Source organism: Vibrio sp. Vb1980 (genome assembly GCF_033338615.1).
In the GTDB taxonomy this organism is placed as follows: Bacteria; Pseudomonadota; Gammaproteobacteria; order Enterobacterales; family Vibrionaceae; genus Vibrio; species Vibrio alginolyticus.
In genome coordinates this window covers 1-48,910 of record NZ_JAWOSZ010000024.1, presented here as the reverse complement: position 1 = coordinate 48,910, position 48,910 = coordinate 1, and the positions used below count along the sequence as shown (strand labels likewise).

Here is a 48,910-nt window from a genome sequence, read left to right as displayed (position 1 = left end):
GCGGGGTGGAGCAGCTTGGTAGCTCGTCGGGCTCATAACCCGAAGGTCGTCGGTTCAAATCCGGCCCCCGCAACCAAATACAAGACGATAGATTGAGTACTTATTTAGTATACAATTGTTAAGTCGTCTACGGATGCGCCGCTTGATTCAACGCCTGCTTCTCGCAACCAATCACATCGCTCTTTTCATAATGCTGCGAAGCATGAATCCCCAAAAGCTAAACTTTTATCCGCATCATATGATGTCGGAAGATTTCGTTTGTGTTTAAAACACGATATGAATCGGCTGACGTACAAGTATGATGAGGCTTCGCGTGTTTTATCTACTTTAATTAACAGAGTTATCCACATACGTCGTTCTGTGGATAAGTTGGTTGATAAAGTGTTTTTAGCTTGACTTTTTATGATGGGGAAGAAAGATCTTTTCTCTAAAGTGAAGTGGAAACAACAAAGAAATATCAATTAACTCTTTGTTATGTAAGGAAAAAATAAGTTTTTTGTCGGATCGAGTACGTTAAAATACGATCATTAACTGGTATTTTTTTGATCCTAGTCATTTCTCCGAGCTGTGTTTAACTTTTTTCTGCTAGCTTGTTTTTCTTGAATCTCAAATTTTTTTCCACATTACAAAATTGAGAACAAGGTCATGAATTGAACATGCAAAAGTACTTTCAATCTCTTGCATATAGACTACGCTCTATGCGTCTCTCGGCAGTCCCTTCTCGACTATCCTTATTAAGCGTTGCTTTTTCGTCTCTATAGATGAATTACTCTCAATGGGGAGTTGATTCAGTTGCTCTGTCAAAGCCCATTTAATGTGCTCATCAAGTAATTTATTTTCACCTTGCCGACTTTCCAGCGCATCTATGATTCGCTGACTATATTCTGCATTACCAAGTGCGACAGCGATGTTACGTAGCCACTGTATATGACCAATACGACGGATAGCGGAGCCTTCCATATTTTTTAGAAAAGTCGCTTCATCCCAGTTAAACATGTCGACGAGGTCAGGGTTTTTGAAACTGTCACGACGGTGGAAATCATCTTGCTCCGTTATGTCGGCGTAGCGGTTCCATGGGCAAACCAATTGACAGTCGTCACAACCATAAATGCGGTTACCCATTGGCTTTCGAAACTCTTCAGGAATCACGCCATCGAACTCGATGGTGAGATAAGAGATACAACGCCTGGCATCGACAACTTTGTCTTCAACGATGGCTTGTGTTGGGCATGATGTAATGCATGCTTTGCATTTACCGCACTGATCAACGCTTGGCTCATCTACGGGTAGTGGTAAGTCGATAAGTAGTTCACCTAAAAAGAACCACGATCCACAGTCTTGATCTAAAATCAGGGAATGTTTCCCGGTCCAACCTAAGCCTGCTTTTTGGGCGAGAGGTCGCTCTAATATTGGTGCGGAATCAACGAAAGGTCGGTAACCATATTGACCAACCTCTTGTTCAATAAGTTTGCCGAGTTTATTTAGCTGCTTTCTGACGAGCTTGTGATAATCACGCCCTAGTGCGTAGCGGCTAATATAGGCATGACTTTTATTCGCGAGGTTTGAAGCGAATTGAGCCTCTGGTGGCAGATAGTCCATCCGGACGCTGATAACACGAACGGTTCCCGGGAGTAGCTCATGGGGTCTAGCACGCATCATACCGTGACGAGCCATCCAATCCATTGAGCCGTGATAGCCTGCATCAAGCCATTTTTGTAGTGCTGCTTCATGTTCACTCAGATCAACGTCGCAGATCCCAACTTTTTGGAAGCCGAGTTCTTTTCCCCAAACTTTGATTTGTTGTGCGAGTTGTTCGTAGTTCATGTTAACCACCGGAATAAAGGGGGGCGGATCTTAACGGATCTCTGGCTTTGGTGCTACCCAGTTAGGTACGTTTTTGATGTTGTGAATACTGCTTATTGAAGTCATTTGCATATATTCTAAATCTAGGTCGATACTAAGATGATTAAGATACCGTTTATTGGATACTTTTTTCGCACATATGACATTTGAAAGCTTGTCTCTCAAAACCAACACGGTTTACTATTCCTGTTCTTTTGATTTTTATATAGTCAACGATCATTAGTTAGAGAAGCATCAATGAGCACGAAACAATTCAATTTAAAAGATGAGCATGAAACGGTTGCACTAGGCACCGCTTTGGCTCAGCTTTGTTCCCAGCAAACCACAATTTATCTGCATGGTGATTTGGGTGCAGGTAAAACAACCTTTAGTCGTGGTTTTGTCCGTGCTCTTGGTCATCAAGGTAACGTGAAAAGTCCAACTTATACTCTAGTCGAACCGTACCAGTTGGATCAGTGGCAAGTATATCACTTCGACCTTTATCGTCTTGCGGATCCTGAAGAGCTTGAGTTTATGGGGATTCGAGACTATTTCACAGACGATGCGATTTGCTTGGTTGAATGGCCTGAAAAAGGGCATGGCTTACTGCCACAACCGGATCTTGATGTAAACATTCGCTACCAAGGTGAGCAACGTGTAGCCGAACTAACAGCTAATAATGATTATGGTGTGCAGTTACTCAGTCGATTGGAGCTATGTTGAGTTTTTCAAATTTTAGAGTGGTGGCGACGTTTGTCGCCACTTTTCTCCTTCTCATCCCCAATTTAGCATTTGCTAACGTCGTTAAGAGTTTTCGAGTTTGGCCTTCACCTGATGAAACGCGTGTTGTCATCGATTTAGGCTCGGAAGCTGACTATTCCTATTTCTCTTTATCAGGGCCGGATCGCCTTGTCGTGGATTTAAAAAGCACGACGATGCAGGCCAAACTACCTGTTACTGTTACGGATAGCCCTGTTTTAAAACTGGTACGAAAAAGCTCGCCTCCAGAGAAGGGCACTTATCGTTTGGTGTTTGAACTAAAAAAGAGCGTTCAAGCGGAGTTATTTAAATTAAGCCCAACACCAGGTGGGCAGTATGGTCACCGCTTGGTGATTGATTTACCGCACGGTAAGAAGGCATCGACCTCAAAACCGAGTAAGCCAGCGGCGGCCAGCAAAGACATGAGTTCAGTTCAACGAGCTCAAGAAGTGTTAATTGTTATCGACCCTGGTCACGGTGGGGAAGACCCTGGCTCTATTGGCCCTTCACGTCGTAAGTACGAGAAAGATGCGGTATTGAGTATCTCAAGAAAAATTGCTGCTCAGCTCGATGCGACTCCTGGTATTAAAACGCGCATGACTCGTACGGGAGATTACTTTGTAAACTTAAACCGTCGTGTCGCGATTGCTCGTGAAAATGATGCACACTTACTGATCTCCATTCACGCTGATGCGTTTACCTCACCGAAGCCTCGCGGTGGTTCGGTCTTCGTACTAAATACTCGTCGTGCAAATACCGAAATTGCTCGTTGGGTCGAGAACCATGAGAAACAGTCTGAGTTATTGGGCGGCTCGGGTAATGCGTTCTTCACGAAGACAAAAGATCGTAATGTGAACCAAACTTTGCTGGACTTGCAGTTTAGTCACTCACAAAAAGAAGGCTATAAACTGGCAACAGAAATCCTAGGTGAGATGGGACGTGTTGCGCACCTGCATAACACCAAACCGATCAACACCAGCCTTGCGGTTTTACGCTCTCCACAGATTCCGTCTGTGCTAGTGGAAACGGGCTTTATTTCTAACCCAACAGAAGAGCGTTTACTGTTTCAACGAGCGCACCAAGATAAGTTAGCTCAGGCTATCACTAAGGCGGTCGTCAAGTACTTAAAAGATAACCCACCAGAGGGTACGGTGTTCTCGCCTTCAGCGAAGCCAATGGTACATATTGTAAAGCGTGGCGAGTCATTATCGGTGATCGCGAACAAATATGGGCTTAGCTCTAAAGCGCTGATGTCGGCAAACAACTTGAAGTCGACAGGCTTGGCAATTGGTCAGAAGCTCAACATTCCTTCTGCTGGTACGATTAAAGTGCCAAGTAAACCGATTACTGTTGAGACAGAAACCATTACGCACAAGGTTAAGTCTGGTGAGTTCTTAGGTAAGATTGCGAATCACTATAAAGTGAAGGTTTCAGATATCCGCCGAGAGAATAACTTGAAGTCAGATACCTTGTGGGTAGGGCAAAAGTTGAAGATAACGGTCGCGGTAAAAGATAAACCGATTCGTAAGCACAAGGTTTCTCGGGGTGAGTTCCTTGGCAAAATAGCGTCCAAATACGGCGTTAGCGTATCGAGCATTCGTAAAGCGAATAACTTACGCTCTGATCAGCTAGCGGTTGGGCAAGTCCTGATCATTCCAAACAAGTAGGTGAGCTTCTAACTCATTATGACGATTAAAATTTTGCCAGCCAGACTTGCAAACCAAATCGCCGCAGGGGAAGTGGTCGAAAGACCTGCTTCTGTGATTAAAGAGCTGGTTGAAAATAGTCTTGATTCTGGCGCAACTCGAATCGATATCGATATCGAGAAAGGAGGCGCAAAGCTGATTCGTGTTCGTGATAACGGAAAAGGTATCGCGAAAGATGAACTCGGCTTAGCGCTCAGTCGTCATGCGACATCTAAGATACATACCTTAGATGATCTCGAAGCCATTATGAGTCTAGGTTTTCGCGGTGAAGCGTTAGCCAGTATTAGCTCAGTCTCGCGTTTGACGCTCACGTCGCGTCCTGCGGCACAAGAAGAAGCCTGGAGTGCCTACTCCGAAGGGCGTGATATGCAGGTGAAGCTTAAGCCAGCAGCTCACCCGATTGGCACTACCGTTGAGGTGTTGGACTTATTTTTTAATACTCCAGCGCGTCGCAAGTTTCTTCGTACGGAGAAAACCGAATTTGCTCATATTGATGAGTTATTGAAACGCATTGCGTTAAGCCGCTTTGATGTCACCATCAATGTGCGTCATAACGGCAAGATCATCCGTCAATATCGCGCGGCGAAAAATCAGCTTCAAACCGAAAAGCGTATTGCTGCTGTCTGCGGTAATGCGTTTGTGCGGCATATGCTCAGAATCGAGCTTGAGCATCAAGGGTTAAAGTTACATGGGTGGATTACCACACCAGAGGGAGCAAGGCAGCAAAGCGATTTACAATATTGCTATGTGAATGGCCGAATGATGCGTGACAAATTAATCAATCACGCGATTCGTCAAAGCTATGAAATGAGCTTAAAGCCAGATCAGTTTGCTGCGTATGTGCTCTTTATTGAGCTAGAGCCGCACCAAGTAGATGTGAATGTTCACCCTGCTAAGCATGAAGTGCGTTTCCACCAAGCTCGTTTGGTGCATGATTTCATCTATCAAGCTTTGACGGATGCACTTTCACAAAGCGCCGTGATTGATAAACCACAGGTGAATGAATCGGCATTTCATCGCGTGGAACCGACTGAGTCTGAAGAGATTGAGCATTCGCCAGAGCCTGAAAAAGTACAAGAGCCAGCATCTTCACCAGTACCAGAACGGGTTTATCAAGCGATAGAGAGTACACCGGCTTATCCTGGACGCAGTGATTATGAAGTGAAGCCTCGTAATAGCGGTCCTAGTGAAACCTCCGTGCGAGAGGCGCGCGTAGTGGAGTCATTCAAACGTAATGATTGGGTGGAATCCAAACCCGCACCAAAGCCAAGTCACAGTAAAGAGCGCCACGTAGAACCAGCGCCAACTAAACAAGAAGTACGCGCTTATCACGAGCTGTTGAAAACGCCAGAGTTTGAGGCTCAGGCAGTCACTCCAATAGCGCCCCAAACGATAACTTCGCACACATCAATGCCATCGATTACTGCATTAGGCAAAGCGCTGATGGTGGTCGATGAACAATTTGTTTTGATGGACAGTGACAGTGGGGCGGCGTTAGTCTCGTTACCTAGAGCAGAATTTTATCGTGTAAAAGGCCAGCTCACTCCAAGCGATGGTGCACTTAAGGCACAACCTCTGCTTGTTCCTCTATCTATTAAGTTAGAGGCCGAATTAGTGAGACTGGCCCAAGATTATCAACAAGATTTGGCATTGCTTGGTATTCAATTGAAAGCGAGAAACGAGCACGCCTTAATGGTGATGGGCGTTCCAGCTCCGCTGCGTCAACAAAACTTACAAAATTTAGTACCAGATCTGTTATCTTACGCGCAATCTTGTGTGAACGAAGGTATAGCAGCGGCTCAGATGCTGTCTGAGTTGATAGATTGGCTCGCATTACAGGTCACGACAGTGAAGAGTCACTATACTTTTTCTGAAGCCATTCAAATTATTGCGGAACTTGAACAGCTAAGACATGGTCAATTGCCATTAGAAGATACAAAATTCGTATCCGCTGTTGATTTCTCTGCCACGATAGCCAAATTAAAACCATGACAGATAAACTACCTTTGGCGCTATTTTTAATGGGGCCAACTGCATCAGGCAAAACTGAGCTGGCGATTAGTCTTCGTCAAAAATTTCCGATTGAGATCATCAGTGTTGATTCTGCTTTGATCTACAAAGGGATGGATATCGGTACGGCGAAACCGGATGAAAAAGAGTTAAGTTTGGCGCCTCATCGCTTGATAGATATTTTGGATCCAAGTGAATCTTACTCTGTCGCCGACTTTCGTCGAGATGCATTGAAAGCGATGGATGATATTGTTGCAGAAGGAAAAATTCCACTTCTTGTGGGTGGAACAATGCTGTATTACAAGGCGTTACTTGAAGGTTTATCACCACTTCCTGCTGCAAATCCTGAAATTCGTCAGCAAATTGAACAAGAGGCATTGACTAAAGGTTGGTCAGTGTTGCACGATGAACTCAAAGAGGTTGATCCTGTGTCAGCCGCGAGAATCCATCCCAATGATCCCCAACGTTTATCTCGGGCATTGGAAGTTTTTCGCATTTCAGGTAAAACTTTGACTGAATTGACTCAAACGAAAGGTGAAAGCCTACCATACCGAGTCAAGCAGTTTGCAATAGCTCCCAAGGATAGGGCAGAACTTCACCGTCGGATTGAACTCCGTTTCGAGAAGATGATGGAAGCGGGCTTTGAAGAAGAAATGAAAGCGTTACATTCGCGAAAAGATCTTCACCCCGATCTTCCTTCCATACGATGCGTCGGTTACCGACAGATGTGGGAGTATTTAGATGGGGAGTGTACACGTGACGAAGCGGTATTTCGTGGCGTATGCGCGACTCGTCAATTGGCCAAGCGTCAAATCACCTGGTTACGCAGCTGGGATGATTTAACTTGGTTGGATAGCGAGAACATTGAACAGGCATTAGAAACGATGTCGGAAGCAATAGCATCTGATTGACATAGCTGTGTATAATGTGATCGTTTTTGCGTGAACGCACTCTCAAAGGATCTGTTGTTGGCGGTTTTTATACTATGCTGCTAATTACTTAGAGTGCATTTTTGATTCGTTTAGCTCAGATGCAAAAGCCGTATCTTTTGCATTGCACCACTAGCTAAATAATTACAACTACAAATTAAATAAGGAAAATAAAAATGGCTAAGGGGCAATCTCTACAAGACCCATTTCTAAACGCGCTACGTCGTGAGCGTATCCCGGTATCTATCTACCTTGTGAATGGTATTAAACTACAAGGTCAGATCGAATCATTCGATCAATTTGTGATCCTGCTGAAGAATACTGTTAACCAAATGGTGTACAAGCACGCGATCTCAACAGTTGTGCCGGCTCGTCCAGTGAGCCATCACAGCGGTGAACGTCCACAAGGTGAGCGTCCACAAGAGAAATCAGAAGATTAATTCTTCATCGAGTATTTTTAAAATAAGGAGTTGATTGCTTGTTTGACCGTTATGAATCCGGTGAGCGAGCCGTACTTGTTCATATCAACTTCACGCAAGAAGGTGAATGGGAAGATCTGGCTGAGTTCGAAATGCTGGTTTCTTCTGCTGGGGTAGAGGCGCTACAAGTGGTAACTGGTAGTCGTCAATCCCCACACCCGAAATACTATGTCGGAGAGGGTAAGGCCCAAGAGATTGCTACAGCGGTACAATCAACGGGTGCCGAAATTGTGATTTTTAATCACGCCCTCTCTCCTGCCCAAGAACGTAACCTCGAAGCACTGTGCCAATGTCGAGTTCTCGACCGCACTGGTCTTATTCTCGATATCTTTGCTCAACGAGCTCGAACACACGAAGGTAAGCTACAGGTAGAGCTGGCTCAACTTCGTCATATCTCTACTCGTTTGATTCGTGGTTGGACGCACCTTGAAAGGCAGAAAGGTGGTATCGGTTTACGTGGCCCGGGTGAAACCCAGCTGGAAACCGACCGTCGCTTATTGCGTGACAGAATCAAAGCCATCCTGCGACGCTTAGACAAAGTAGCGAAGCAGCGTGAACAAGGGCGCCGCGCCCGAAATCGAGCTGAAATCCCAACGGTTTCACTTGTGGGTTACACCAACGCGGGTAAGTCGACACTCTTCAACCGTATTACAGAAGCTGGCGTGTACGCGGCTGATCAATTATTTGCTACTTTGGACCCGACTTTACGTAAGATAGAGTTAGCAGATGTTGGTCCTGCCATCCTGGCAGACACGGTTGGTTTTATTCGACATTTGCCACACGACTTGGTTGCGGCCTTCAAGGCAACCTTGCAGGAAACGCAAGAAGCTGACATTTTGTTACATGTTGTTGATGCCAGTGATGAGCGTTTTCGTGAGAATATTCAAGCTGTTCATGAAGTACTAGAAGAGATCGATGCGCATGAAGTGCCGACTCTGGTTGTCATGAACAAAATCGACAATCTAGATTCGCAGAAACCACGTATAGAACGAGACGAGGAAGGCGTACCTCGCGCAGTTTGGGTTTCAGCAATGGATGGGTTGGGCATTGATGTCCTGTTTGAGGCGCTGACGGAACGTCTGGCGTCACAAATGGTCGAGCATCAGTTGCGAATTCCTCCACAGTATCAAGGACGATTCCGTAGTACCTTCTTCCAAATGAAGTGTATTCAACGTGAGGAATATGACCAGGATGGTAACTTGTTGATCGATATTCGAATGCAGCAAGTAGATTGGTCTAGACTTGAAAAAAGAGAAGGGGCAGTTTTGACTGGCTTTATAGTCACTTAAAGGACTGCTACAGTATAACGTCATATCAAATGATGGAGCTTTCTAATGGCGTGGAATGAGCCTGGAAATAACAACGGCAACAATGGCCTCGATAATGACCCTTGGGGTAATAATAATCGTGGTGGCCAGCGTCCTGGTGGCCGAGATCAAGGTCCGCCAGATTTAGATGAAGTGTTCAACAAACTGAGTCAAAAGCTGGGCGGCAAGTTTGGTAAAAAAGGCGGCGGTGGTTCTCCAATCGGCGGCGGTGGTGGTAGTGCAATTGGCTTTGGCGTGATTGCTCTGATTGCTGTTGCAGTTTGGTTCTTCGCTGGTTTTTACACCATCGGTGAAGCAGAGCGTGGTGTTGTACTGCGTTTAGGTAAATACGATCGTATCGTAGACCCAGGTCTTAACTGGCGTCCTCGCTTTATTGATGAGTACGAAGCGGTAAACGTACAAGCGATTCGTTCACTACGTGCATCTGGTCTAATGCTGACTAAAGATGAAAACGTTGTAACAGTTGCGATGGATGTTCAGTACCGAGTGACTGACCCATACAAATACTTGTACCGTGTAACCAATGCAGACGACAGCTTGCGTCAAGCAACGGATTCTGCACTACGTGCAGTAATTGGTGACTCATTGATGGATAGCATTCTAACCAGTGGTCGTCAGCAAATTCGTCAAACTACGCAAGAAACACTGAACCAAATCATTGATAGCTATGATATGGGTCTGGTACTTGTTGATGTGAACTTCCAGTCTGCTCGTCCACCAGAGCAAGTGAAAGATGCGTTTGATGATGCAATCGCAGCACGTGAGGATGAAGAGCGTTTCATTCGTGAAGCTGAAGCATACAAGAACGAAATCTTGCCTAAGGCAACGGGTCGTGCGGAGCGTTTGAAGAAAGAAGCACAAGGTTACAATGAGCGTGTCACTAACGAGGCTCTTGGTCAGGTAGCACAGTTCGAAAAACTACTACCAGAATACCAAGCAGCGCCTGGTGTAACGCGTGATCGTCTGTACATTGACGCAATGGAAGAGGTGTACTCAAGCACTTCGAAAGTGTTGATTGACTCGGAATCAAGCGGCAATCTTCTTTACCTTCCAATTGATAAGTTGGCGGGACAAGAGGGCAAAGCAGATACCAAACGTAAATCGAAGTCATCTTCAACCTATGATCAAATTCAACTTGAGTCTGATCGTACACAAGAAGACACTTCGAACTCGCAGTCTCGTTCAACAGGTTCACGTCAAGGGAGATACTAAGAATGCGTAAGTTAATGATCCCTGTACTGGTAATCGCACTGGCATTAATGTTGATGTCTTTGTTTGTGATTCCTGAAGGTGAGCGCGGTATCGTGGTTCGATTTGGTCGTGTCTTGAAAGACAACAACGACATCACTCGAATTTACGAGCCTGGTCTGCATTTCAAGATGCCTTTGTTTGACCGTGTGAAACAACTTGATGCACGTATCCAAACAATGGATGGCCGTGCAGACCGTTTCGTAACGTCTGAGAAAAAAGACGTTATCATTGATACCTACGTGAAGTGGCGTATTGAAGATTTTGGTCGCTACTACCTCGCGACTGGCGGTGGTAACTCGCTAACGGCAGAGGCACTACTTGAGCGTAAAGTGACGGACGTGCTTCGTTCTGAAATCGGTGCTCGTGAAATCAAACAGATCGTATCTGGTCCACGTAACGATGATGTGCTACCAGAAGACGCAAGTGCCGATGTTGTCGCAACTGAAGCGGCTCGTGAGGCGCTTGAGATTGATGGTGAACGCGACCTAATCATGTCTGAAGTATTGAAAGACACGCGTGAAAGCGCAATGAAAGACTTAGGTGTTCGTGTCGTTGATTTCCGAATGAAGAAAATCAACCTGCCTGATGAAATCAGTGAGTCTATCTACCGTCGTATGCGTGCGGAGCGTGAGTCCGTTGCTCGTAAGCACCGTTCTCAAGGTCGTGAAAAAGCGGAAGTTATTCGTGCTCAAGCAGAACTAGAAGTAGCAACTATTCTAGCTGAAGCTGATAAAACTGCGCGTGTGACACGAGGTGAGGCGGATGCTGAAGCTGCGAAGATTTATGCTGAAGCGTACAACAAAGACCCTGAGTTCTTTAGCTTCCTACGCTCGCTACGTGCGTATGAGAAGTCCTTCAGCTCTAAGAGCGATATTCTGGTGCTTGATCCGAAGAGTGAGTTCTTCCAATACATGAACCAGTCGAAGGGCAGCATGGAGAAATAATCTCCGCTTCTCATTGAAATAAAAGGCTCCTTAGGGAGCCTTTTTTGTATCTGATGCTAAGTGCTAGCTCATCATGATGGCGATTACGGCTCCAGCAACTACTAGGCAGCCACCGATGCGTCGTAGCTGATTGTTGGGTTGTTCACTTAATTGAGCCACCATATTCCGCCAACCGTTAGGAGCAATCAGTGGCCCAATGCCTTCCACGATCAAGACGAGCCCAATCGCCAACCATATGGATTCAGACATAGCGCTTTCCAGTCGAATAGAGAAAGCTAAATACTATCAGTGATATGCTGATTTCAAAATGAACAAAGCGGCAAGATGACATTCTGGTAGCAACTCTGTGAACAAAAAATGACTGCAAGAAGCGTGATTCGGTGCTAGAATCCATTTTTAACTAGCAATCAGACTTGGAAAGATGGGAAATAACGTAGTCGTTCTAGGCACCCAATGGGGTGACGAAGGTAAAGGTAAAATCGTAGACCTTTTAACTGAAGATGCAAAATACGTGGTACGCTACCAAGGCGGTCACAACGCAGGTCACACTCTCGTAATTGACGGTGAAAAAACCGTTCTTCACTTAATTCCATCAGGTATCCTTCGCGATAACGTAAAATGTGTTATCGGTAACGGTGTTGTACTATCACCTGAAGCTCTACTTAAAGAAATGAAGCCTCTTGAAGAGCGCGGTATTCCAGTACGCGAGCGTCTTTTCATTTCTGAAGCATGTCCGCTAATTCTTCCTTACCACGTTGCAATGGACCAAGCTCGCGAAATCGCTCGCGGTAAAAAAGCTATCGGTACTACTGGTCGTGGTATCGGTCCAGCATACGAAGATAAAGTTGCTCGTCGCGGTCTACGCGTTGGCGACCTATTCGATATGGCGACTTTCGCAGAGAAGCTAAAAGAAGTCATGGAGTTCCATAACTTCCAACTAGTTAACTTCTACAAAGCGGAGCCAGTAAGCTACGAAGAAGTACTTGAGCAAGCTAAAGGCTACGCTGAACTACTAACGTCAATGGTTATCGACGTAACTGACGAACTAGACGCAGCACGTAAGCGCGGCGACAAGATCATGTTCGAAGGTGCACAAGGTACACTACTTGATATCGACCACGGTACTTACCCGTACGTAACGTCTTCTAACACGACTGCTGGTGGTGTTGCTGCAGGTTCTGGTTTTGGTCCTCGTCACATCGGTTACATCTTGGGTATCGCAAAAGCGTACTGTACTCGCGTTGGTGCTGGTCCATTCCCGACTGAACTATACGACGGTTTAGATAAGCAAGATCCAATTGGTAAGCACTTAGGTGAAGTTGGCCACGAGTTCGGTGCGACAACTGGTCGTCTACGTCGTACAGGTTGGTTCGATGCTGTTGCTATGCGTCGTGCAATCCAAATCAACTCTGTATCTGGTTTCTGTCTAACTAAACTAGACGTACTAGATGGTCTAGAAGAGCTAAAAATCTGTACTGGTTACAAGATGGAAGATGGCTCTGTGCTAGAAGTTTCTCCGATGGCTGCTGAAGCATTCGAAAAAGCAACGCCAATCTACGAAACAATGCCTGGTTGGTCTGAGAACACATTTGGTGCTAAGTCACTAGATGCTCTACCACAAGCCGCTCTTGACTACATCAAGCGTATTGAAGAGCTAACTGGCGTTCCAGTAGACATCATCTCTACAGGTCCTGACCGTAACGAAACTATCATCAAAGTTCACCCATTCGAAGCTTAATTGATAGCCGTTAAAGATTGCAAAAGCCGACCTTCTGGTCGGCTTTTTTGTATCTGAACAAAAACAGCGTGACTCTCATATGGCAAGCTTTTGCCGCTGAGCCTAAATCAGAGGCAAAAATTGTCTAAAGCTTAGCTGTTTTTTGCCGATAAGGTTATCAAGCAGAGGAGATCCTTCACCGATCTTTGGTTTCTTAGATACCTTAAGGGTACGTTTATGAAGTTACGAACAGTGGCTGCTTCACTGTTGTTGACCTTGGTTGCTACCACAGTGAAAGCCAATGTTGCTGATGTGGGGGCACCAGTTCCGATCTATACCGAAGCAGAGCTGATAAAGCTTATTGAGCAAAATAAGCACTTACAACGTGTGCGCGCTGATAACTGCCAGCTGGTGGAGGATATCGTAGCTCGTGCGACTCGAATTAACTTACCCGCTTATGAATTTCTGTACGGAGATATGTTGGCTTGGGGGGTGTGTGTCGAGCAAGATGTCGAACTGGGTCTTTACTACATCGAAAATGCAGCGCATCAGGGGTTACCAGCTGCACTAGAGCAGATTGGCCGATACTATTCGCGTGGCACTTTAGTACAGCAAGATAAAGAACGTGCAATTCCATATTTGCGAGAAGCTGCGTCAATGGGAAACCTAAACGCGCGTATTCATCTGGCCGAGTTGCTTTTACGTGATTATGGCAGTCCACTCGATTACGAAGATGCGTATCGTTGGTTATATAACTCTGTCACAGCAGATAAGCGGCAGCATAAGCGCATAACTGTATTGAGAAACGGCCTTGAACAGCGCATGCCACAAAACGTTATTGCTCGAGCTAAACGGCGAGACACCTTTTGGTAACGCTTCAATATTGCAAACAACTTCATACAACAAAGCCCACGTCACGTGGGCTTTGTTGTTTTCCCGATAGTTGGTAGCGCTTAAACCACTTTGTGTGGACCGAAGCATTCGTAATGGAATTGCTCTTCTGGTACGCCAAGTTCTAATAGCTGTTTCGCTACGTGCTGCATAAATCCTACAGGACCACAGAAGTATACCTGCACGTTATCTTGCTTTAATGCAGCTTCAATTTCATACAGATTGACAAAGCCCGTGAAGTGGAAGTCTTCGCCTAGCTTGTCTTCTGCCGTTGGTTGGTTATACCAAACGAGCGCGTTCATATTTTCTTTTTCTGCAACGAGTTGGTTTACGTGTTGCTTGAAAGCATGCTGTTGGCCATTTTCTGTTGCATGAACCCAAGTTACAGGTGCTTGATGTGCTGAGAGACTTTCTAGCATTGACAGCGTTGGAGTAAGTCCCACACCAGCAGAAATTAGAACAACGGGTGTTTGTGGTTCGGCATCCATAAAGAAATCACCGGCAGGGGCCGCAAGCTGCACTTTTTCGCCAATGTTCAGGCTATCGTGCAGGTAGTTCGACACTTTTCCGCCTTCTTCACGTTTTACTGAGATACGGTAGGTGTTCTCTTGGACCGCAGAAGACAGGCTATATTGGCGAATTTCTTGGTTTTCTAACTGGTCACTGTTGATGTAGATGCCAAGGTATTGTCCCGGTTTATACGGCGCCACTTTTTGGCCATCGGTTGGCTTGAACACAAAGCTGCAAATGTGTTCGCTCTCAATCTTTTTATCGACTAATTCAAATTCGCGTAGACCGCGCCAGCCGCCTTCCAAAGCTTCATTTTGTTGGTAAATTTGTTCTTCGCGCTGAATAAATACATTCGCAAGTACGCCGTAAGCCTCAGCCCAAGCATCCAACACTTCTTGACCTGGATTAAAAAGCTCATCGATTGTCGCAAGTAAATGCTTACCAACGATTTGGTACTGATCTTCTGTGATCAAAAAGCTCGTGTGCTTATGCGCAATTTTCTCTACTGCGCCAAGCAGAGCTGGCAAATTTTCAATATTGGCAGCATAGGCACAGATAGCGTTGAATAATGCTTCACGCTGATCGCCGTTACGCTGGTTACTCATGTTAAAAATATCTTTCAACTCAGGGTTATGAGTAAACATACGCTCGTAAAAGTGCGCGGTCAGTTTTGGTCCTGTTTCGGCGATGAGTGGTGCGGTCGCTTTGACGATCTCGATAGTTTGATTGCTGAGCATAAGGGCTTCCTACTTTAAGTTGTATTTATAATGCATGTTTAAAGTTGTATCTCAAATGTATCTTTCGATCAAGAAAAGATTTACACTTTTATCGATAGCTCAAGTTTGGGGTTTTAGCATCACCAGCGGGTTATTGAGTCGCACTTTGGGAGAGAATATGCAGTTAACTAGTTTCACTGATTATGCGTTGAGAACCTTAATTTTCTTGGCTTCGTTGCCGGAAGATGAGTTAACCAGCATTACCGAAGTGACGGATTTATTTGGTGTGTCGCGCAACCATATGGTTAAAGTTATCAATCGGTTAGGACAGTTGGGTTATGTCCATACCGTGCGCGGAAAAAACGGTGGTATCCGGCTGATGAAGCCAGCGTCTGAAATCACAGTCGGTGGTGTTGTGCGCGATTTAGAGCCGTTAGATTTAGTCAACTGTGGTGTGGATTTTTGCCATATTACCCCTGCTTGCCGCCTCAAAGATAAATTGGCGAAAGCAAAAAGTGCCTTCCTGGCGGAGTTGGATGATTGCACGATTGAATCCTTGCTCAGTGACAATTCTGAACTTTTGATCTTGCTGGCTCGTCCTTAACTCATTTGCATGCCTAGAGTCGATCTCGATCATTCTTTTTTCAAAGCAATTCTGTAGCTTATCGAGAGACTCAGATATACTAGCCATATACCTTCCTTGCTAGATAGGCGTGCCTATGTCAGACAATATTCCAAACGATCCTTTTGCAGATCGTGAATCCAAAAATTACGAAAATCCAATTCCAAGCCGAGAGTTTATCATCGAGTTTCTAGAGCAAGCGGGCGTTCCAATGAATCGTAACGACTTGTATGAGGCACTAAAGCTTGAGGGCGAAGAGCAATACGAAGGGTTGCGTCGTCGGCTACGTGCGATGGAGCGAGATGGCCAACTGGTGTTTACCCGCCGTCAGTGCTATGCATTGCCTGAAAAACTTGAAATGGTGAAAGGTTACGTGATTGGTCATCGTGATGGCCATGGTTGGGTACGTCCAGAAGGCAGCGTCGGCAAGGATGATGATATTCTGTTACCGCACCATCAGATGAAGAACATCATCCACGGTGATTTTGTCTTAGTGCAACCTACAGACAACAGCAAGCGCGGCCGCCGTGAAGGACGTTTGGTGCGTGTGCTAGAGGAGCGTAATGATCAAATCGTCGGTCGTTTCTTCCTTGAATATGGATACTCCTACGTTGTCCCAGATGACTCGCGTATCAGCCAAGATATCCTGATCCCAAATGAGCACAAAGCGGGTGCACGCATGGGTAACGTAGTCGTAATTGAAATTACTGATCGTGGCTCACGCTCACGCGGCATGATGGGTAAAGTGGTTGAAGTCCTTGGTGAAAACATGGCACCAGGTATGGAAACACAAATTGCGATTCGCACACACCAAATCCCTCACGAATGGCCAGAAGCCGTCGATAAACAAATCGAAAACTTAGGCGAAGAAGTACCAGAAGAAGCGAAAGTTGGTCGTGTGGATCTACGTGATTTGCCACTAGTGACCATTGACGGCGAAGACGCACGAGACTTTGATGATGCCGTTTACTGTGAAAAGAACAAAGAAGGTGGTTGGCGTTTATGGGTAGCGATTGCTGACGTCAGTTACTACGTTCGTCCTGACTCTGCGTTGGACAAAGAAGCGATAAATCGTGGTAACTCAGTATATTTCCCGTCGCAAGTTGTGCCGATGTTGCCAGAAGTACTATCGAACGGCCTATGTTCGCTCAACCCGCAAGTAGATCGCTTGTGTATGGTGTGCGAAATGACCATTTCCGATACAGGTAAGCTGTCTGGTTACAAGCATTACGAGGCGGTGATGAACTCGCACGCTCGTCTCACATATAGCAAAGTGAGCGCGATTCTAGAAGGGGATGAAGAACTACGTGAGCGCTACCAGCCGCTTGTTTCTCATCTAGAAGAGTTGCACAAGATGTACAAAGTGCTGAAAGAAGCACGAGATCAACGCGGTGCAATCGAATTTGAAACCGTTGAAACCAAATTTATTTTCAATGCGGAACGTAAAATCGAAAGCATTGAGCCAGTAATTCGTAATGACGCGCATAAGATCATCGAAGAATGTATGATTTTAGCCAACATTGCTTCGGCATCGCTGGTAGAAAAAGCGAAAGAGCCCGCGCTTTATCGTATCCACGAATCTCCAGGTGAATTACGCCTGCAAGGTTTCCGTGACTTCTTAAGTGAACTTGGTCTTGAGCTAAAAGGTGGTTTAGAGCCTTCACCAACGGACTATGCTGATCTCGCACGTCAAATCTCCGGGCGTCAAGATCAAGAGTTGATTCAGACCATGCTGCTACGCTCAATGAAGCAAGCGGTATACAACGCAGATAACGCGGGGCACTTTGGGTTGGCATTGAAACGCTATGCGCACTTTACGTCGCCAATTCGTCGTTACCCTGACTTGTTACTTCACCGTGCAATCAAGTATCTGATTGCTAAAGAAGAAGGTCGTAATCAAGATCGCTGGACACCAACAGGTGGCTATCATTACTCGTTTGACGACATGGATTTTTACGGCGAACAATGTTCGATGACAGAGCGCCGTGCTGATGATGCAACACGTGATGTTGCGGATTGGCTGAAGTGTGAATATATGCAAGACCACGTCGGTGACGAACTAGACGGTGTTATCGCTAATGTCACTAGCTTTGGCTTCTTTGTACGTTTAACGGATTTGCACATCGATGGTTTGGTACATATTTCTACCCTTGCGAACGACTACTATCAATTTGACCCGATTGGTCAACGACTTATTGGTGAAAGTTTCGGTAACATCTACCGCTTAGGTGATGCAGTAAAAGTAAAAGTACTGGCTGTTAACCTCGATGACAAGCAAATTGACTTTGAATTGGTCGAAACAAGTCGTAAGCTACGCGGCGAAGGTAAGACTGCGAAGAAACGCGCAGCGGAAGCAAAACGCAAAGCGAAAGATAAAAAACGCGCTGCGACTCGCTCTTCATCGAAAGAAGGTGGCGCGGCTCGTGCAATTCCTGCGATAGAGCCAACTAAACGCCCAGAAGAAACGGGCGCAACGAGTAAGCGTAATGGCCCAAAACGTGGTGACGCCGAAGGCAACGAGAAGCCTAAAGTGAAAAAAGCACGTAAAAAGAAGCCGCACAGTAAGCCGAAGAAAACCAAGCGCACTAAAAAAGAAGCGCAGTAGGTTGAAGCGCCAACTTAGTTCAAACTCGGTTGGCGCAGGCAATACGACCAGAACAACAGGTTAAACAATGAGTAACGAATTTATCTACGGCATTCACGCAGTGAAGGCGGTATTGGAGCGCGAACCAGAGCGTTTTATCGAGGCGTACGTTTTAAAAGGTCGTCAAGATGATCGCCTAATGCCAATCCTAAATGATCTTCAGGTTTGTGGTGTTTCTATTCAGCAGATGACACGTAAAACCTTGGATGACAAAGCGCGCGGTGCAAATCACCAAGGCATCATCGCTCGTGTGAAACCAGCGAAGCAGCTGAATGAGAACGATATAGATGACATCCTGGCGCAGCACGAATCACCACTGCTATTAGTGTTAGACGGAGTGACCGATCCACACAATCTTGGTGCGTGTTTACGTAACGCAGATGCGGCAGGTGCTGCGGCGATCATCGTACCGAAAGATCGTTCTGCGCCAATGAATGCGACGGTAAGTAAAGTCGCTTGTGGTGCAGCTGAAGTCGTACCATTGATCCGAGTAACGAACTTGGCTCGTACTATGCGTACATTGCAAGAGAAAGGCATCTGGTTTGTTGGTACTGCGGGTGAAGCAACGCACGACATCTACCAAGCCAAACTGACTGGACCCCTTGCTATCGTAATGGGGGCAGAAGGTGACGGTATGCGTCGTCTGACTCGTGAAACCTGCGACGATTTGATTAAGATCCCAATGGCTGGTAGCGTTTCAAGCTTGAACGTATCTGTGGCATCCGGCATCTGTTTGTTTGAGGCAGTTCGTCAGCGTATTGCTGCAAAGTAAGTGCTAAATAAGTTAATAAACAAACAGTTACTGCAAAGTTAGACATAATGATAAAAACAAAGGATGGGGTGCCATCCTTTGTCGTTTTCACCGATTTATAAATAAAAATCCTCAGGGAAGTTATGACTCAACAAGACATTAAATTCATCGCCTTCGATCTAGATGGTACTTTGCTTGATAGCGTGCCAGATCTAGCTGTCGCGGCAGACCAAGCAGTACAGGCGCTTGGCTTTCCATCGGTTTCAGAAGAACAAGTTCGTGATTACGTGGGTAACGGTGCAGACGTGCTTATTGGTCGCTCATTAAGCCAAAGCCTGACCATCAACCCGGAGCTGAGTGAAGAGCTTCGTGCTAAAGCGCGTGTATTGTTTGATGATTACTACGAGCAAAGCGGTCACAAGCTAAGTCATCTTTACCCAACGGTAAAAGAGACACTAGCAGAGCTGCACAAAGCGGGCTTTGTTATGGCGTTGGTGACCAACAAACCTTCAAAGTTTGTGCCTGACGTTTTGGAAAAGCACGACATCGCAAAATACTTCGTTGATGTCCTTGGCGGTGATGCATTCCCAGAGAAAAAACCAAACCCAGTAGCATTGAACTGGTTGATGGAAAAACACCAAACCCAACCAAGTGAAATGCTGATGGTTGGCGACTCGAAAAACGATATTCTCGCAGCAAAGAATGCAGGCTGTGCCTCATTTGGTCTGACATATGGTTACAACCACGGTGAACCTATTTCAGCATCAAATCCAGATTTCGTCGCTGACAGTTTGGCAGAATTATTGGACGTTGTAGCGGTTTCTGCATAACGGCTACAAAAGAGCTTCCAAAATACTCGTTAATGAGTACACTGAGTAAACCGTGCACCTATTACTGCACGGTTTTTTTCATTTAATTAGATTAAGAAGTCAAAGGAATCATTCTAATGAGCAAACCCATTGTATTGAGTGGTGTTCAACCTTCAGGTGAACTAAGTATCGGTAACTACTTGGGTGCTCTACGTCAATGGCAGCAGATGCAAGACGATTATGATTGCCAATATTGTGTGGTAGACCTTCACGCGATTACGGTTCGTCAGGACCCTAAAGCGCTGCATGAAGCAACTCTAGACGCACTGGCAATTTGTCTGGCAGTTGGTGTTGACCCGAAGAAGAGCACGCTATTTGTTCAGTCACATGTACCAGAGCATGCTCAATTAGGTTGGCTTCTTAACTGCTACACTCAAATGGGTGAGCTGAGCCGTATGACTCAGTTTAAAGACAAATCGGCACGTTACGCGAATGACGTAAACGTCGGTCTATTTGACTACCCGGTGTTGATGGCGGCTGACATTTTGCTTTACGGTGCACACCAAGTACCTGTAGGCAGTGACCAGAAGCAACATCTAGAATTAGCGCGCGATATCGCAACGCGTTTCAACAATATTTACTCGCCAGAGCAGCCAATCTTCCAAGTTCCAGAGCCTTACATTCCGACAGTAAATGCGCGTGTAATGAGCCTTCAAGACGCAACGAAGAAGATGTCTAAATCTGATGACAACCGTAAGAACGTTATCACGCTGCTGGAAGAGCCTAAGTCGATCCTTAAGAAGATCAACAAAGCGCAAACCGATACCGAAACGCCACCAAGTATCCGTCATGATATCGAGAACAAGGCGGGCATTGCTAACCTAATGGGTCTGTACTCCGCGGCGACAGGCATGAGCTTCGAAGAGATTGAAGCGAAGTACCAAGGCGTAGAAATGTATGGCCCATTTAAGAAAGATGTTGGTGAGGCAGTTGTAGCAATGCTTGAGCCAATTCAAGCAGAATATCACCGTATTCGCGCTGATCGTGCTTACATGGACGAGGTAATGCAGCAAGGCGCTGAGAAAGCCTCGGCACGAGCGGCTGAAACGCTTAAGAAAGCATACGAAGCAGTAGGTTTTGTAGCTCGCCCATAGTTGCTAAGAACGAATACGAAAAAGCTCCACTTTGGTGGAGCTTTTTTTATGCCTGTATTACTGAAATGGTGTGTCTTTCATACAGCGTTCCATGTCGTAATATTCAACACGTCCTCGAGCCCCTAGAAAGGCAGACTTCACAACCATGCCTCTATCAATGAAGTAACTAAGCTGTACGCATGATATATCGTAGCTGAGTTCTTTAATTCTCGCTGGAATCCAGTAGGTTCCTGGCGTTCTTAGACGCTGAGTAAAGGTAATAACACCCTCGTCACTGACTTCTAGCTCTTCAATACCATCCAGTTCATTTTTGGCTGATTCGATGATGTCTTGATTCGCCGTAGGTTGAAGTGGCTCACTGGCGGTCAACTGACACCCCGCTATCAAGCCAAGTAGGGAGATAGCTAGCACACTGCGTTGAATTTTTTTCATTTGTCGTTCCTGGGTTTACAGCTAATGAGATCTTATTGTCTCGCGCAGGTGTTATATCTTTTGTGTATGTTTTTGGCTAGTGAGTAATGAAAAGTTATTGAATAAATCATGAAAACTTTGAAGTATGAGGGGCCTGTATAAGAGAGAACGAAGCGAGTAATAGATTCTTGGGCTTGAACAGTGATACAAGTGAAAATTAAAGCATTCTAAATTAGTGACTAATTATATTTTTTATTTGTAACGGAACGGTTGGGTTAATAAGCCACTCAACAAGTGATGTATTTTCTACTCCTTAACATGAAGTGAAAAAGTAAACTGAGTAATCAATCTAAATTCTGACTTGTTTATCAATAGCGCTCTGTATTTATTACAAAAAATGTTTGAATGGGATGCTCTGGCATATTTTCTTATATTCACATGTGATTCATTTCACGGCTTTAATTACTCATTCTTATTTATTTCATAAATAAACCTGATAGTAGACGCAAATGGCAGGCTCTAACCAGAGCTAAGTTTGCATTTACATAAATATCAGGTATGACAATGGACACGTTAATCAAACCCTCAATACTCGCATTAACCATCGCCAGTGCACTTAGTGCAAACGCGAACGCAGAGATTATTATTTCCCAATACGTAGAAGGCGGCGCTTATAATAAAGCGGTAGAGATCGCTAATACGGGTGATACTGCGGTGACACTCACTGGCTACGAGTTGGCGAAATCATCAAACGGTGGTGGTACTTGGGGTAGCACATTCGACCTTAGCCAAGTGACGCTACAAGCTAACCAAGTGTATGTACTGGCGCATGGTGACGCGAGCGATACCATCAAAGCTGTCTCGGATATCACAGATAAAAGCGTTGCGAACTTTAACGGTGACGACCCGATCGCACTGCTTAAAGATGGTGAAGTGCACGACATCATCGGTGTGATGGGTGACGTAGATTTTGGTAAAGACACCACATTAGTTCGTAACAGTGATGCACTAACCCCTTCTGCTACTTATGATGCATCTCAGTGGACGGCATTTGAGAAAGACAACATTGACGGCCTTGGTGAGCTGAATGCGACTGAGCCACCAGCCCCATTCGCCTGTGAAGTAGACGGTCAGCAACCTAAATTCACTACCATTCAAGATATTCAAGGTGAAGGCGACACATCTCCATTCATTGATGGTTACCCATACATTACCGGCGAAGATCACTTCGTAACGGGTGTCGTGACTGCTGTTACTACAGGCTTAACCAAAGGTTTCTACCTACAAGCACTAGAAAGTGATAACAACGACAAGACCTCAGAAGGCTTGTTCATTCATACCGACGCGGCGGACACGGCGCTGAAAGCTGGTGATGTTGTTTGTGTGAAAGGTAAAGTTCAAGAGTATTACAGCAATACTCAGCTTGCTTCTGATGCTAACAGCTATGTGAAAACAGGCACCTCTGAAACCCCTCGAGTTACCGATCTTGTTATCAAAGAAGGTGAGACACTACGTGATGCGCTAGAGCGTCATGAAGGGATGCAAGTTGAGTTAACCTCGGCAAGTGACTTGTTTGTAACTCGCAACTTCTCTTACGACTACGATTCACGTCGTAACAATATGATGCTCTCTCATGAAGCGCCATTGTTAAAGCCGACTCAATTACACGCGGCAGAGAGCGATGCAGCCGTTGAGCTAGCAAAAGACAACGCAGCAAACCGCGTATACCTAGAATCAGATGGCAAAGCACCAAACGGCCAAATCCCATACTACCCAGATTTTGCTAAAGATGCAGACCAAGATGGCTCTTCAGAGCAGCACATTCGCCTTGGTTCTCGAGTAGAAGGTCTTCAGGGTGTCGTGGCTTACAGCTACAACGAATACCGCCTGATTGCGACCAATGAAGTCGATAACACCAACTTTGTGACTTCAGGTGAAGGCTTCGATGTGGCTCGTAAAGATGCCCCAGCGATTGCGGACTCAGATTTGCGTATTGCAAGCTTCAACGTACTGAACTACTTCAACTCCGTGGCTGACAGTGGCCATGAAAACCCAACCGGACAAAACCGTGGTGCGACTAACCTAGATGAGTTCCTGATCCAACAAGCGAAAATCGTTGCGGCGATGAACAAGATGGACGCTGACATCATTGGTTTGATGGAAGTGGAAAACAACGGCTTTGGTGATGGCAGTGCTATCCAAAACTTAGTTGATGCCCTAAATGCTGAGATTGATGACGCTGAAGATCATTACACGTATGTCGAAATCGAAGAGCAAGACAAATACCAAGACGAATACTTTGGCAGTGATGCGATCATGGTGGCGATTTTATATCGTGCTAACGCAGTAACGCCAAAAGACGCTGCAAAAGTGATCATCACGCCAGAGCAGCACATTGCAGAAAACACAATTACTCGTAAAGAGGGCACAGAAAGTAACCCTGCTTACGATAAGTACCAACGCCACAGTCTACTTCAGACCTTTACGGTGAAAGAGACGGATGAAGATTTGTCTATTGTCGTAAACCACTTTAAGTCGAAAGGCTCTGAGTGTATTGAAGAGTGGATTGCCGGTGTAGAAGATTCTGAGCCAGCGGATCTGCAAGGCAACTGTAACAACTTCCGCGTTTCTGCTGCGCACGCAGTGGGTGAAGCGTTGAAAGAGGTGAAAGGCGATGTATTGCTCATGGGCGACCTCAATGCTTATGGCATGGAAGACCCACTTCTGACACTGACTGATTACTCGAAAGAGAAATACGGCCGTGACATTTATACTGCTGCTTACACAACCATTGGTGATGGTGAACTTCAAGTAGAGAAGACCAAAATTGAAAAAGGTTACGGTCTGCACAACTTAAACACGTTGCTGCACGGCACTGATACGTTTTCTTACACCTATTCGGGCGAGCTGGGTAATTTGGACCACGCATTGGCAAGCAGTAGCCTAGCGCAAAAAGTGGTAGCAATTGAAGATTGGCACATCAACTCACTAGAGAGTAACTTGTTCGAATACAGCAGCAAGTACACAGGTGATATGCCGAAGTACAAAGATGCGTTCTCTGCCTCTGACCACGATCCAGTGATCATCGCGATTGATTTACCAGATGATGACATCGATTTACCGAAAGCAGGTGACAACTTAGCCGTCGATGTCCGTTTACCACCAACGGCGGTTGTGGGCGATATTGTTACGGTGAACTTAACGCCATCCACACAAGCGGCTGCGGCAAGCAGCGATACGAAAGCTTACTCGGCTAGCCAAACTTTAGTTCAAGCTGATATTGATGCGCGTAGCGTGAATATTGAGTTTGAACAAACGCCAGAGCAAGGTAATTATCAGTTAGAAGAGAAAGTGACTGACTCGACAGGTAATATCGTGAAGTTTAGCTCTGTTCGTGATGTTTCAATGACGCAAACTGAAGCTGGAACAGAAGGGTCGAAGGATTCAGATGGTGGTTCGTTTGGTTTTGGTGCTCTATTTGCGCTGCTAGGTCTTGGCTTATTCCGTCGTCGCCGCTAAGCGAATTTACTTCCTGACAAACAGTTCCTAAATAGCTGTAAAGACCAAAGGCCAGCCTATGCTGGCCTTTTTATTCAGCAAAAACTTGCCTTTCTTGCTTGGTATAGCAAAATACCGCCCTTGATTGTCACGAACGTGGCGATTCACTACGTAAGCATTGCCAAAACGGATTGGAGCAACCGACCCTTTATGTTGTTGATCATCGATAACTACGACTCTTTTACCTACAACCTTTACCAATACTTCTGCGAGCTTGGTGCAGACGTAAAGGTGGTGCGTAACGATGAAATCGATATCCAAGGCATTGAGGCGCTCAACCCAACTCATTTGGTGATCTCGCCAGGGCCATGTACGCCGAACGAAGCAGGTATTTCACTGAAAGCGATAGAACACTTCGCTGGTAAGCTTCCAATATTGGGTGTTTGCCTTGGCCATCAAGCGATAGCGCAAGTGTTTGGGGGCGAAGTGGTACGTGCACGACAAGTGATGCACGGTAAGACCTCGCCGATTCATCACAACGGTCGTAGTGTGTTTAAAAATCTGAATAACCCACTCACGGTAACCCGTTATCACTCTCTTGTGGTGAAAAACGGTACTTTACCCGACGTGTTTGAACTGACTGCATGGACAGAACTGCCTGACGGAAGCATGGATGAAATAATGGGTTACCAACATAAAACCTTGCCAATTGATGCGGTGCAGTTCCACCCAGAATCAATCAAAACTGAGCAAGGTCACGAGTTGCTTGCGAACTTTTTAGCACGCAAAGCGATCTGATCGCGATCACTTTTCTTAACAAATCATTCATCTTTTTGCTGAGGTGAGCGGATTGCAAAACTATGCGATTCTCTCGAGTCTCTTTGTCTATTCATGTCTTTTTAAACCTTCTATCCCCTGTATTACATAACATTTATAAAAAATCACTTCTCTATTTTACTTTCTTGATGCATAAATAGTCATAAGCAGTGATTAATGGAAGTTACTTTCGAGAACGAAAAGAATAAATCACTATTGAAATGGTTAATTAAATGTAAATACAATGCCGCAATAGCTTAAATGCAAAACATTATTTGCTGGCAAAGAGAGCCGGTTAAATTCGCTTATCTGCTACGCATGCGGTATCAAGAAGGAATGTGCAATGACAACGGAAATTAAAGTAGAGCGCGGTTTATTCGATGAGGTAATGGTACCTTGCTATAACCCGATGGAAATGATCCCTGTTAAAGGTGAAGGTTCACGTGTTTGGGATCAGGAAGGTAATGAATACATCGACTTTGCTGGTGGTATTGCAGTGAGCTGTCTTGGCCATTGTCATCCAGTAATGGTAAACGCACTAACAGAGCAAGCTAACAAGCTTTGGCACTTAAGTAACGTTATGACGAACGAACCAGCCCTTCGTCTGGCGAAAAAGCTAACAGAAGTGAGTTTTGCTGAGCGAGTGTTCTTTGCTAACTCTGGCGCAGAAGCAAACGAAGCCGCTTTGAAGCTGGCACGTCGTTATGCAGCAGACGTTCATGGCACTGAGAAATCTGAAATCATTGCATTCAAACAAGGTTTCCACGGTCGTACATTCTTTACCGTAACGGTTGGTGGCCAAGCGGCATACTCTGACGGTTTCGGTCCTAAGCCAGGCGACGTGACACACCTTCCTTACAACGATATCGAAGCTTTACAAGCGCACATGTCTGATCGTACTTGTGCGGTCATGATGGAGCCACTACAAGGTGAAGGCGGCATCGTGCCACCAACGCCTGAGTTCGCTCAAGCGGTTCGCGAGCTGTGTGACAAACACAACGCCTTACTGATCTTCGATGAAGTGCAAACTGGTAATGGCCGTACAGGTAACTTCTACGCTTACCAAGGTTTAGGTATCACGCCAGATATTCTAAGTACTGCGAAATCACTTGGTGGCGGTTTCCCAATCGGTGCAATGCTAACGACAGCAAAATTGGCAGAGCACATGAAAGTGGGCACTCACGGTTCTACATATGGCGGTAACCCACTAGCGTGTGCGGTTGCAGAAGCGGTTGTAAATGAAGTTACTAAGCCAGAGGTGTTGGCTGGTGTGCTAGAACGCGAAGCAATGTTCCGTGAAGGCCTAGAGAAGATCAACGCGAAGTACAACATCTTCTCAGAAGTGCGCGGTCAAGGCCTATTACTTGGCGCTGCACTAAATGAAGAATGGCAAGGCCGTGCGCGTGACGTGCTGGTTGCTGCAGGTAAACAAGGTCTCATGGTATTGGTTGCGGGTGCCAATGTCGTACGTTTCACACCATCACTCGTTATCACACAACAAGAAATTGAAGAAGGCTTGGCGAAACTGGATAAAGCGATCGCGACTTTAGTTTAAGCGCGATATCAGTTTAAACGTCAACGCAGACACCCCCGTCAAGGATCTCTGATGGGGGAATTGTTCCTACAATATAGTTAGGATCTTCTTGCATCTGGAGGGAGTATTGATGCTAGTAGTTCGCCCTATCGCGATGTCGGATTACGACGCACTGCACACTTGTGCGGTGGAGTCTGGTCACGGATTTACATCTCTACCGGTTAACGAAGAACTGTTAACCAATCGAATCAAACATTCAGAGTACAGCTTTGGTAAGTCAGATGTGGCAGAACCAGGCGATGAAGGCTACCTGATGGTTGGCTTTGACTCTGAAACGGGTGAGGTTGCGGGTACCACCGGAATCGAAGCATCTATCGGCTGGGATGTCCCATTTTACTCATATCACATTAGTAAAGTTGTGCACTCGTCGCCAAAGCTTGGCGTTAACAACGTTGTTAAACTGCTTACTTTTGGTAATAACTACACGGGTAACAGCGAAATTTGTACCTTGTTCTTGCGTGAGAAATTCCGCCAAGGTCTGAATGGTCGTCTAATGTCGAAGTGTCGTTTCCTAATGATGGCTGAACACCCAGAGCGCTTCTCTGAAACGATCTTTGCGGAGATGCGTGGCGTTTCAGACGACGAGGGTAATTCACCATTCTGGCAATGGCTTCAAGAGCATTTCTTCTCTATCGATTTCACGCTTGCAGATTACCTGACAGGTATCGGCAAGAAAGGCTTTATCGCCGACTTGATGCCGAAACTGCCTATTTACATCAATCTGCTCAGCCCAGAAGCGCAAGCCGTGATTGGTCAAGTACATGACAACACGCGTCCAGCGCTGAAGCTGCTTGAGCGTGAAGGTTTTACCAACCGAGGCTACGTCGACATCTTCGATGGTGGCCCAACGGTTGAGTGTGATCTGCGTAATATTGAGTCGGTACGTCATTCATTCCGCGCGCAAGTCAAAATCTCTGAACATTCCAGCACACAAGACTTCTTGATGTGTAATTCATCTTTCGAGAACTTCCGTGCGACAGTCACTAAGGCGGCGTATGACGCAGAGACACAGAGCGTAATGATCGCACCAGACGTTGCGGATGCACTTTCGGTTGAAGAAGGGGATTTCGTTCGCCTTCTTCCGCAGTAACAGACGACAGAATTTAAGGATAGAAACAATGACACATTGGATTGCAGGTGAATGGGTACAAGGTCAGGGTGAAGCATTTACGTCTCTGTCGCCGTACAACCAAGAAGTGATCTGGCAAGGCAAAGGTGCAACGGCAGAGCAGGTGAACCAGGCGGTATCTGCAGCGCGTAAAGCGTTTATTGACTGGAAAAAGCGCCCATTTTCAGAGCGTGAGGCAATCGTGTTGGCTTTTGCGGAGAAAGTAAAAGAGAACAGCGAAAAAATCGCCGAAGTCATTGCCAAAGAAACCGGTAAGCCAATTTGGGAAACGCGCACTGAAGCAGCGGCAATGGCAGGTAAAATTGCCATTTCGATTCGCGCTTATCATGACCGCACTGGTGAGGCGAGCCGTGAAGCAGCAGGCAACCAAATCGTATTGCGCCACCGCCCATTGGGCGTGATGGCGGTGTTTGGTCCTTACAACTTCCCAGGCCACCTACCAAATGGTCACATTGTACCTGCGCTACTGGCTGGTAACACGGTAGTCTTCAAACCGTCTGAGCAAACGCCATGGACGGGTGAATTGGCAATGAAGCTATGGGAAGAAGCCGGTCTGCCGAAAGGCGTGATTAACCTTGTTCAAGGCGCGAAAGAAACTGGTATCGCCCTCGCTGACGCAAAAGGCATTGATGGCGTACTGTTTACGGGTAGCGCAAATACGGGGCATGTATTACACCGTCAATTTGCGGGTCAACCGGGCAAGATGCTCGCACTAGAAATGGGTGGTAATAACCCGATGGTGATCTCTGATAAATATGGTGATTTGGATGCCACGGTTTATACCATCATCCAGTCAGCGTTTATCAGTGCTGGGCAGCGTTGTACGTGTGCTCGTCGTTTGTATGTGCCATTGGGTGAAAAAGGCGATGCGCTTATCACCAAGCTCGTTGAAGCGACACGCAATATTCGCGTAGACCAACCATTTGCAGAACCTGCGCCATTTATGGGACCGCAAATTTCGGTCGCGGCAGCCAAGTTTATTCTTGATGCACAAGCTAATCTACAGTCTCTTGGCGGTGAAAGCTTGATTGAAGCGAAAGCAGGAGAGGCGGCGTTTGTTTCTCCTGGCATCATTGATGTAACGAACATTGCTGAGTTACCAGATGAAGAATACTTCGGCCCACTTCTGCAAGTGGTGCGTTACGAAGGGTTAGACAAAGCCGTGGCGCTAGCAAACGATACGCGCTTTGGCTTATCTGCTGGTTTGGTCTCAACCGACGACCAAGAATGGGAATACTTCGTTGACCACATTCGTGCTGGCATCGTGAACCGTAACCGCCAGCTCACTGGTGCAAGCGGTGATGCGCCATTTGGTGGCCCGGGGGCGTCGGGTAACTTGCGCCCAAGCGCTTACTACGCAGCAGATTACTGTGCGTACCCAATGGCATCAATGGAAGGTCAAGAAACTGTCTTGCCTGCAACATTGAGTCCAGGTGTAGCGCTATAAGTTTTAATAATAGAGTCGCAACTATGCATTGCGGCTCACCTTGCCGGCGCATCATTTAGGTATGGGTTGTAGTGATCGTTGGCAGAACACGAAAAGTGAGCAAAGACTCGGAAAAGCGTGTTGACTGACTGGCATTTACCGTCACAGGTTGATGGTTGCTCGTTCATTATTCTGGACAACTTTTGTTGTGAACGGGCAGCCAACTTCCGCTTACCTTTAAACTCTACATCTCGTAACAAGGAGTCGTTATGACGCCCGATGTGTTATTTGAATCGCTATGGCAAGATTACATTCAACGTCTTTGCCCTTCGGCTGCTAAAGTGCATCAGCTGCTTCAAGAAGATGAGCCTCTGATTAATGATCATATAGCTTTACGTACCTTCAATATCGCGCCTCTTGGTATTGAAACTCTAGCTAAGCCATTTGTAGCTATTGGTTACAAGGCGTGTGGTGATTACGTTTTCGAAAGCAAAAAGCTGGTTGCTAAGCACTATGAGCACCCAGATCCGAAGCAACCTAAAGTCTTTATTAGTGAGCTAAAAGTTGAAGAGTGCTCGTCTGAGCTACAAGAGATTGTGAAAAATTTGGTGGCACAAGTCGATGCTGACAAGCTGAACGATAGCGCATTCTTACATGGTGGACGCTTGTGGGATTTAAGCTTTGCTGATTACCAAACGTTGGCTAAAGAAAGTGAGTACGCATCTTGGCTTGCGGCGCATGGTTACGGAGCAAACCACTTCACGGTGAGCGTTAACCAACTCAATGAATATGAAGAAGTGAAGCAGGTAAACGATCATCTGCGTACCGCTGGGTTTACCATTAATGAAAATGGTGGTGAAGTGAAGGGCACTCCTGAGGTGTTGCTAGAGCAGTCATCGACCATGGCAGATAAAGTAGCGGTTCGTTTTAGCGAAGGCACTGAAATTATCCCTGGCGGGTTTTATGAATTTGCTAAGCGCTATCCGATGGAAAATGGTGATTTGTACCCAGGTTTCGTGGCCGCTTCAGCTGACAAAATCTTTGAAAGTACGAATGGCTAAGTTTTAGGGTTAACCTGTTAAGCTTACTCATTAGTGTTCGCTGCACCCTATCTCATTTGGTCATGAGCAAATAAAAAGCCACCAATGTTGCCATTGGTGGCTTTTATAATTTTGTTCGTGTCACTCTAGTTTGAGATTAACGAGTACCGTAAACCACGATGGTTTTACCGTGAGCAGAGATTAGGTTCTGCTCTTCTAGCATCTTCAAAATACGACCTACTGTCTCACGAGAACAGCCAACAATTTGACCGATTTCTTGACGAGTGATCTTGATTTGCATGCCGTCTGGGTGAGTCATTGCGTCTGGTTGTTTTGCAAGGTTCAGAAGCGTCTGAGCGATACGACCAGTTACGTCTAGGAACGCCAGGTCACCCACTTTTTGGCTAGTTACTTGAAGACGACGAGCCATCTGCGCAGAAAGACGCATTAGGATGTCTGGGTTTACTTGGATAAGCTGACGGAACTTCTTGAAAGAAATTTCAGCAACTTCACAAGGAGATTTAGCACGAACCCAAGCTGTGCGCTCTTGGTCTTCCTCGAATAGACCAAGTTCACCAATAAAGTCTCCTTGGTTTAGGTAAGAAAGGATCATCTCCTTACCTTCTTCGTCTTTGATAAGAACCGCAACAGAACCTTTAACGATGTAGTACAAAGTTTCTGCCTTTTCGCCCGCGTGAATTAGCGTGCTCTTTGAAGGGTACTTATGAATATGACAGTGTGAAAGAAACCACTCTAATGTTGGGTCGGTTTGAGGTTTACCTAGAACCATAATATCTCACTTCCTCTGCAGGGTACGCTTGCGCTATCCATATTTTAGCTAAGCCTGAATTAGGCCTACTAGAATAAGAGCACTTTTTATATGCTGCAAGCTCTCTTGTGTTTCGGTAAGAAATAGTATCCTTTTTCGAAAACGATTTCTTGATTTTAATCGTGCCATGATTGAGATTTTGTAAGCAAAACTGTGCACATGATCACGGTATGAAAAGTAAACATCTTCGCAGGCAGGTTTTTAGCCAATTTTCCCTGTTTCGATGAGCTGTTGTAGGATAGGCCGAACTATGAGCTCCATTGCAAAGCTCATCTTACCGCCGGGTACGACAATCGTGTTGTGGCGTGACATGAATGAGCCATCAATCATGGCCAGCAGATATGGGAAGTCGACATTCTTGATACCGCGTAGGCGAATCACCACAAAACTCTCATCCAAACTAGGGATGCCTTTTGCATTAAGTGGGTTGGAAGTATCAACGGTCGGTACGCGCTGGAAGTTGATGTGAGTACGAGAAAACTGCGGAGTGATATAGTTGAGGTAATCGTCCATGGAGCGCACGATTGAGTCCATTACCGCTTCACGCGAATGGCCGCGATCGCGAGTGTCACGTACGAATTTTTGGATCCACTCTAAGTTCACAATCGGCACCATGCCAATTAAGAAATCCACATGTTGAGCAACATTAACATCGCCATCGACCACGCCACCATGTAACCCTTCATAAAACAGCACGTCGCTGTTTTCGGGTAAGTCTTGCCACGGTGTAAACGTGCCTGGCATTTGATTGTAGGGAACCGCTTCGTCAAACGTGTGCAGATAACGGCGCACGCTGCCAGTGCCGTCATGCCCGAACTTACGGAAAAACTCTTCTAATCCCGGGAAGTCATTAGCTTGTGGGCCAAAGTAGCTAATGTGTCGACCTTGCTCGCGGGCTTTGCGGATTTCGATGTCCATTTCTGGGCGAGTAAAGCGATGGAAGCTATCGCCTTCAACCCATGCGGGTTTAACGTTCATCATATTGAACATTTTACGGAAGGCTTCAGATGTAGTGGTCGTGCCGGCACCGGACGAACCAGTAACCGCAATAATTGGGTGTTTAGCTGACATGACAAACCTTGTCGAAAATTACTTACCTGTAATGTGCAGTAGAGTTACTACTGCACGGTCGATATCCCACTATAGCACGTAACAATACCTTGTCATCGAGTGGGATACGGTAAAATGTGAAGGGTCTAAAATTTTGTTTTATGCTGAATATCGACGGTTTCGTGTAGCTCAGAGAACACGATAACCGCTTCACCTTTTTCCAATTGAGCTTTAACTTGATCAATTTTGTCATGCAAAGAAACCTCGACGGTTCCGTAATCCGTTCCTTCGCGTAAGACGAATTCACGAATTAAGTTTTCCAATGTTTCCGGCGCAATGTCTTGCCATGGAATGATCATAAATACCTCTAACTTTTATGATGAGCGGCTAGTTTACTGCGTTCGTTGCTTGGATACAGCAGAAAGGTAATCTGCGGCGATACTTTCGTAATACGCGGGCAGCGCTTCCTCCAACCAAAACTTAGGTTTTAACGCCGTTCCTGTCAGGAAGCCAACATGGCCACCGTGTTCAAAGAGACGGTAATCAATGTTATCTGGCAGAACAAACTTCGGGATCACATCGTCGGTCATGAACGGATCGTCTTTGGCATGGATGATCAGTGTGGGTAGCGTGATTTGCTGTAGTTTACTTAAGCCAGAGCATTGGTCGTAATAATCTTGTGCGTCTTTGAAGCCATGCAATGGTGCGGTAATCAAATCATCGAATTCATACAATCGTGTGACACGTTTTATTGAGTTGTAGGACAGCGCAAGCTCACCATGCAGTAGATGATGCTTTTGTAACGCGTTACGTTTCAGTGAAGAAAGCAGGTAACGGCGATACACTTTTGAAAAGCCTTGTTCAATACGGTTTGCACACGCAGCTAGGTCTAAAGGCGCTGAGATAATAGTCGCTGCATTCAAAATAGGGTGGTCTTTATATTGGGCTAAATAATTCGCCAACATGTTACCGCCAAGAGAAATACCAACTGCAACTTTGGGATTATCAGGAAAACGTTGTTCAAGGTGCTCTAGGAAGTAACGAGCATCCGTCACTTCTCCCGAGTGATAAGCTCGTGCTTTTTTGTTTGGTTTACCGCTGCAGCCACGAAAATGCATCATCACCGACAGCCATCCAGATTGAGCAAATGCATTCATTAGCCCATTGGCATAAGGGCTATAGAAGCACCCCTCTAACCCATGAAATAAAACAAAAATCGGCTTTTTTTGTGCAGGCTCTTGGGTTGGGTCCTCGCTCCACGCGAGATCGAGAAAGTCGCCATCGGATGTATCGAGGGTTTGCCAAATCGGCGTAAATAACGCTTTTTTGCGAATAAAACGCGGCAAAAGCGTTTGGAGATGCGGGTTTTTGATCCCGGCGGCTGCGAAAAATTGTGTCATACCTAACTGCTCTTATGCGGTCCTTCGGTGTCCGTTGAAGAACTTATTAATATAATCCTTTATAAAGATTATAGGTATTCTACAGATTTATGGGCGTTTTGGTGGTTGAATGTTTGGCACCGGAATAGCAAAGGCTTGCTGCAAATGCTCCCCACCGAGTTGACGACAGTATCTCAACGTCAGTGGGTCACCATCATTTTTGAGTAGTGCAAGTGAGTTAATGCAGTCCACCAAATCCGCTTGTTGCTGCTTTTCTAGTTGCAGCTCAAACTGCAAGGTCTCACGATACAAAGCGTCATTGACTTGAGACTTAAGGTGGCGACGAAGGTCGCGAAAGGAGTGAAGTAAAGTTTCGCTTCTACCTAGACAGTCTTGCACCAAGGGCCAGTCTTTTTCTTGGAAAATGAGTTGCTGCTCATCGAGCCATCTGAGCAGCAGGAGTAGGTTCACGTTACCGTGGTAGTTGTTTTGCAATGATAAGCACGCCTCTTTCACTTCTCGCACACCATAAAACTGCAGACTAAACTGCCAAAGGTGTTCTAGGGTGAGTGTGTATTCAGCGTGTTGATTACTCATTGATTAAACTCTAGCTCCATCTGCTCCAACGTTTCTTGAGCAGACATCCATTCCATTTCAATTTCTTCGAGCTCAGCCTTACTAGAAGCTTGAAGTGCCAGCACTTGGTTAAGTTTAGCTTTATTTTCGGCCGCATACAGTGAGTTGTCCGCCAATTGTTCTTCAGCTTCGGCCAGTGCAGCACCTAACTTATCCATTTTATTTTCTAGTTGTGTCAGCGTTTTGCGAATTGGCGCTGTCTGTTTTCGAAACTCTGCATCGCGACGTTTTTGCTCTTTTTTCGCTGCCGCGCTGTTGGCGCTATCTTTGGCTGGCTGTGCGGCTTGTGCTTCTTTGCGTTCCGCTCTTTGTTGTTCGGTTAACCACTTGTAATAGTCATTTAAGTCACCGTCGAACGGAGCAACTTGTCTATCATGCACTAAATACAAGTCATCGGTCGTAGCGCGCAGTAAATAGCGGTCGTGCGAAACAATCACCATCGCACCTTCGAATGTTTGCAGTGCCATCGTAAGTGCTTGGCGCATGTCCAAGTCTAAGTGGTTGGTCGGTTCATCAAGTAGCAACAGGTTTGGCTTTTGCCACACAATTAAAGCCAATACCAAACGGGCTTTTTCGCCACCAGAAAACGGCGCAACTTTTTCTAGTGCTTTGTCACCTTGGAAGCCAAAGCTACCTAGGTAATCACGTAGCTGCTGTTCGGTTTGATCGGGTGCGATTTGCATCATGTGTTGCAGCGGCGTTTCTTCAGGGTGAAGCGTTTCTAACTGGTGCTGAGCGAAGTAACCAATTTTCACGCCTTGTGAGTAAGTTAGGTCACCACCTTGCGCGTTAAGTTCACCAGAGAGCAGCTTGATTAATGTCGATTTACCCGCACCATTACGGCCGAGTAGACCAATACGACTGCCAGGAACCAAGTTCAAGCGGATCTTCTCTAAGATGAGGTTGTCACCGTAACCTGCAGATACTTCATCCATCATCATGATTGGGTTTGGCAGCGCAGCTGGCTCACGGAATTGGAAGCTAAATGGGTTATCGAATTGAGCTGGTAACACTTTCTCCATGCGCTCCAAAGCTTTAATACGGCTTTGAGCCTGGCGTGCTTTAGAGGCTTTGTAACGGAAGCGGTCGATGTAGCTTTGCATGTGAGACATCTGCTTCTGTTGCTTTTCAAACATCGCTTGTTGTAACACCATCTTTTGTGCGCGTTGGTTTTCGAATGACGAGTAGTTACCCGTGTATTCGTTCAGCTGCTGATTCTCGATGTGAATGATGCGACCAACGATCGGATCCAAGAAGTCACGGTCGTGCGAGATCAGAATCAGCGTGCCAGGGTAGTTTTGTAGCCAACGCTCTAACCACATTACCGCGTCCAAATCCAAGTGGTTGGTTGGTTCGTCGAGTAGCAGTAGATCAGAACGACACAATAGCGCTTGAGCCAAGTTAAGACGCATACGCCAACCACCCGAGAATTGGGTCAAACTCCAACTCATTTGCTCTTGGCTGAACCCTAAACCATCGAGCAGTTCTGCCGCGCGAGCGCGAATGCTGTAACCACCAATGGTTTCAATTTTACCGTGTATCTCGGCAACTAGGGTTCCGTTGTCTTGTGTTTCTGCTTCAGCTAACTGCTTTTCGAGAGCGCGGTACTCGCGATCACCATCAATGACGTATTCCAGTGCAGTGCGCTCTAGCGCAGGCGTTTCCTGTGCGACCCAGGCCAACTCCCAGTGTTGAGGTTGGCTAAATGAGCCAGCATCAATTGACAGTTCATCTTTCAGTAGGGCAAACAGCGTTGATTTACCGCAGCCGTTTTTGCCCACAAGACCGACTTTATCGCCAGGGTGAATAGTCGCAGAAGCTTGGTCTAAAAGAGGTTTACCGCCACGCAGTAACTGAATATCAGAGAAGGTAATCATAAAGTTTTCATTCACTTTGCGCAGTGCGCGTTGCTTGGTTACATAGCGAAGTGGTTTCAATCGTTTTTAAAGCCACTTGGGTATATATCTAGCGGTGAATAGTAGGGGTATTGGCCGGAAAAGTCGATTGATTCGCTTTAATTGCATTATGCTGTACAAAAAAGTATAACAATTTGATAACGGATAAAAATAACCACAAGGACGACCATTTGGCTGTTGCACCGTCTATTCTCCCAAAAGTTCTGGTCATTTATGCTCATCCAGAGCCACATAACTCGATTGCCAATCAAGTGATGATAAAAAAAGCTCAGTCGCTTGATCACGTCACTGTGCACGATCTTTACGGTGTTTACCCCGATTTCTTTATTGATGTGAATTACGAACATGAGTTGTTGCTCGCTCACGATGTGATTGTATTTCACCACCCACTTTATATGTATTCATGTCCAGCCCTATTAAAAGAGTGGCTAGACCGAGTGTTAGGTAAAGGCTTTGCGTTTGGCGGAGGTGCGGCGCTAGAAGGAAAATACTGGCGCAGTGTCATTACAACAGGTGGTAAAGAAGAAGCCTTCAGCGCGAAGGGGTACAACAAATACCCACTTGAGCAAATCTTGCAACCGTTTGAACTGACGGCAGCCCTATGCCAAATGCACTGGATTGAACCTCTGGTGTTGTATTGGTCAAGAAATGTTTCGGATATTGAACGCTACGAACATGCTGAGTTATACCGTGGATGGCTGAGTAACCCACTTGAAAACTGGCAAGCGGCAGATCGAGGAGGTCAGTATGGCGATCACCAGTGAGTTTCTTCAAAGCAGTGTGGTCTTTCTTTCGGCTGCGGTTATTGCGGTGCCGATTGCTCAGCGCCTTGGGCTTGGCTCGGTTTTAGGTTATTTACTCGCTGGTGTGTTGATTGGCCCATGGGGGCTTGGCTTAATTAGCGACGTTGATGCCATTTTGCATTTTGCCGAGCTTGGGGTTGTGTTGTTACTGTTTTTGATAGGGCTGGAATTAAACCCTAAAAAATTGTGGCAGATGCGAGGGCCGATTTTAGGTTTAGGCGGTGCGCAGGTTGTGGTCACGACCGCCGTGATTGGTAGTGTCGTCAGTATGTTTGGCGTAAGCATGCAAGTGAGTTTAGTGATCGGGATGGGGTTGGCGCTGTCCTCGACGGCGATTGCGCTTAAAGTCATTGAAGAGCAAGGGCTTAATGGTACCGAAACGGGGCAATCTGGTTTTGCGGTGCTGCTCTTTCAAGATATTGCAGTGATCCCGATGCTGGCGATGTTGCCCTTGCTAGCAGGCGGGCATAGTGGTGGAAGTTGGTTGGATGTCTTCACTATTTTAGGCAGTGTGGTAGCACTGTTGATTGGTGGTCACTTTTTACTACGTCCGCTATTTCGTTTTGTCGTGATGAGCGGCGTTCGTGAACTCTTTACCGTTGCTGCACTTTTAGTCGTGCTTGGCATTTCGGTCGTGATGCAAAAGCTCGGCCTTTCGATGGCATTGGGGACTTTTTTAGCAGGCGTTTTGCTGGCAGAGAGTGAGTATCGCCATGAGTTGGAAATCGCTATCGAGCCATTTAAAGGTCTGTTGTTGGGGTTATTCTTTATTGCGGTGGGCATGGCGGTAAACTTGGGGTTATTGGCATTACATCCTCTAGAGATTCTCGGTGCGGTGGTGGCTTTGGTCGTGGTTAAGGGTTTGGTTTTGTATGCATTGGCGAGAGCTGCCCGTGTCGGAGCCAAAGCGAGAAGCCGTATGGCTGCAATTTTGAGCCAAGGCGGTGAGTTTGCCTTTGTCATATTTACCGCGGCGAGCCAAGAGGGCATTTTGTCCAAAGAGCAAGTGGCGTTTCTGTTGGTGGTGGTCAGTCTATCCATGGTGACGACTCCTCTTTTGCTGATGGGACAAAAGAAGTGGTTTGCTCATACCCTGAATCAAGAAGAAGAGGGCATGACCACGAAAGTCGTGGATCGCCGACCACGCGTTATCATTGCAGGCTTTGGACGTTTCGGTCAGATCGTCGGACGTTTAATGTATGCCAATAAAATCAAAGTGACAGTATTAGAAAGTGATGCCAGCCAAATCCACCTATTACGTAAGTATGGTTACAAAGTGTTTTATGGCGATGCTACACAAATTGACCTATTGAGGGCTGCTGGCGCTGATAAAGCGGAAGCATTGATTATTTGTACTGATTCACCTGATGAGGTGATGGCCATCGTGGACATTTGTCGCGTGCACTTCCCGAAACTTAAGTTGTTAGCCCGAGCAAGAAGCCGTGTCGAGGCTTACCAGTTAATGAGTCATGGTGTAGAGAATTACTCTCGTGAAACATTTTTAGGGGCGCTAGATCTCGGTCGCCAAGCGCTCGTAGAACTGGGTATGCATCCTTATCAAGCAAAGCGGGCAGAAGCACATTTTCGCAAGTTGGATAATGCTATGCTTAAGGACTTATTGCCTCAACACAATGAAGATAAGAAATTAGCTCAAAGGGCGAAAGAGGCACGCAAAGAGCTAGAAGAAATATTTGGTCGTGAAATGGAGAGCGACCATCAGTCACCTAATCATTGGAAGTAGTACTTGAGCCAAGACTCAAGCTAAGGAAATAGCGTGAAAATCAAGAAACGTTTTATTGCAGGCGCTAGCTGCCCAAATTGCAGCCAGCAAGATACCCTGCGCTGGTGGATTGAAAATAACATCGAGTTAGTTGAGTGTGTCGAGTGTGAGTTTACAGAGCAGCGCAAACCACAATCTGTAGAGAAAAATAAACACTCAGATCAGGAAATGATCGGAATTTTTAAGCCGGAATAATTGAACTTCGATAATTGATCCCCATAATACACCCAGATATCTCAGTACTTAACCCCATTCAGGTTAAGTCAATTAATCTCCCTGGAGTTAGTATGAAAATTGAAAAGAACGTTGTTGCAAGCCTTGCATACAAAGTAATGATGGAAGACGGTGTCGTTGTTGATCAATCAACAGCAGAAGCACCCCTAGATTACCTTCACGGTCACAACAACCTAATCACAGGTCTTGAAAAAGAACTTGAAGGTAAAGTGGCTGGCGACAAGTTCTCAGTAACGGTAGCTCCTGAAGAAGCTTACGGTGAGCACAACGATGCGCTAGTACAGCGCGTTCCTGCGGACGTATTCCAAGGCGTTGAGCAAATCGAAGTGGGCATGCGCTTCCTAGCTGACACTGACCAAGGTCCAATCCCTGTTGAAGTAACAGAAGTTGACGGCAACGAAGTGGTTGTTGACGGTAACCATATGTTAGCTGGTCAAACACTAACTTTCGAAGTAGAGGTTATGTCTACACGTGAAGCAACAGCAGAAGAGATCGAACACGGTCACATCCACCAAGGTGGTGGCTGTTGTGGTGGTCACGATCATGACCACGATCACGAAGAAGAAGGCGGCTGCTGTGGCGGCGGTAGCTGTGGTTCTCACTAATCATAAGCTCCTTCACTAGATAATCTTATCTAGCAAAGCTTTGAAAAGCGCAAGTTGAGTTTTCAACTTGCGCTTTTTGTTTATCTAAGGTGTAGTGCCAACCATACAAGGAATAACAGTTGGACAAAGTGATGACGAAACCTTTCTCGATTGCCATTCATGGTGGTGCGGGCACCATCTTGCGTGAACAGATGAGCGATGAGCTGCAACAATCCATCTTGGCGGATTTAGAAGCTGCGGTAAAAGCGGGACATCAAATTCTAGAAACGGGCGGTGAAGCCTTAGATGCCGTCGTAGCGGCAGTGAAAGTATTGGAAGACTCTCCTAACTTTAATGCGGGTAAAGGCTCAGTGCTGACCAACAACGAAATGGTTGAAATGGACGCTTCTGTGATGGATGGGCGAAACCTTGCAGCAGGTGCGGTCGCAGGTGTTCGTCATATCAGAAACCCAATTGAGCTCGCTCGTGACGTGATGCGAAACAGCAATCATGTGTTGTTGGTGGGTGAGGGCGCAGAGAAGTTTGCTTTTGAGCAAGGCCATGAGTATACCGAGCAAGATTACTTCTTTACTGATCGCCGTTATGAGCAGTTGCTGTCTATGCGTGAGAAAGGACTGTTTGCTTTGTCGGAATCTCGTTACCCAGATGACCGTAAGCACGGTACGGTTGGTGCGGTAGCGTTAGATCAACAAGGCAACTTAGCCGCTGCCACCAGTACGGGTGGCGTGACGAATAAGAAATACAACCGAGTCGGAGATTCGGCTCTGATTGGTTGTGGTACGGTGGCCGAAAATGGCGTTGTGGCAGTTTCCACTACGGGTGTCGGTGAGTTCTTTATTCGTAAACGTGTTGCGGAAGACGTTGCAGCACGTATGCGTTACTTACAAGAAGATATTCATACGGCTTGTGAACACATTATCCAAGGTGCTCTCAAACAGATGGGCGGAGAGGGCGGTTTGATTGCCATTGATGCTAAAGGTGAGATGCACTTTGCGATGAACAGTTCTGGCATGTACCGAGCAGGCATTAATACGCAAGGCGAGCTGAGCGTTAAAATCTACGCCGACGAATAGCTTCTTCTTGAGTACCTTCTTAAGTAATTAATACAACAAAGCCCAGAACATGTTCTGGGCTTTATGCTATTTGAGCCTGCATTTTAATAATGCGGTGGTGGGGTTTCTTCTGACGGATCGGCTAAATTCGACGAGTCCATATTTTTTACTTTACCTACCACATATTTCATCTGATCGAGCATCTTGGTAATTTGCAGTTGTTGCTGCGATAAAGCGCCGTTCAGATCTTCAATAGTCTGTTCTTGGAACGCAAGCTGACATTCTAAGTCATTAATGCGTGCTTCCAATTGCTGAATGATTTTTTCTGTCATGATCCGTTCTCTAACTGCCAAGCTTGGGCAATACCTGCTGAAGTAGCAGTAATTACGCGTTGTTTTGAATCAAAGGCTGCATCATACACGACCGCACGGGGAGGGCGAGTGTCTTTTTTGGGCTCCACTTCAAATCCACTCATTCGTTTTCCGGTTTGAGTATCCCATATCGACACACGGCCAGAAGGGCTTCCTGTGACTAGTTGAGTCCCGTCGTCAGAAAATCGTGCGGTAGAGAAAATTAATTGGCGTGACCAACTGCTCAACTGTGTGACTTCTTGTCCAGTTTTTAAATTCCAAACAATCGCTTGGTTTCCGCCATCAGATGTCATTGCTAATTTTCCATCTCTTTGCAGGGCCACGCGAACAATTCGTTGTTCATGTTCGAAGGTTCGTAGTACTTGTCCGGTTTCGGTATCCCACAGATACGCTTTATAGTCATTACCTCCGGTTAGGGCGAAGCGCCCATTAGGAGAAATGGCCACGGAATTGACTTTTTCACGATGCGCAAGGAACTCCATGCGACGCCCGGTGACTAAGTTGACATAAATTGCTTTACCGTTGGATAACCCAAGCAGAACTTGTTCACCATTACTGGTGATATCAACGTCGCGAATGAGCGCATCAGAGATAGACCAAAGGCCTTCGGATTGCGTCCAGCCTAGGTCCCAAACTGCGAAGTTCATTTGGCTTGCTGTAATTGCGTAGCGACCATTGTCAGATATGCGGATATGGGAAACCACATTGGCATCGGCATCGAGTTCACCCAGATTGGCTAGTTGTTCATTTTGCTCTAGGTCCCACAACATCAAATGACGTTGTTGAGAATAGAGCAGAGCAAACCGTCCATCTCTGCTAAGTGCGAAGCTCGTCGCACCTTGAGGTTCTATCGGCCAACGCTGCACTTCACGCTCGGCGAAAAAGCAACCATTTAACGTGGTGATGACAATTAAATATAGGAATAAATGAAAAATTCTTTGCATCACATCTAATAATCCGGTTTGTGTCTTAAGACATATAGCTAGTATATTGGTATAACGATTGTCTTCACTAGTCTCATAGAAGATTTGTGCACAACAACCAATGGCAGAGCCATTATTGGGAGAATTTAATGAAATCAGTTTTAAAAGTGTCGCTACTTGCTGCAACAGTTATGCTAGCGGTAGGTTGTCAGAAAGAAGAAACTAAAACAGAAACCGCACCTCAAGCAGAACAAGTTCAAGCAGAAACCGGCAAAGCGGTTCACTTTAAAACCGACGACGACAAAGCGGCATACGCAATCGGTGTTTCATTTGCTAACTACCTAAGCACAAGCATCGACAAGCCAAGCGAAATCGGCATTAATCTTAACAAAGATTTGGTACTAAAAGGTATCGAAGACGTCTTCAAAGGCAATGCTGAATTGAATGAAGAAGAAACACGTGCAGCACTAGAATCTCTAGACAAGCGTGTTGCAGAAAAGATGCAAGCACAAGCGGCTGAGAAAGCAGCTGAAGCGAAAAAAGCTGGCGATGACTTCCGTGCTGAGTTTGAGAAGCAAGAAGGCGTAGTGAAGACAGATACAGGTCTTCTATACCAAGTAATGACACCAGCTGAAGGTGAGAAGCCAAAAGACACTGATACGGTTCAAGTACACTACAAAGGTACTCTGATCGACGGTACTCAGTTCGACAGCTCATACGATCGTGGTGAACCTGCAACGTTCCCACTTAACCGTGTAATCCCAGGTTGGACAGAGGGTGTTCAGCTAATGCCTGTGGGTTCTAAATTCAAATTCGTTATCCCGCCAGAGCTAGCATACGGTGACCAAGACACACCAAGCATTCCTGCTAACTCAACGCTAGTATTTGAAGTTGAGCTGCTAAAAGTTGAGAACGACAACGCAGAGCAATAACAATAAGCTGCGATAAGTTATTGAAAAAGGTCCGTTTAACGGGCCTTTTTTGTTCTAGGTCACTAGTTGGTGAGTTTGCTAGGTTGCTTTTCAAATTTTCTGATAAACTTACACCAATTTGTTGATTTTTCGCTCGAAGGCTTATGACAACTACAGAAACAATAAACGCGGAGATGTTGCTCGAAATGGAATCCGTTAACGTGATGCCGTTTACCGAGCACGACAAAATCATTTTAAGATCTTATGAGGCGGTCGTGGATGGTATCGCCAGCCTGATAGGTCCATTTTGTGAAATCGTTCTTCACTCTCTAGAAGACTTAAATACCTCTGCAATTAAAATCGCTAACGGTGAAAACACGGGGCGCCAAGTCGGCTCACCAATCACTGATTTAGCGCTTAAGATGCTAAAAGACATCGAAGGCTCGGAGCGCAACTTCTCACGTTCGTACTTTACCCGTGCAAAAGGTGGCGTGTTGATGAAGTCGATTACTGTCGCCATTCGTAATGGCGAAAATCGCGTGATTGGTTTGTTGTGTATCAACGTCAACTTGGATGCGCCTTTCTCGCAAGTCCTTCAGTCTTTCATGCCGACGCAAGAAGCGAAAGAAGCGGCTTCCTCGGTCAACTTTGCTAGTGACGTAGAAGAGCTGGTGGACCAAACTGTTGAACGCACCATCGAAGAGATCAATGCGGATAAATCCGTGTCTAACAACACCAAAAATCGCCAGATCGTGATGGAGTTGTACGACAAAGGTATCTTCGATATTAAAGATGCCATCAACCGTGTCGCGGATCGCCTTAATATTTCAAAACACACCGTTTACTTGTACATTCGTCAACGTAAAACCGAGGATGATGAAAGGTGAGTAAACTGACTTACACGTTAGTGGTGAATGGTCCCGTTTATGGCAGCCAGTCAGCGCGCAGTGCTTATCAGTTCGCCAAAGTGGTGATAGAGCAAGGCCATCAGCTAGTGAGCGTCTTCTTTTATCAAGATGGTGTGACTAATGGTACTGCTTTGAGTGTGCCAGCCAACGATGAATTTGATCTCAATAAGGCGTGGCAGTCTTTGGCTAAAGAGCATGGTGTTCGCCTAGAAACTTGTGTCGCGGCCGCTTTGCGTCGCGGGATTGTAAGTGAAGAAGAAGCGAATCAACATGGTTTGGTTCAGAACAATCTAGCCGATGGTTTTGAACAAGCAGGCTTAGGTAGCCTAGCTGAAGCGATGTTAACCCAAGACAGAGTGGTACAGTTTTGAGTCAGTTAACTTATCTATTTCGTAGTGCGCCACATGGCAGTGCAGCTGGTCGTGAAGGTGTGGATGCACTGTTAGCCGCGTCGGCTTACTGTGAAGATATCAGCGTCATTTTCATGGGTGACGGGGTATACCAGCTTCTACTCGGACAAGACCCCAACAATATTTTGAGTAAAGATTACGCGCCGATGTTAAAGCTTTTCGATTTATACGACATCGAACAAGTCTTTGTGTGTTCAGAGTCGTTAACCCAGCGAGGTTTGGCGCAAGCGGATTTAGTCATTGAAGCCCAAGCGTTAAGCTCAGAACAGCTCAAAGATAAGTTACAACACGCTGGCAAGCTACTGTCTTTTTGAGGAAGTTATGTTACACATCATAAAAACAGTCTCTGCTCTAGAAGACGCCATGCCCTTATGCAGTGAACAGGATGACATCTTACTTATAGAAGATGCAGTGTACGCTGCTAACTCGCAACATAAAGCATGTTCCCACCTAAAAAACCGCAGCGTATTTGTGTTAGAGAGCGATGCGCAAGCTCGCGGTATTGCAAATCGTATCAGTCCATCGCTGACGATTGTGAATTACTCAGGCTTCGTTGAACTAACAGCAAAACAGGATAAATCCCTAACTTGGGATTGAACAAGATTTGCTGTCGACAAAGCTTTACGGATGAATTGTTCTAATTGAACAAAAAAGATCCGTATATTTCTTGACACACCTCTCACTGCTGCATAGAATTTTGCGTCCCTAACTGCATTGGCAGTTGGGGATAGATTTTTCACAAAGCTTACTTTCAAGTAAATCAGGAGCTAGTTAATGGCAACTATTAACCAGTTGGTACGTAAGCCACGTGCAAAGCAAGTTGTTAAAAGCAACGTGCCTGCACTAGAAGCGTGCCCACAAAAACGTGGTGTATGTACTCGTGTTTACACTACTACACCTAAAAAACCTAACTCAGCACTTCGTAAAGTTTGTCGTGTACGTCTGACAAACGGCTTCGAAGTTACATCGTACATCGGCGGTGAAGGTCACAACCTTCAAGAGCACTCAGTTGTTCTAATCCGTGGTGGTCGTGTTAAAGACCTTCCAGGTGTGCGTTACCACACTGTTCGCGGCGCACTAGACTGTGCTGGCGTAAATGACCGTAAACAAGGTCGTTCTAAGTACGGTGTGAAGCGTCCTAAGTCTTAATGGATTCCGTTAAGTAAGGCCAAACACTAAATTATTTTTAATTTTTTGAAAAAACTGAAAAGTTTTGGATAAAACCTGAAGAAGACAACGGAGATAAATCCATGCCACGTCGTCGCGTCATTGGTCAGCGTAAGATCCTTCCAGATCCAAAATTCAAATCTGAATTGCTGGCAAAATTCGTTAACATCCTAATGGTTGACGGTAAAAAATCTACTGCAGAGAAAATCGTTTACACTGCACTAGATGCTATGGCTGAAAAGTCTGGTAAAGACCACTTAGCTATTTTTGAAGAAGCTCTTGAAAACGTTCGCCCAGCGGTAGAGGTTAAATCTCGCCGTGTTGGTGGTTCAACTTACCAAGTACCTGTAGAAGTACGTCCGGTTCGCCGTAACGCACTTGCTATGCGTTGGTTGGTTGAAGCTGCGCGCAAGCGTGGTGAAAAATCTATGGCTCAACGCCTAGCTGCTGAAATGCTAGACGCGTCTGAGAACAAAGGTACTGCGGTTAAGAAACGTGAAGACGTTCACCGCATGGCTGACGCAAACAAAGCGTTCGCTCATTACCGTTGGTAATACCTTCTGTGCTGCGAGGTTCTCTCGCAGCACTTTTCTACACTCTAAGGTACACCTTAGTAAGAGGATACAATCGTGGCTCGTAAAACTCCTATTGAGCTATACCGTAATATCGGTATCTGTGCTCACGTAGATGCAGGAAAAACAACCACAACTGAGCGTATTCTGTTCTACACTGGCCTTTCTCACAAAATCGGCGAAGTTCACGATGGTGCAGCAACCATGGACTGGATGGAGCAGGAGCAGGAGCGTGGTATCACTATCACATCCGCTGCGACTACTACATTCTGGCGTGGTATGGAAGCACAGTTCCCTGAGCATCGCGTAAACATCATTGATACCCCTGGACACGTTGACTTTACTATCGAAGTAGAGCGTTCTCTTCGTGTACTTGATGGTGCTGTGGTTGTGTTCTGTGGCTCATCTGGTGTTGAACCTCAGTCTGAAACTGTATGGCGTCAAGCAGACAAATACCACGTTCCACGTTTGGTATTTGTAAACAAGATGGACCGTGCGGGCGCAGACTTCCTACGCGTTGTGAACCAAATTAAGAATCGTCTTGGTGCGACTCCTGTTCCAATCCAGCTGAACGTTGGTGCGGAAGATGAGTTCAGAGGTGTCATCGACCTTATCAAGATGAAAATGATCAACTGGAATGATGCCGATCAAGGCACTTCGTTTACTTACGAAGACATCCCAGCTGACATGATTGAACTTGCTGAAGAGTGGCGCAACCACATGGTTGAATCCGCTGCTGAAGCTAGCGAAGAGCTGATGGACAAGTACCTTGAAGAAGGTGAATTGACTGAAGCTGAGCTCAAACAAGCTCTACGTACTCGCACACTAAATAACGAAATCGTACTGGCTACTTGTGGTAGTGCGTTTAAGAACAAAGGTGTTCAAGCGGTACTGGATGCAGTAGTTGAGTTCTTGCCATCGCCTGTTGACGTACCTGCAATTAAAGGTGTCGACGAAAGAGAAAATGAAGTTGAGCGTCATGCTGACGACAACGAACCTTTCTCAGCGCTAGCGTTTAAGATTGCGACTGACCCATTCGTGGGCACGTTAACTTTCATGCGTGTTTACTCCGGTGTTGTAAACTCGGGTGACGCTGTTTACAACTCAGTAAAAGAGAAGAAAGAGCGTTTCGGTCGTATCGTTCAGATGCATGCGAATAAGCGTGAAGAAGTGAAAGAAGTTCGCGCTGGTGATATTGCAGCTGCTATCGGTCTGAAAGACGTAACCACAGGTGACACGCTGTGTGATCAGAACCACAAAGTGATTCTAGAGCGCATGGAGTTCCCTGAACCAGTTATTCAGATTGCTGTAGAGCCTCGTTCTAAGGCAGACCAAGAGAAAATGGCTATCGCGCTAGGTAAACTAGCAGCGGAAGATCCATCATTCCGCGTGGAAACGGACGACGAATCAGGTCAGACTCTGATCTCAGGTATGGGTGAACTTCACCTAGACATTATCGTTGATCGTATGAAGCGTGAATTCAGCGTTGATTGTAACGTTGGTAAACCTCAGGTTGCTTACCGTGAAACCATTCGTGGTAAAGCGGAAGTTGAAGGTAAGTTTGTTCGTCAATCAGGTGGTCGTGGTCAATACGGTCATGTTTGGGTCAAACTTGAGCCTTCAGAGCCTGGTGAAGGTTTCGTATTCGTAGACGAAATCGTGGGCGGTGTGATTCCTAAGGAATACATCAGTTCGGTATCGAAAGGTATCGAAGAGCAAATGAATAGTGGTGTTCTAGCGGGTTACCCTGTACTAGATATTAAAGCTACACTATTTGATGGTTCTTACCACGATGTAGACTCAAGCGAGATGGCGTTTAAGATCGCTGGCTCGATGGCATTCAAGAAAGGTGCACTAGAAGCACAACCTGTGATTCTAGAACCTATGATGAATGTCGAAGTAACCACTCCGGAAGACTGGATGGGTGACGTTGTTGGTGACCTAAACCGTCGTCGCGGTATCATTGAAGGCATGGACGAAGGTGTGGCTGGTCTTAAGATCATCCGTGCTCAAGTACCACTATCCGAAATGTTCGGTTACGCAACTGATCTACGTTCTGCAACTCAAGGCCGTGCGTCTTACTCTATGGAGTTTCACGAGTACGCTGAAGTGCCGAAAAACTTCGCAGATAAAATTATTGCAGAGCGTGGTTACTAATTGACGATTGAACTGCAAAAAGTTTACGACTTTTTGCGAGATCAGGGCGTCCAAATATTGCGCTAACGGGCGTTGGCGCATAAAATAACAATTTCTGGCGCGTCGTCGATCAATAATGATCACGACGAATCATAACTAGGAAGGAACACGATCGTGTCTAAAGAAAAATTTGAACGTACGAAACCGCACGTTAACGTTGGTACTATCGGCCACGTTGACCACGGTAAAACA

The 48,910-nt window shown here is 46.0% G+C and carries 46 protein-coding genes; 34 read left to right on the top strand and 12 right to left on the bottom strand.

Annotated elements, in window-relative coordinates:
- Nucleotides 1-696: 696 nt before the first annotated feature.
- Entirely contained in the window at nucleotides 697-1,824 is a 1,128-nt protein-coding gene (gene queG / locus R7F64_RS22505) for a tRNA epoxyqueuosine(34) reductase QueG (protein WP_238966793.1), read from the bottom strand.
- 276 nt (nucleotides 1,825-2,100) lie between these two features.
- Here queG and tsaE point away from each other — a divergent pair, with 276 nt between their 5' ends.
- The 8 genes from tsaE to hflC all read left to right on the top strand — a co-directional run bounded on the left by tsaE (nucleotide 2,101) and on the right by hflC (nucleotide 11,248).
- Nucleotides 2,101-2,565 (top strand): tRNA (adenosine(37)-N6)-threonylcarbamoyltransferase complex ATPase subunit type 1 TsaE, encoded by a 465-nt coding sequence (gene tsaE / locus R7F64_RS22500; protein ID WP_005381372.1) that lies wholly within the window; start codon nucleotides 2,101-2,103, stop codon nucleotides 2,563-2,565.
- Nucleotides 2,559-4,268, top strand: a complete 1,710-nt coding sequence (locus R7F64_RS22495; RefSeq protein ID WP_005381374.1) for an N-acetylmuramoyl-L-alanine amidase — start codon at nucleotides 2,559-2,561, stop codon at nucleotides 4,266-4,268. Before tsaE ends, R7F64_RS22495 begins: the two co-directional genes overlap by 7 nt.
- A gap of 18 nt (nucleotides 4,269-4,286) precedes the next feature.
- A complete protein-coding gene (mutL, locus tag R7F64_RS22490) occupies nucleotides 4,287-6,299 on the top strand; it encodes a DNA mismatch repair endonuclease MutL (RefSeq protein WP_318072086.1) in 2,013 nt (670 codons plus the stop codon).
- A complete protein-coding gene (miaA, locus tag R7F64_RS22485; RefSeq protein ID WP_053303035.1) occupies nucleotides 6,296-7,228 on the top strand; it encodes a tRNA (adenosine(37)-N6)-dimethylallyltransferase MiaA in 933 nt (310 codons plus the stop codon). Before mutL ends, miaA begins: the two co-directional genes overlap by 4 nt.
- Before the next feature lie 194 nt (nucleotides 7,229-7,422).
- Nucleotides 7,423-7,686, top strand: a complete 264-nt coding sequence (gene hfq, locus R7F64_RS22480) for an RNA chaperone Hfq (RefSeq protein ID WP_005381379.1) — start codon at nucleotides 7,423-7,425, stop codon at nucleotides 7,684-7,686.
- Nucleotides 7,687-7,724: 38 nt separating this feature from the next.
- On the top strand, nucleotides 7,725-9,014 hold the full coding sequence (hflX, locus tag R7F64_RS22475) for a ribosome rescue GTPase HflX (RefSeq protein WP_005381380.1): 1,290 nt from the start codon (nucleotides 7,725-7,727) through the stop codon (nucleotides 9,012-9,014).
- 45 nt (nucleotides 9,015-9,059) lie between these two features.
- Complete coding sequence (hflK, locus tag R7F64_RS22470; RefSeq protein WP_318072085.1) at nucleotides 9,060-10,265, top strand: FtsH protease activity modulator HflK; 1,206 nt, start codon at nucleotides 9,060-9,062, stop codon at nucleotides 10,263-10,265.
- Between the two features lie 2 nt (nucleotides 10,266-10,267).
- Entirely contained in the window at nucleotides 10,268-11,248 is a 981-nt protein-coding gene (gene hflC / locus R7F64_RS22465) for a protease modulator HflC (protein ID WP_005381382.1), read from the top strand.
- A 63-nt stretch (nucleotides 11,249-11,311) separates the two neighbouring features.
- On the opposite strand, the gene R7F64_RS22460 is transcribed toward hflC, so the two are convergent.
- Nucleotides 11,312-11,497 (bottom strand): DUF2065 domain-containing protein, encoded by a 186-nt coding sequence (locus R7F64_RS22460; protein WP_005381383.1) that lies wholly within the window; start codon nucleotides 11,495-11,497, stop codon nucleotides 11,312-11,314.
- Nucleotides 11,498-11,669: 172 nt separating this feature from the next.
- On the opposite strand from R7F64_RS22460, the gene R7F64_RS22455 reads away from it, so the two are divergent.
- Entirely contained in the window at nucleotides 11,670-12,986 is a 1,317-nt protein-coding gene (locus tag R7F64_RS22455; RefSeq protein ID WP_005381385.1) for an adenylosuccinate synthase, read from the top strand.
- A 216-nt stretch (nucleotides 12,987-13,202) separates the two neighbouring features.
- Entirely contained in the window at nucleotides 13,203-13,838 is a 636-nt protein-coding gene (gene motX / locus R7F64_RS22450; RefSeq protein ID WP_005381388.1) for a flagellar protein MotX, read from the top strand.
- A gap of 80 nt (nucleotides 13,839-13,918) precedes the next feature.
- On the opposite strand, the gene hmpA is transcribed toward motX, so the two are convergent.
- The gene (gene hmpA / locus R7F64_RS22445) at nucleotides 13,919-15,103 is read right to left on the bottom strand and encodes an NO-inducible flavohemoprotein (RefSeq protein ID WP_005381390.1); all 1,185 of its coding nucleotides are present in this window, start codon (nucleotides 15,101-15,103) and stop codon (nucleotides 13,919-13,921) included.
- A 157-nt stretch (nucleotides 15,104-15,260) separates the two neighbouring features.
- Here hmpA and nsrR point away from each other — a divergent pair, with 157 nt between their 5' ends.
- From nsrR to trpS, 5 genes are all read left to right on the top strand, one after another.
- The gene (nsrR, locus tag R7F64_RS22440; RefSeq protein WP_005381392.1) at nucleotides 15,261-15,686 is read left to right on the top strand and encodes a nitric oxide-sensing transcriptional repressor NsrR; all 426 of its coding nucleotides are present in this window, start codon (nucleotides 15,261-15,263) and stop codon (nucleotides 15,684-15,686) included.
- Between the two features lie 115 nt (nucleotides 15,687-15,801).
- Nucleotides 15,802-18,309, top strand: coding sequence for a ribonuclease R (gene rnr, locus R7F64_RS22435; protein ID WP_256901433.1), 2,508 nt, complete (start codon nucleotides 15,802-15,804; stop codon nucleotides 18,307-18,309).
- A 67-nt stretch (nucleotides 18,310-18,376) separates the two neighbouring features.
- On the top strand, nucleotides 18,377-19,120 hold the full coding sequence (gene rlmB, locus R7F64_RS22430; protein ID WP_005381395.1) for a 23S rRNA (guanosine(2251)-2'-O)-methyltransferase RlmB: 744 nt from the start codon (nucleotides 18,377-18,379) through the stop codon (nucleotides 19,118-19,120).
- A gap of 122 nt (nucleotides 19,121-19,242) precedes the next feature.
- Complete coding sequence (locus R7F64_RS22425) at nucleotides 19,243-19,929, top strand: phosphoglycolate phosphatase (RefSeq protein ID WP_017633734.1); 687 nt, start codon at nucleotides 19,243-19,245, stop codon at nucleotides 19,927-19,929.
- A gap of 116 nt (nucleotides 19,930-20,045) precedes the next feature.
- Nucleotides 20,046-21,062 carry a tryptophan--tRNA ligase gene (trpS, locus tag R7F64_RS22420; RefSeq protein ID WP_005381398.1) on the top strand — a complete coding sequence of 339 codons (1,017 nt, stop codon included), beginning with the start codon at nucleotides 20,046-20,048 and terminating at the stop codon, nucleotides 21,060-21,062.
- Nucleotides 21,063-21,119: 57 nt separating this feature from the next.
- On the opposite strand, the gene R7F64_RS22415 is transcribed toward trpS, so the two are convergent.
- A complete protein-coding gene (locus R7F64_RS22415; protein ID WP_172563468.1) occupies nucleotides 21,120-21,494 on the bottom strand; it encodes a hypothetical protein in 375 nt (124 codons plus the stop codon).
- Nucleotides 21,495-22,037: 543 nt separating this feature from the next.
- Between R7F64_RS22415 and R7F64_RS22410 the strand changes: the two genes are divergently transcribed.
- The 6 genes from R7F64_RS22410 (at nucleotide 22,038) to R7F64_RS22385 (ending at nucleotide 30,997) form a co-directional block, all read left to right on the top strand.
- On the top strand, nucleotides 22,038-24,992 hold the full coding sequence (locus R7F64_RS22410; RefSeq protein WP_172563469.1) for an ExeM/NucH family extracellular endonuclease: 2,955 nt from the start codon (nucleotides 22,038-22,040) through the stop codon (nucleotides 24,990-24,992).
- 189 nt (nucleotides 24,993-25,181) lie between these two features.
- A complete protein-coding gene (locus tag R7F64_RS22405) occupies nucleotides 25,182-25,769 on the top strand; it encodes an aminodeoxychorismate/anthranilate synthase component II (RefSeq protein ID WP_017821744.1) in 588 nt (195 codons plus the stop codon).
- A 361-nt stretch (nucleotides 25,770-26,130) separates the two neighbouring features.
- Nucleotides 26,131-27,342, top strand: a complete 1,212-nt coding sequence (locus tag R7F64_RS22400) for an aspartate aminotransferase family protein (RefSeq protein ID WP_005381420.1) — start codon at nucleotides 26,131-26,133, stop codon at nucleotides 27,340-27,342.
- A gap of 109 nt (nucleotides 27,343-27,451) precedes the next feature.
- A complete protein-coding gene (astA, locus tag R7F64_RS22395; RefSeq protein WP_033907163.1) occupies nucleotides 27,452-28,471 on the top strand; it encodes an arginine N-succinyltransferase in 1,020 nt (339 codons plus the stop codon).
- A gap of 28 nt (nucleotides 28,472-28,499) precedes the next feature.
- Nucleotides 28,500-29,957, top strand: coding sequence for a succinylglutamate-semialdehyde dehydrogenase (astD, locus tag R7F64_RS22390; RefSeq protein ID WP_226084121.1), 1,458 nt, complete (start codon nucleotides 28,500-28,502; stop codon nucleotides 29,955-29,957).
- A gap of 248 nt (nucleotides 29,958-30,205) precedes the next feature.
- Complete coding sequence (locus tag R7F64_RS22385; RefSeq protein ID WP_005381426.1) at nucleotides 30,206-30,997, top strand: DUF1338 domain-containing protein; 792 nt, start codon at nucleotides 30,206-30,208, stop codon at nucleotides 30,995-30,997.
- Nucleotides 30,998-31,133: 136 nt separating this feature from the next.
- Here R7F64_RS22385 and crp read toward each other — a convergent pair whose 3' ends face one another.
- The 6 genes from crp to R7F64_RS22355 all read right to left on the bottom strand — a co-directional run bounded on the left by crp (nucleotide 31,134) and on the right by R7F64_RS22355 (nucleotide 36,747).
- Nucleotides 31,134-31,766 (bottom strand): cAMP-activated global transcriptional regulator CRP, encoded by a 633-nt coding sequence (gene crp / locus R7F64_RS22380; RefSeq protein WP_005381432.1) that lies wholly within the window; start codon nucleotides 31,764-31,766, stop codon nucleotides 31,134-31,136.
- Between the two features lie 240 nt (nucleotides 31,767-32,006).
- The gene (locus R7F64_RS22375) at nucleotides 32,007-32,876 is read right to left on the bottom strand and encodes a phosphoribulokinase (protein ID WP_005381434.1); all 870 of its coding nucleotides are present in this window, start codon (nucleotides 32,874-32,876) and stop codon (nucleotides 32,007-32,009) included.
- A gap of 125 nt (nucleotides 32,877-33,001) precedes the next feature.
- Entirely contained in the window at nucleotides 33,002-33,214 is a 213-nt protein-coding gene (locus tag R7F64_RS22370; RefSeq protein WP_005381436.1) for a YheU family protein, read from the bottom strand.
- Between the two features lie 33 nt (nucleotides 33,215-33,247).
- Complete coding sequence (locus R7F64_RS22365) at nucleotides 33,248-34,255, bottom strand: hydrolase (RefSeq protein WP_033907159.1); 1,008 nt, start codon at nucleotides 34,253-34,255, stop codon at nucleotides 33,248-33,250.
- 87 nt (nucleotides 34,256-34,342) lie between these two features.
- The gene (locus tag R7F64_RS22360; protein WP_033907158.1) at nucleotides 34,343-34,831 is read right to left on the bottom strand and encodes a TIGR02444 family protein; all 489 of its coding nucleotides are present in this window, start codon (nucleotides 34,829-34,831) and stop codon (nucleotides 34,343-34,345) included.
- Complete coding sequence (locus R7F64_RS22355) at nucleotides 34,828-36,747, bottom strand: ABC transporter ATP-binding protein (protein ID WP_053307381.1); 1,920 nt, start codon at nucleotides 36,745-36,747, stop codon at nucleotides 34,828-34,830. Before R7F64_RS22355 ends, R7F64_RS22360 begins: the two co-directional genes overlap by 4 nt.
- Before the next feature lie 209 nt (nucleotides 36,748-36,956).
- Here R7F64_RS22355 and kefG point away from each other — a divergent pair, with 209 nt between their 5' ends.
- From kefG to R7F64_RS22330, 5 genes are all read left to right on the top strand, one after another.
- The gene (kefG, locus tag R7F64_RS22350; protein ID WP_005381444.1) at nucleotides 36,957-37,550 is read left to right on the top strand and encodes a glutathione-regulated potassium-efflux system ancillary protein KefG; all 594 of its coding nucleotides are present in this window, start codon (nucleotides 36,957-36,959) and stop codon (nucleotides 37,548-37,550) included.
- Nucleotides 37,534-39,330, top strand: a complete 1,797-nt coding sequence (kefB, locus tag R7F64_RS22345; protein WP_017633740.1) for a glutathione-regulated potassium-efflux system protein KefB — start codon at nucleotides 37,534-37,536, stop codon at nucleotides 39,328-39,330. The genes kefG and kefB overlap by 17 nt, the downstream gene beginning before the upstream one ends.
- Before the next feature lie 33 nt (nucleotides 39,331-39,363).
- Nucleotides 39,364-39,564 (top strand): YheV family putative zinc ribbon protein, encoded by a 201-nt coding sequence (locus R7F64_RS22340; protein ID WP_005381449.1) that lies wholly within the window; start codon nucleotides 39,364-39,366, stop codon nucleotides 39,562-39,564.
- A gap of 92 nt (nucleotides 39,565-39,656) precedes the next feature.
- A complete protein-coding gene (gene slyD / locus R7F64_RS22335) occupies nucleotides 39,657-40,208 on the top strand; it encodes a peptidylprolyl isomerase (RefSeq protein ID WP_005381451.1) in 552 nt (183 codons plus the stop codon).
- 131 nt (nucleotides 40,209-40,339) lie between these two features.
- Nucleotides 40,340-41,281, top strand: a complete 942-nt coding sequence (locus R7F64_RS22330) for an isoaspartyl peptidase/L-asparaginase family protein (RefSeq protein ID WP_031777285.1) — start codon at nucleotides 40,340-40,342, stop codon at nucleotides 41,279-41,281.
- An 83-nt stretch (nucleotides 41,282-41,364) separates the two neighbouring features.
- On the opposite strand, the gene R7F64_RS22325 is transcribed toward R7F64_RS22330, so the two are convergent.
- Together R7F64_RS22325 and R7F64_RS22320 are read right to left on the bottom strand one after the other, a co-directional pair.
- Complete coding sequence (locus tag R7F64_RS22325; RefSeq protein ID WP_005381455.1) at nucleotides 41,365-41,592, bottom strand: SlyX family protein; 228 nt, start codon at nucleotides 41,590-41,592, stop codon at nucleotides 41,365-41,367.
- Complete coding sequence (locus R7F64_RS22320; RefSeq protein ID WP_017633742.1) at nucleotides 41,589-42,575, bottom strand: WD40 repeat domain-containing protein; 987 nt, start codon at nucleotides 42,573-42,575, stop codon at nucleotides 41,589-41,591. The genes R7F64_RS22325 and R7F64_RS22320 overlap by 4 nt, the downstream gene beginning before the upstream one ends.
- 128 nt (nucleotides 42,576-42,703) lie before the next feature.
- On the opposite strand from R7F64_RS22320, the gene fkpA reads away from it, so the two are divergent.
- The 8 genes from fkpA (at nucleotide 42,704) to fusA (ending at nucleotide 48,679) form a co-directional block, all read left to right on the top strand.
- On the top strand, nucleotides 42,704-43,486 hold the full coding sequence (fkpA, locus tag R7F64_RS22315; protein WP_017821751.1) for an FKBP-type peptidyl-prolyl cis-trans isomerase: 783 nt from the start codon (nucleotides 42,704-42,706) through the stop codon (nucleotides 43,484-43,486).
- A gap of 143 nt (nucleotides 43,487-43,629) precedes the next feature.
- Nucleotides 43,630-44,352 (top strand): transcriptional regulator, encoded by a 723-nt coding sequence (locus R7F64_RS22310; RefSeq protein ID WP_005382804.1) that lies wholly within the window; start codon nucleotides 43,630-43,632, stop codon nucleotides 44,350-44,352.
- Nucleotides 44,349-44,744, top strand: coding sequence for a sulfurtransferase complex subunit TusD (gene tusD, locus R7F64_RS22305; protein WP_047104026.1), 396 nt, complete (start codon nucleotides 44,349-44,351; stop codon nucleotides 44,742-44,744). The genes R7F64_RS22310 and tusD overlap by 4 nt, the downstream gene beginning before the upstream one ends.
- Nucleotides 44,741-45,097: a sulfurtransferase complex subunit TusC gene (gene tusC, locus R7F64_RS22300; protein ID WP_005382801.1), complete on the top strand. Its 357-nt coding sequence runs from the start codon at nucleotides 44,741-44,743 to the stop codon at nucleotides 45,095-45,097. Before tusD ends, tusC begins: the two co-directional genes overlap by 4 nt.
- A gap of 7 nt (nucleotides 45,098-45,104) precedes the next feature.
- Nucleotides 45,105-45,380: a sulfurtransferase complex subunit TusB gene (tusB, locus tag R7F64_RS22295; RefSeq protein WP_213907345.1), complete on the top strand. Its 276-nt coding sequence runs from the start codon at nucleotides 45,105-45,107 to the stop codon at nucleotides 45,378-45,380.
- Between the two features lie 177 nt (nucleotides 45,381-45,557).
- Nucleotides 45,558-45,932: a 30S ribosomal protein S12 gene (gene rpsL, locus R7F64_RS22290; RefSeq protein WP_004399892.1), complete on the top strand. Its 375-nt coding sequence runs from the start codon at nucleotides 45,558-45,560 to the stop codon at nucleotides 45,930-45,932.
- Nucleotides 45,933-46,033: 101 nt separating this feature from the next.
- Nucleotides 46,034-46,504, top strand: coding sequence for a 30S ribosomal protein S7 (rpsG, locus tag R7F64_RS22285; RefSeq protein WP_005382796.1), 471 nt, complete (start codon nucleotides 46,034-46,036; stop codon nucleotides 46,502-46,504).
- Between the two features lie 75 nt (nucleotides 46,505-46,579).
- A complete protein-coding gene (fusA, locus tag R7F64_RS22280) occupies nucleotides 46,580-48,679 on the top strand; it encodes an elongation factor G (protein WP_005382794.1) in 2,100 nt (699 codons plus the stop codon).
- Nucleotides 48,680-48,910: the final 231 nt, after the last annotated feature.

Bases quoted from the DNA above. Each gene is read 5' to 3' on its own strand.
- queG (WP_238966793.1), bottom strand. From the start codon at position 1,824: ATGAACTACGAACAACTCGCACAACAAATCAAAGTTTGGGGAAAAGAA.
- nsrR (WP_005381392.1), top strand. From the start codon at position 15,261: ATGCAGTTAACTAGTTTCACTGATTATGCGTTGAGAACCTTAATTTTC.
- R7F64_RS22310 (WP_005382804.1), top strand. From the start codon at position 43,630: ATGACAACTACAGAAACAATAAACGCGGAGATGTTGCTCGAAATGGAA.
- trpS (WP_005381398.1), top strand. From the start codon at position 20,046: ATGAGCAAACCCATTGTATTGAGTGGTGTTCAACCTTCAGGTGAACTA.
- R7F64_RS22320 (WP_017633742.1), bottom strand. From the start codon at position 42,575: ATGCAAAGAATTTTTCATTTATTCCTATATTTAATTGTCATCACCACG.
- R7F64_RS22455 (WP_005381385.1), top strand. From the start codon at position 11,670: ATGGGAAATAACGTAGTCGTTCTAGGCACCCAATGGGGTGACGAAGGT.
- R7F64_RS22405 (WP_017821744.1), top strand. From the start codon at position 25,182: ATGTTGTTGATCATCGATAACTACGACTCTTTTACCTACAACCTTTAC.
- R7F64_RS22495 (WP_005381374.1), top strand. From the start codon at position 2,559: ATGTTGAGTTTTTCAAATTTTAGAGTGGTGGCGACGTTTGTCGCCACT.
- hflC (WP_005381382.1), top strand. From the start codon at position 10,268: ATGCGTAAGTTAATGATCCCTGTACTGGTAATCGCACTGGCATTAATG.
- rpsG (WP_005382796.1), top strand. From the start codon at position 46,034: ATGCCACGTCGTCGCGTCATTGGTCAGCGTAAGATCCTTCCAGATCCA.
- astD (WP_226084121.1), top strand. From the start codon at position 28,500: ATGACACATTGGATTGCAGGTGAATGGGTACAAGGTCAGGGTGAAGCA.
- tusB (WP_213907345.1), top strand. From the start codon at position 45,105: ATGTTACACATCATAAAAACAGTCTCTGCTCTAGAAGACGCCATGCCC.
- R7F64_RS22425 (WP_017633734.1), top strand. From the start codon at position 19,243: ATGACTCAACAAGACATTAAATTCATCGCCTTCGATCTAGATGGTACT.
- R7F64_RS22330 (WP_031777285.1), top strand. From the start codon at position 40,340: ATGACGAAACCTTTCTCGATTGCCATTCATGGTGGTGCGGGCACCATC.
- astA (WP_033907163.1), top strand. From the start codon at position 27,452: ATGCTAGTAGTTCGCCCTATCGCGATGTCGGATTACGACGCACTGCAC.
- R7F64_RS22385 (WP_005381426.1), top strand. From the start codon at position 30,206: ATGACGCCCGATGTGTTATTTGAATCGCTATGGCAAGATTACATTCAA.
- miaA (WP_053303035.1), top strand. From the start codon at position 6,296: ATGACAGATAAACTACCTTTGGCGCTATTTTTAATGGGGCCAACTGCA.
- R7F64_RS22460 (WP_005381383.1), bottom strand. From the start codon at position 11,497: ATGTCTGAATCCATATGGTTGGCGATTGGGCTCGTCTTGATCGTGGAA.
- crp (WP_005381432.1), bottom strand. From the start codon at position 31,766: ATGGTTCTAGGTAAACCTCAAACCGACCCAACATTAGAGTGGTTTCTT.
- R7F64_RS22365 (WP_033907159.1), bottom strand. From the start codon at position 34,255: ATGACACAATTTTTCGCAGCCGCCGGGATCAAAAACCCGCATCTCCAA.
- rpsL (WP_004399892.1), top strand. From the start codon at position 45,558: ATGGCAACTATTAACCAGTTGGTACGTAAGCCACGTGCAAAGCAAGTT.
- rnr (WP_256901433.1), top strand. From the start codon at position 15,802: ATGTCAGACAATATTCCAAACGATCCTTTTGCAGATCGTGAATCCAAA.
- mutL (WP_318072086.1), top strand. From the start codon at position 4,287: ATGACGATTAAAATTTTGCCAGCCAGACTTGCAAACCAAATCGCCGCA.
- R7F64_RS22410 (WP_172563469.1), top strand. From the start codon at position 22,038: ATGGACACGTTAATCAAACCCTCAATACTCGCATTAACCATCGCCAGT.
- hflK (WP_318072085.1), top strand. From the start codon at position 9,060: ATGGCGTGGAATGAGCCTGGAAATAACAACGGCAACAATGGCCTCGAT.
- motX (WP_005381388.1), top strand. From the start codon at position 13,203: ATGAAGTTACGAACAGTGGCTGCTTCACTGTTGTTGACCTTGGTTGCT.
- R7F64_RS22415 (WP_172563468.1), bottom strand. From the start codon at position 21,494: ATGAAAAAAATTCAACGCAGTGTGCTAGCTATCTCCCTACTTGGCTTG.
- R7F64_RS22370 (WP_005381436.1), bottom strand. From the start codon at position 33,214: ATGATCATTCCATGGCAAGACATTGCGCCGGAAACATTGGAAAACTTA.
- R7F64_RS22400 (WP_005381420.1), top strand. From the start codon at position 26,131: ATGACAACGGAAATTAAAGTAGAGCGCGGTTTATTCGATGAGGTAATG.
- R7F64_RS22325 (WP_005381455.1), bottom strand. From the start codon at position 41,592: ATGACAGAAAAAATCATTCAGCAATTGGAAGCACGCATTAATGACTTA.
- R7F64_RS22375 (WP_005381434.1), bottom strand. From the start codon at position 32,876: ATGTCAGCTAAACACCCAATTATTGCGGTTACTGGTTCGTCCGGTGCC.
- fkpA (WP_017821751.1), top strand. From the start codon at position 42,704: ATGAAATCAGTTTTAAAAGTGTCGCTACTTGCTGCAACAGTTATGCTA.
- tsaE (WP_005381372.1), top strand. From the start codon at position 2,101: ATGAGCACGAAACAATTCAATTTAAAAGATGAGCATGAAACGGTTGCA.
- rlmB (WP_005381395.1), top strand. From the start codon at position 18,377: ATGAGTAACGAATTTATCTACGGCATTCACGCAGTGAAGGCGGTATTG.
- kefB (WP_017633740.1), top strand. From the start codon at position 37,534: ATGGCGATCACCAGTGAGTTTCTTCAAAGCAGTGTGGTCTTTCTTTCG.
- R7F64_RS22360 (WP_033907158.1), bottom strand. From the start codon at position 34,831: ATGAGTAATCAACACGCTGAATACACACTCACCCTAGAACACCTTTGG.
- R7F64_RS22355 (WP_053307381.1), bottom strand. From the start codon at position 36,747: ATGATTACCTTCTCTGATATTCAGTTACTGCGTGGCGGTAAACCTCTT.
- hmpA (WP_005381390.1), bottom strand. From the start codon at position 15,103: ATGCTCAGCAATCAAACTATCGAGATCGTCAAAGCGACCGCACCACTC.
- slyD (WP_005381451.1), top strand. From the start codon at position 39,657: ATGAAAATTGAAAAGAACGTTGTTGCAAGCCTTGCATACAAAGTAATG.
- hfq (WP_005381379.1), top strand. From the start codon at position 7,423: ATGGCTAAGGGGCAATCTCTACAAGACCCATTTCTAAACGCGCTACGT.